38 protein-coding genes (1 of these 38 running past the window's edge) are annotated in these 42664 nt (G+C 64.4%); 30 read left to right on the forward strand and 8 right to left on the reverse strand.

The genetic code is table 11. The features are described 5' to 3' along the window. The 5 genes from V9L18_RS11385 to V9L18_RS11405 form a co-directional block, all read left to right on the forward strand. On the forward strand, nucleotides 1-23 hold the 3' end of the coding sequence (locus V9L18_RS11385) for a hypothetical protein (protein ID WP_337347279.1). The gene continues 661 nt to the left of window position 1, outside the view; the window shows 23 of its 684 coding nt (coding positions 662-684); the start codon falls outside the window, past its left edge; it ends in the stop codon at nucleotides 21-23. A gap of 15 nt (nucleotides 24-38) precedes the next feature. After that, on the forward strand, nucleotides 39-548 hold the full coding sequence (locus V9L18_RS11390) for an HAD domain-containing protein (RefSeq protein WP_337347280.1): 510 nt from the start codon (nucleotides 39-41) through the stop codon (nucleotides 546-548). A 152-nt stretch (nucleotides 549-700) separates the two neighbouring features. Continuing rightward, complete coding sequence (locus tag V9L18_RS11395) at nucleotides 701-1954, forward strand: inorganic phosphate transporter (RefSeq protein ID WP_337347281.1); 1254 nt, start codon at nucleotides 701-703, stop codon at nucleotides 1952-1954. Then, nucleotides 1951-2172, forward strand: coding sequence for a hypothetical protein (locus tag V9L18_RS11400; protein WP_337347282.1), 222 nt, complete (start codon nucleotides 1951-1953; stop codon nucleotides 2170-2172). Before V9L18_RS11395 ends, V9L18_RS11400 begins: the two co-directional genes overlap by 4 nt. 108 nt (nucleotides 2173-2280) lie before the next feature. Continuing rightward, nucleotides 2281-2838 (forward strand): dihydrofolate reductase family protein, encoded by a 558-nt coding sequence (locus tag V9L18_RS11405; protein ID WP_337347283.1) that lies wholly within the window; start codon nucleotides 2281-2283, stop codon nucleotides 2836-2838. Nucleotides 2839-2856: 18 nt separating this feature from the next. Here V9L18_RS11405 and V9L18_RS11410 read toward each other — a convergent pair whose 3' ends face one another. Next, entirely contained in the window at nucleotides 2857-3336 is a 480-nt protein-coding gene (locus V9L18_RS11410; protein WP_337347284.1) for a hotdog fold thioesterase, read from the reverse strand. 193 nt (nucleotides 3337-3529) lie between these two features. On the opposite strand from V9L18_RS11410, the gene polA reads away from it, so the two are divergent. From polA to rpsA, 5 genes are all read left to right on the forward strand, one after another. Continuing rightward, on the forward strand, nucleotides 3530-6172 hold the full coding sequence (polA, locus tag V9L18_RS11415; protein ID WP_376048186.1) for a DNA polymerase I: 2643 nt from the start codon (nucleotides 3530-3532) through the stop codon (nucleotides 6170-6172). 55 nt (nucleotides 6173-6227) lie between these two features. Beyond that, nucleotides 6228-6839 carry a GyrI-like domain-containing protein gene (locus V9L18_RS11420; protein ID WP_337347286.1) on the forward strand — a complete coding sequence of 204 codons (612 nt, stop codon included), beginning with the start codon at nucleotides 6228-6230 and terminating at the stop codon, nucleotides 6837-6839. Nucleotides 6840-6911: 72 nt separating this feature from the next. Then, entirely contained in the window at nucleotides 6912-8198 is a 1287-nt protein-coding gene (locus V9L18_RS11425) for a GNAT family N-acetyltransferase (RefSeq protein ID WP_337347317.1), read from the forward strand. Nucleotides 8199-8472: 274 nt separating this feature from the next. After that, on the forward strand, nucleotides 8473-9189 hold the full coding sequence (locus V9L18_RS11430) for a polysaccharide deacetylase family protein (RefSeq protein WP_337347287.1): 717 nt from the start codon (nucleotides 8473-8475) through the stop codon (nucleotides 9187-9189). 181 nt (nucleotides 9190-9370) lie between these two features. Beyond that, nucleotides 9371-10846 carry a 30S ribosomal protein S1 gene (rpsA, locus tag V9L18_RS11435; RefSeq protein WP_305940977.1) on the forward strand — a complete coding sequence of 492 codons (1476 nt, stop codon included), beginning with the start codon at nucleotides 9371-9373 and terminating at the stop codon, nucleotides 10844-10846. Nucleotides 10847-11035: 189 nt separating this feature from the next. On the opposite strand, the gene V9L18_RS11440 is transcribed toward rpsA, so the two are convergent. After that, nucleotides 11036-11530: a GNAT family N-acetyltransferase gene (locus V9L18_RS11440; RefSeq protein WP_337347288.1), complete on the reverse strand. Its 495-nt coding sequence runs from the start codon at nucleotides 11528-11530 to the stop codon at nucleotides 11036-11038. Beyond that, nucleotides 11514-12206, reverse strand: a complete 693-nt coding sequence (locus V9L18_RS11445) for an IMPACT family protein (protein ID WP_337347289.1) — start codon at nucleotides 12204-12206, stop codon at nucleotides 11514-11516. Before V9L18_RS11445 ends, V9L18_RS11440 begins: the two co-directional genes overlap by 17 nt. Nucleotides 12207-12291: 85 nt before the next feature. On the opposite strand from V9L18_RS11445, the gene coaE reads away from it, so the two are divergent. The 4 genes from coaE (at nucleotide 12292) to V9L18_RS11465 (ending at nucleotide 18393) form a co-directional block, all read left to right on the forward strand. Then, a complete protein-coding gene (coaE, locus tag V9L18_RS11450; protein WP_337347290.1) occupies nucleotides 12292-13530 on the forward strand; it encodes a dephospho-CoA kinase in 1239 nt (412 codons plus the stop codon). Between the two features lie 44 nt (nucleotides 13531-13574). Continuing rightward, nucleotides 13575-15674: an excinuclease ABC subunit UvrB gene (gene uvrB / locus V9L18_RS11455; protein ID WP_337347291.1), complete on the forward strand. Its 2100-nt coding sequence runs from the start codon at nucleotides 13575-13577 to the stop codon at nucleotides 15672-15674. Between the two features lie 224 nt (nucleotides 15675-15898). Further along, on the forward strand, nucleotides 15899-16942 hold the full coding sequence (locus V9L18_RS11460; protein WP_337347292.1) for a TerC family protein: 1044 nt from the start codon (nucleotides 15899-15901) through the stop codon (nucleotides 16940-16942). 110 nt (nucleotides 16943-17052) lie between these two features. Then, nucleotides 17053-18393 carry an MFS transporter gene (locus tag V9L18_RS11465; RefSeq protein WP_337347293.1) on the forward strand — a complete coding sequence of 447 codons (1341 nt, stop codon included), beginning with the start codon at nucleotides 17053-17055 and terminating at the stop codon, nucleotides 18391-18393. Here V9L18_RS11465 and V9L18_RS11470 read toward each other — a convergent pair. From V9L18_RS11470 to V9L18_RS11480, 3 genes are read right to left on the reverse strand one after another with little or no spacing between them, the layout of a single operon-like run. Beyond that, nucleotides 18379-19767, reverse strand: coding sequence for an alpha/beta fold hydrolase (locus V9L18_RS11470; protein WP_337347294.1), 1389 nt, complete (start codon nucleotides 19765-19767; stop codon nucleotides 18379-18381). The two genes, V9L18_RS11465 and V9L18_RS11470, sit on opposite strands and share 15 nt — an antisense overlap. After that, entirely contained in the window at nucleotides 19760-20260 is a 501-nt protein-coding gene (locus V9L18_RS11475; protein ID WP_337347295.1) for a GNAT family N-acetyltransferase, read from the reverse strand. The genes V9L18_RS11470 and V9L18_RS11475 overlap by 8 nt, the downstream gene beginning before the upstream one ends. A 20-nt stretch (nucleotides 20261-20280) precedes the next feature. Next, a complete protein-coding gene (locus V9L18_RS11480) occupies nucleotides 20281-22827 on the reverse strand; it encodes a DEAD/DEAH box helicase (RefSeq protein WP_337347296.1) in 2547 nt (848 codons plus the stop codon). A gap of 340 nt (nucleotides 22828-23167) precedes the next feature. Between V9L18_RS11480 and V9L18_RS11485 the strand changes: the two genes are divergently transcribed. The 16 genes from V9L18_RS11485 to V9L18_RS11560 all read left to right on the forward strand — a co-directional run bounded on the left by V9L18_RS11485 (nucleotide 23168) and on the right by V9L18_RS11560 (nucleotide 41697). Next, a complete protein-coding gene (locus tag V9L18_RS11485; RefSeq protein ID WP_443197947.1) occupies nucleotides 23168-24916 on the forward strand; it encodes an ABC transporter ATP-binding protein in 1749 nt (582 codons plus the stop codon). Beyond that, the gene (locus V9L18_RS11490) at nucleotides 24913-26808 is read left to right on the forward strand and encodes an ABC transporter ATP-binding protein (RefSeq protein ID WP_337347297.1); all 1896 of its coding nucleotides are present in this window, start codon (nucleotides 24913-24915) and stop codon (nucleotides 26806-26808) included. Before V9L18_RS11485 ends, V9L18_RS11490 begins: the two co-directional genes overlap by 4 nt. Next, entirely contained in the window at nucleotides 26805-27185 is a 381-nt protein-coding gene (locus V9L18_RS11495; RefSeq protein ID WP_337347298.1) for a GntR family transcriptional regulator, read from the forward strand. The genes V9L18_RS11490 and V9L18_RS11495 overlap by 4 nt, the downstream gene beginning before the upstream one ends. Before the next feature lie 45 nt (nucleotides 27186-27230). Then, on the forward strand, nucleotides 27231-30158 hold the full coding sequence (uvrA, locus tag V9L18_RS11500) for an excinuclease ABC subunit UvrA (RefSeq protein ID WP_337347299.1): 2928 nt from the start codon (nucleotides 27231-27233) through the stop codon (nucleotides 30156-30158). A gap of 90 nt (nucleotides 30159-30248) precedes the next feature. Further along, complete coding sequence (locus V9L18_RS11505) at nucleotides 30249-30965, forward strand: HAD hydrolase-like protein (protein WP_337347300.1); 717 nt, start codon at nucleotides 30249-30251, stop codon at nucleotides 30963-30965. Then, the gene (locus V9L18_RS11510) at nucleotides 30952-31620 is read left to right on the forward strand and encodes a lysophospholipid acyltransferase family protein (RefSeq protein WP_337347301.1); all 669 of its coding nucleotides are present in this window, start codon (nucleotides 30952-30954) and stop codon (nucleotides 31618-31620) included. Before V9L18_RS11505 ends, V9L18_RS11510 begins: the two co-directional genes overlap by 14 nt. A gap of 55 nt (nucleotides 31621-31675) precedes the next feature. Continuing rightward, a complete protein-coding gene (gene uvrC, locus V9L18_RS11515; RefSeq protein WP_337347302.1) occupies nucleotides 31676-33682 on the forward strand; it encodes an excinuclease ABC subunit UvrC in 2007 nt (668 codons plus the stop codon). 71 nt (nucleotides 33683-33753) lie between these two features. Next, the gene (gene rapZ, locus V9L18_RS11520) at nucleotides 33754-34677 is read left to right on the forward strand and encodes an RNase adapter RapZ (RefSeq protein WP_337347303.1); all 924 of its coding nucleotides are present in this window, start codon (nucleotides 33754-33756) and stop codon (nucleotides 34675-34677) included. Next, nucleotides 34677-35696, forward strand: coding sequence for a gluconeogenesis factor YvcK family protein (locus V9L18_RS11525; RefSeq protein ID WP_337347304.1), 1020 nt, complete (start codon nucleotides 34677-34679; stop codon nucleotides 35694-35696). The genes rapZ and V9L18_RS11525 overlap by 1 nt, the downstream gene beginning before the upstream one ends. Before the next feature lie 9 nt (nucleotides 35697-35705). Continuing rightward, a complete protein-coding gene (whiA, locus tag V9L18_RS11530; protein WP_066284919.1) occupies nucleotides 35706-36686 on the forward strand; it encodes a DNA-binding protein WhiA in 981 nt (326 codons plus the stop codon). A gap of 138 nt (nucleotides 36687-36824) precedes the next feature. After that, nucleotides 36825-37451: a superoxide dismutase gene (locus tag V9L18_RS11535; RefSeq protein WP_056339769.1), complete on the forward strand. Its 627-nt coding sequence runs from the start codon at nucleotides 36825-36827 to the stop codon at nucleotides 37449-37451. Between the two features lie 262 nt (nucleotides 37452-37713). Next, entirely contained in the window at nucleotides 37714-38724 is a 1011-nt protein-coding gene (gap, locus tag V9L18_RS11540) for a type I glyceraldehyde-3-phosphate dehydrogenase (protein ID WP_337347305.1), read from the forward strand. Nucleotides 38725-38734: 10 nt separating this feature from the next. Continuing rightward, entirely contained in the window at nucleotides 38735-39961 is a 1227-nt protein-coding gene (locus V9L18_RS11545) for a phosphoglycerate kinase (protein ID WP_337347306.1), read from the forward strand. A 101-nt stretch (nucleotides 39962-40062) separates the two neighbouring features. After that, the gene (gene tpiA, locus V9L18_RS11550) at nucleotides 40063-40878 is read left to right on the forward strand and encodes a triose-phosphate isomerase (protein ID WP_337347307.1); all 816 of its coding nucleotides are present in this window, start codon (nucleotides 40063-40065) and stop codon (nucleotides 40876-40878) included. Nucleotides 40879-40929: 51 nt separating this feature from the next. Further along, a complete protein-coding gene (gene secG / locus V9L18_RS11555; protein WP_337347308.1) occupies nucleotides 40930-41187 on the forward strand; it encodes a preprotein translocase subunit SecG in 258 nt (85 codons plus the stop codon). 114 nt (nucleotides 41188-41301) lie between these two features. Next, nucleotides 41302-41697 (forward strand): RNA polymerase-binding protein RbpA, encoded by a 396-nt coding sequence (locus tag V9L18_RS11560; RefSeq protein WP_337347309.1) that lies wholly within the window; start codon nucleotides 41302-41304, stop codon nucleotides 41695-41697. Here the strand turns inward: V9L18_RS11560 and pgl are convergent. Beyond that, complete coding sequence (gene pgl, locus V9L18_RS11565) at nucleotides 41650-42468, reverse strand: 6-phosphogluconolactonase (RefSeq protein ID WP_337347310.1); 819 nt, start codon at nucleotides 42466-42468, stop codon at nucleotides 41650-41652. The genes V9L18_RS11560 and pgl overlap by 48 nt on opposite strands. After that, a partial coding sequence (locus tag V9L18_RS11570) for an OpcA/G6PD domain-containing protein (RefSeq protein ID WP_337347311.1) occupies nucleotides 42458-42664 on the reverse strand: 207 nt, incomplete at its 5' end. The genes pgl and V9L18_RS11570, both read right to left, overlap by 11 nt.

Genomic DNA, 42664 nt, shown 5'->3' on the forward strand with positions numbered 1-42664 from the left:
CCCCGGAATACCCACAACGCTAGAGTTGCGGTGCGGCTGTGCGGAACGTCACCCTCTACTTGGATGTGGACGGCGTCATCTGCCCTTTCGGCCCCGCCGGCAGGAGCGAATGGGGCAGCGAATGGTGCCAGGCCGATGCCGGCTTGCTGCCCGTGGCCTATGCGCGGGAACTGGTGGACGGGCTCAATGACCTCGCCGCGAGGCCGGGCGTCGCGTGCATTTGGCTTACCAGCTGGGAGGAGATGGCGCCGGAATACCTGTGCCCCGCCATTGGACTGGACGGCGGCCGATGGCCATACCTGACCGCTGACGGCGGCAATACAGGGGAGCGGTGGTGGAAGCTTGCGGCTCTCCAGGCGGATCTGGAACGTAGTAGCCCGGAGCGCATTGTCTGGATCGACGACCAGCTCCGGTTCGAGAAAGAGGCACAGCAATGGGCCCGGTTCCTCGGCGCGCGGATCCTGCTGGTCTCGCCCGATCCGCGGCTGGGAATTTCGCCCGCGGAACTCGAATCCGTCAGCTCCTTTCTGATATCGCCGCTGTTTTGACCTGATGCCCGGTACGCGTACGATCGATAAGGTTTCACGCCGGTTGTGTTAACGCCACAGGTCATTCCACGCGAACAGCTGGTGAATTATGCTGTGCAAGGCAGCCGGGGGAAAGAAACTGCTGAACGTCGACTCTGCAGATTGGGCAACAGGTGGATATCACCTTCATGGTGGCGCTGGTCATCGCACTGGCACTATTTTTCGACTTCACGAACGGCTTCCATGACACCGCGAATGCGATGGCCACGCCTATCGCCACAGGTGCCATCAAGCCAAAAACAGCGGTGACACTCGCCGCCGTCCTGAACCTCGTGGGCGCATTCCTGTCAACGGAGGTCGCCAAGACAGTTTCCGGCGGCATCATCAGGGAAGGCTCCGACGGCGTCCAGATCACGCCGGACATCATCTTCGCCGGCCTGATGGGCGCCATCCTGTGGAACATGATCACCTGGCTGAAGGGCCTGCCGTCCAGTTCGTCCCATGCACTGTTCGGTGGACTGATCGGCGCGGCCATCGCGGGGATCGGGTTCAACTCCGTCAATCTGGAGACACTCCTGCAGAAGGTCATCCTGCCGGCCATCTTCGCCCCCCTCATCGCTGGGATTGTGGCCTACATCTGCACCAGGCTCGCCTATGCCCTGACCGCCCGCCACGACCCCGAAACGGGCAGCAAGCTCACGCAGAAGCGCGGCGGATTCCGCACCGGCCAGATCTTTACCTCCAGCCTGGTGGCACTGGCGCACGGCACTAATGACGCGCAGAAGACCATGGGCATCATCACCCTGGTCCTGATTGCCGCAGGAACCCAGGCACCAGGCTCCGGCCCGCAGTTCTGGGTCATCGCCGCGTGCGCCATTGCCATTGCCGTAGGCACCTATGCTGGCGGCTGGCGCATCATCCGCACCATGGGCTCCGGGCTCACCGAGGTTAAGCCCGCCCAGGGTTTCGCGGCCGAGACCAGCACCGCTTCGGCCATCCTGGCCTCCTCCCACCTGGGCTTTGCCCTTTCCACAACGCAGGTTGCGTCCGGATCGGTCATCGGCTCCGGCATGGGCCGCAAGGGCACCACGGTCCGCTGGAACATGGTAGGCAAGATCGCGCTGGGCTGGCTGTTTACACTCCCGGCCGCGGGCATTGTCGGTGCCTTGACGGCATTGCTCGTCAAGACAGGCGTGGTGGGTGTACTGATTGCCGCCGTCGCCGGTACGGCTGCCGTGCTGTTTATGTTCTTCTACTCCCGTAAGTCCCATGTTGGCCACCACAACGCCGTGGAGGTCGAGGAAGCCGGGCAGGCCGTCCGCTTCGCCAAGAAGAAAGCCCTCGCGCGGGCCCGCGCCCGCACCAAGGACAAGACCGCAGCTGAAGCCCCAGCCGAAGCGTCTGAGCAGAAGGATACGCAGCGATGAAGTGGTTGGAACTCCTGACCGTAGGCGGCGCCACCTTGGTGGCTGCCGTGACCGTAGTAGTCCTGTACTCGCTTGGCGTCCGGCTGACCGCCATCGCCGGTGACGCCCAGCAGGCCTCGCCGCGCGCCAAACGCTCCTTCGCATATATCTGTTTCGGCCTCTGCGGTGTTGCCGTGCTGTTTGGGCTGTACCTGATCATCCCGTACTTCAGCAAGTAGTTTTTTCCGGGGGATAGGCCCCGGCGGGGAATAGCTAAGACTGTTGCGACGAGCCCGGACTGCGGGTGGAGTATGGGAACCCGGAGTCGAAATGACTACGCTGGAGCCATGTCCCGCTTCCAGTACTTCGTGGCCGCATCCCTGGACGGCTTCATCGCCACCGCACATGACGACCTCACCTGGCTCCTGCAATTCGACGGCTTCGACGGCGGGCAGGACAGCTACGACACCTTCATGGAGGGCGTGGGCTGCATCGTCATGGGCGGGGAAACCTACGCCTGGCTGATGAAGCACGAAGCCGGCAAATGGCCCTACCCGTCCACGCCCTGCTACGTCTTCACCCGGCACGAGCACACGGCGCCGGCCGGTTCAGACGTCACATTTGTCCGCGGCCCGGTCCGGGAGTTCGTACAGGATTTCAAGGACGACGCCGGCGGGAAGAATGTGTGGGTGGTGGGCGGCGGCAACCTGGCAGCCCAGTTCGCCGCTGCGGGGTACCTGGATGAACTCATCCTCTCGGTCATCCCGGTGGTGCTGGGCGATGGCAAGCGGTTGTTGCCCCTGGAAGGCCCGACGGCGCCACTGGAGCTGACTGCTTCGCGCACCATGGGGCGGGGGGTAGTTGAGTTGCGCTACAACCTCAACCCTGCGGACACGGCTGGCTAGGATCCCCTGCCTGCTGGACTAGTCGCCCTTTTTCGCGGGCCCATTGTCCCTGAGCATGTTGGTGATGCGCGCCGTTGACAGCCGCCTGCCCTTGTCATCGGTCATGACCACCTCGTGCGTGGTCAGCGTCCCGCCGAGGTGGACGGCGGTGCACGTACCGGTGACGGTGCCGGCCGCGACGGACCGGTGGTGGGTGGCGTTGACCTCGATGCCCACGGCATGCCTGCCGGCGCCGGCGTGCATGCCCGCCGCAAAGGATCCCAGTGTTTCGGCCAGCACAACGTGGGCTCCGCCATGCAGGATGCCCGCCACCTGGGTGTTGCCTTCCACCGGCATGGTGGCCACCGTCCGCTCGGGACTCATCTCCAGGAAGTGGATGCCCATCTTGAGCACCAGGGCACCGATTCCATATCCGCTGAGCCACTCATGCAGCTGTTCGGGGATGCCTGCTGTGACCAACTCCTCAGTAAAGGGGCCGGGCGTGAAATTGTCCATCATGGGAACTAGGCTGGCACCTGTGAGTGAAACTACCAAACCGGCCCCCTTCCCTTCCGAAACCGTTGCCCTTGAGGCTGACGCCGCCCTGCAGGACATCAAGGTCCCGCCGGCCGGGGGCCGGGTTTCCGCTACCGAGGCTCCCGTCATTCCTATTACCAGCCAGCCGCGCCTTCTGGTCCTGGACGGGCATTCGATGGCGTTCCGGGCGTTCTTCGCGCTGCCCGCCGACAAGTTTTCCACCGCCAACGGACAGCACACCAACGCAATCCACGGCTTTACCTCCATGCTGATCAACCTGATCAAGGAACAGCAGCCCACGCACATCGCCGTCGCCTTCGATGTCTCGGACGAGACCACGCACCGCAAAGCCGAGTACAGCGACTACAAAGGTGGCCGCAACGAAACGCCCCGGGAGATGAGCGGCCAGATTGACCTCATCGACAAGGTCATGCAGGCGTGGGGCATCAAGACCATCAAGCTGCCCGGCTACGAAGCGGACGACATCCTGGCAACGCTGTCCGTGATGGGGGAGAAGGCCGGCTACGAAGTCCTCCTGGTCACCGGCGACCGCGATGCGTTCCAGCTCATCACCGACAACGTTTTTGTGTTGTACCCCCGCAAGGGTGTCAGCGACATCCCCCGGCTGGACGCCGCGGCAATCCAGGAGAAGTACTTTGTCACGCCGCCGCAGTATTCCGACCTCGCCGCGCTGGTGGGGGAGTCCTCCGATAACCTTCCGGGTGTTCCGGGTGTCGGGCCCAAGACCGCCGCGAAGTGGATCAACCTTTACGGCGGACTCGAGGGTGTCCTTGAGCACGTGGATGCGATCGGCGGCAAGGTGGGCGACGCCCTCCGGGAAAACATCGAGGACGTTAAGCGCAATCGCCGTCTGAACCGGCTCCACACAGACCTCGAACTGCCCGTGACCCTGGAGGACCTCGCGGACCCGCGGCCGGACGAAGCTGCCCTCGAGCAGTTGTTCGACGAGTTGGAGTTCAAAACCATCCGTGCCCGGCTCTTCGCGCTGTACGGCAGCGAGGACCTGGAACCGGCGGAGCGCGAGAACGTCGCAGTGCCGGAGTATAAAACCCCGTCCAACGCAGCAGAATTGGGTGCTTTCCTCGCTGCCGGTGCAGGGAAACGCTCGGCCGTCGCCGTTGACCTTGTTCCCGGCCGAATCGGCGAAGACGCCGCAGCCATCGCCATTGTCCGTGACGATGCGGCCGTATACATCGACCTCGCCGGCCAGGACGCCGCAGCCGAAAACGTCCTTGCGGACTGGCTGCGGGACGCGTCGTCGCCCAAGGTCATGCACGGCTACAAAGCTGCCCTGAAGGCGCTGTCCAGCCGCGGCCTGGGTCTGGAAGGGGTGGTGGATGACACGTCCATCTCCGGCTACCTCATCCAGCCGGACCGCCGCACCTATGAACTGGCCGAGCTCGCCCAGCACCACCTGAACGTCAGCATCTCCTCCGAGACTGCCAAAGCAGGCCAGCTTGAGCTCTCGTTCGACGGCGATGACGCCGCCGCCGCTGACGCACTGGTCCAGGTGGCCGCCGTCGTCCAGGCGCTGAGCCGATACTTCGAATCGGAACTTGCCGAACGCCAGGCCGCGGACTTGCTGGCCACCCTGGAATTGCCTGTCAGCAGGGTGCTGGCCGACATGGAACTCGCCGGCATCGCCATCGATATGCCCCGCATGGATGAGCAGCTCGCGGACCTCGCCAAGGTAATTGACAACGCCCAGGAACTCGCGTTCGCGGCGATCGGCCACGAGGTCAACCTCGGTTCACCAAAGCAGCTCCAGACTGTTCTGTTCGAGGAACTGCAGTTGCCGAAGACCAAGAAGATCAAATCGGGCTACACCACCGATGCCGCGTCGCTGAAGAACCTGTTGGAAAAAACCGGGCATGAATTCCTGGTCCAGCTCATGGCCCACCGCGAGTCCTCGAAGCTGCGCCAAATGCTGGAGTCGCTGAAGAAGTCCGTCACGGAAGACGGCCGGATCCACACCACCTACGCGCAGAACGTCGCAGCCACGGGCCGGATCTCTTCCAATAACCCCAACTTGCAGAACATCCCCATCCGCAGCGAGGAAGGCCGGCGAGTCCGCGGCATCTTTGTGGTCAGCGAAGGCTATGACTGCCTGCTGTCCGCCGACTACTCGCAGATCGAAATGCGCATCATGGCGCACCTTTCGGGGGACGCCGGCCTGATCCAGGCCTACAAGGACGGCGAGGACCTCCACCGCTTTGTGGGCTCCAACATCTTCCACGTCCCCACCGACCAAGTCACCAGCGCCATGCGTTCGAAGGTCAAGGCCATGTCGTATGGCCTCGCCTACGGCCTGACGTCCTTTGGCCTCTCCAAGCAGCTGGAAATTTCCGTCGACGAGGCCCGGACACTCATGAAGGACTACTTCGACCGGTTCGGCGCCGTTCGCGACTACCTCCGCGGGGTGGTGGACCAGGCCCGGATTGACGGCTACACCGCCACTATCGAGGGGCGCCGCCGCTACCTCCCGGACCTCACCAGCACGGATCGCCAGCTGCGCGAGAACGCAGAACGCATCGCGCTGAACTCGCCCATCCAGGGCTCGGCGGCGGACATCATCAAGCGCGCCATGCTGGGTGTGCACGAGGAACTGGCGGCCCAGGGCCTGAAGTCCCGTATGCTCCTCCAGGTCCATGACGAACTGGTGCTCGAAGTGGCTACCGGCGAGCGGGAAGTGGTGGAGAAACTCGTCACCGAACAGATGGCCGGCGCCGCGGACCTCAGCGTCCCCCTCGACGTACAGATTGGCGTGGGTCCGAGCTGGTACGACGCCGGGCACTAGGAACGCCAGCGGCACAGGCCAGGGGCAGGGGCAGGGGACCGAAGGGCGGGGCGCGATGGACAAGTACGACGTCAGGAAAAAGTTCAAGGAACTGTACGCGCCCCGCGCCCGGGACTTCGCGGTGGTTACCGTGCCCCCGCTGAACTACCTGATGCTGGACGGCCAAGGTAACCCCGGAACTGCGCCCGAGTACGCCGCTGCCCTGGAAGCGCTGTACTCGGTCTCCTATGCGGTGAAGTTTGCCAGCAAGCACGCGGGCCGGGACTACGCCGTCGGGCCGCTGGAGGGTCTATGGATGGCCGACGATCCCGGGGCCTTCACCCGGGGCGACAAGGACAGTTGGAAGTGGACCATGATGATCCCGCAGCCCGACTGGATTGGACCCGCCGACCTCCAGGACGGCATCGCAAAGGCCGCTGCGAAGAAGGTGCCGCGGCTGGACCGGCTCCGGCTTGAGACGCTCGACGAAGGGCTTTCGGTGCAGATCCTGCACATCGGCAGCTACGACGACGAGGCTCCCACCCTGCACCGCCTGCACCATGAGTTCATGCCGGCCAACGGCTTCGGGTTCGCCGGGCCGCACCACGAGATCTACCTCAGCGACGCCCGGAGGGTGGCGCCGGAAAAGCTCAAAACTATCCTCCGCCAGCCCGTGCGGAGGATCTGACCCACCTCGCGACCGTGTGTTGTTGCTGGCCAGGGGCCCGATGGGTTGGTTAGGCTCGGCAATGTGGCTGAACTGAGTGGAAACTACGAAATCCGGCGCTTCGACGCCGTCTCCAAAGATGAGCACGGATACGCCGAAGCGGAAAAGTGGGTCAGGGCAGTGGCCTTTGGCTTCCACGAGTCCACCCGGAGCCCGGAGCACGTGGCGAAGTCCCTGGCGACCTACCGGGCTGACCGCCGTGTCCTGACCGGCGCATACCAAACGGGGGAAGTGGCTCCCGGTTCCCTCCCCGCGGATGTCCCCGTCGCCACTTTCGGGACGCTCCGCAAGACCCTCAACATCGGCTTCGGCCGGATGCTGGAAACCCAGATGGTGACCGCCGTGACCGTGCGCACCTCGCATCGGCGCCGCGGCCTCCTGCGCAGGATGATGTCCGAGGACCTGGACCTGGCCCGCCGCGACGGCATCGCGATGGCCGCCCTGACCGCCTCCGAAGGGTCCATCTACGGACGGTTCGGCTACGGCGTGGCCAGCTTCGAACGCACCGTAAAAGTGGACACAACCGTGCGGTTTCAACTGAACCACCAGGCCGTCGGCACTGTGGAAGTCGCCGAACCCACAGTGCTGCTGGACGTGGCACCACAAATCTTCGACCGTGTCCACCGCGTGACCCCGGGATCGATCGGCCGCCAGGAGTGGTACCGCCAGCTGGCTTCGGGGTCCCTTGGCCGCGACGGAAAGGAAGATCCGGCCGTCAAAGTGGCGTTGCACTACGGTCCTGATTCCACCGTGGACGGCTATGTCTCCTACAAATTCCTGGGCTGGGATACAACGCCCTACACCGTCGAGGTGGTGGACCTGGTGGCCGCCACCAACGAGGCGTACCTCGAACTCTGGCAGTTCCTGGGCGCCATCGACCTGGTGGAACGGGTCACCTGGGCGGAGGCGCCGATGGATGATCCGCTGGCCTGGGCGCTGGCCGATCCCCGCTGCATCGAGTCCTCGGACGGCCGGGACATGCTCTGGCTCCGGATGCTGGATGTTCCTGCGGCACTTGAAGCCCGGCATTATCCCGTTGACGGCAGGCTGGTCCTGGACGTCCTTGATCCGCTTGGCCTCACGGCTGGGACGTTCGCCTTGGAAGTAACCGGCGGCGAGGCCGCCGTCGTACGCCTTGAGGAGGAAGAGGCAGACCTGACGCTGGATGTCTCCGCCCTGTCATCAATTTACCTCGGCGGGGTCTGCCCGGTTACGCTGGCGGCGGCTGGGCGGATCCGCGAACACAAGCAGGGCGCGGCGCTCCAGGCGCGTGGCATGTTTGCGGTTGAGCGGTCCACGCATTGCCTGACCCACTTCTAGGGGCTCCTGCCGGATCCAAGGACAATTCATGGGGGAAATTGGGGCACCGGGGCTGACAGGCCGCCGGGCACTTTTGCTTGGCGTTACGTCGGGCGTTTTCGCGGCGGTGTCGGCATGTGCCGCGCCGTCCGCAACCGGGACCGGCGGAGCGGCCAGTCCGGTTCAAACACAGAATCTGGCCGCGGCAGCCTCGCCGGTGCCAACTGTGCCTGGACAGCCCGTGCCAGTGCCCACAGAAGGCCCGCCAACCCAGGCCCCACCAAGCCCGCCGGTCGTGGTGCAACCGCTGTCGAAGGCCCAGGTCATGGCGGAGTTCGCCGGCAGGCGCCCTACCGAGTGGGGACTGGAGGTGACCGGCGTGGTGACCAGGTCCGCCACGCAGAGAACGGTCATCACCCTGGATGCCTGCGGCGGCCCGGGCGGTTCCGGAGTTGACCAGGAGCTCCTTGCCACCCTGCGGCGGCTGAACATTCCGGCCACCTTGTTTGTGAACGCCCGGTGGATCCATACGAACCGCCAGCTGGCCGCCGACCTCGGCGCAGACCCGCTGTTTGAACTGGCCAACCACGGCTGGCTTCACCGGCCGCTGTCCGTCAACGGCAGAACCGCCTACGGCATCCCCGGCACCGCGAGTGTCGCGGACGCTTACGACGAACTGACAGGCTGCCAGGACGTGCTCACCGAGGCCGCCGGTCAGCCGTCACGCTTTTTCCGGGCAGGCACGGCGTACTTCGACGACGTGGCAGTCGCGATGACCCGCCGCTTGGGCATGCTGCCTGTGAATTTCAGCATCAACGCCGACGCCGGCGCCACCATGCCACCGGCCGCAGTCGCTTCGGCCCTATCCGCCGCAGGACCCGGAGACATCGTCATTGCGCACTTCAACAAGCCAGGCAGCGGCACCGCAGGTGGCTTTCGGCAGGCGCTGCCCCGGCTGCAGGATGGGGGTACCGCGTTTGGCCGCCTGGGCGACGTGCTGCCCGCGCTTTGACCCGTGTTGGCCCCTACGACTAGAATAAACGGGCGTGTACTACGTGCACGTTTCTAGAATCCACAAAATCAGGATGACCCGGCAGATCCTCGTGATCTGCCGAGACCTGCGCCTGCGTTCCATAACGCGGGCGCGGTGGTTTGCCTGACCGACTAACTATCCACAACGGAGCCCCTACTACATGACCATCACCTCCACCGAGAAGCCCGGTACCCCCGTAGTCGCCATTAACGACATCGGTACCGCTGAGGACTTCCTCGCAGCAGTCGACGCCACCATCAAGTACTTCAACGACGGAGACCTCGTCGAAGGTACCGTCGTCAAAGTCGACCGCGATGAAGTTCTGCTCGACATCGGTTACAAGACCGAAGGTGTCATCCCCTCCCGCGAGCTTTCCATCAAGCACGATGTTGATCCCGGAGACGTCGTCTCCGTTGGCGATCAGGTCGAAGCCCTGGTGCTCACCAAGGAAGACAAAGAAGGCCGCCTGATCCTCTCCAAGAAGCGCGCTCAGTACGAGCGTGCCTGGGGCGACATCGAGAAGGTCAAGGAAGAAGACGGTGTTGTCACCGGTACCGTCATCGAGGTTGTCAAGGGTGGTCTTATCCTCGACATCGGTCTGCGCGGCTTCCTGCCCGCATCCCTCGTCGAGATGCGCCGTGTGCGCGACCTTGCTCCGTACATCGGTCAGCAGATCGAAGCCAAGATCATCGAGCTGGACAAGAACCGCAACAACGTTGTCCTGTCCCGCCGTGCATGGCTCGAGCAGACCCAGTCCGAGGTCCGCTCCACGTTCCTCAACAAGCTGGAAAAGGGCCAGGTCCGTCCCGGCGTCGTTTCCTCCATCGTCAACTTCGGTGCCTTCGTGGACCTGGGCGGCGTAGACGGCCTCGTCCACGTTTCCGAGCTGTCCTGGAAGCACATCGACCACCCGTCCGAGGTTGTCGAAGTTGGCCAGGAAGTCACCGTCGAGGTTCTCGAGGTCGACCTGGACCGCGAGCGTGTTTCCCTGTCGCTCAAGGCTACGCAGGAAGATCCGTGGCAGACCTTCGCCCGCACCCACGCCCTCGGCCAGGTTGTTCCGGGTAAGGTCACCAAGCTCGTTCCGTTCGGTGCGTTCGTTCGCGTCGAAGACGGCATCGAAGGCCTCGTTCACATCTCCGAGCTGGCTGTCCGCCACGTTGAGCTTGCTGAGCAGGTTGTCTCCGTTGGCGACGAGCTGTTCGTCAAGGTTATCGACATCGACCTCGAGCGCCGCCGCATCTCCCTCTCCCTCAAGCAGGCTAACGAGGGCGTTGACGCCGAGAGCACCGAATTCGATCCGGCTCTCTACGGCATGGCCGCTGAGTACGACGAAGAGGGCAACTACAAGTACCCGGAGGGCTTCGACCCGGAGTCCAACGAGTGGCTTGAAGGCTACGAGAACCAGCGCGCCGCCTGGGAGCAGCAGTACGCTGACGCCCAGACCCGCTGGGAAGCACACAAGAAGCAGGTTGCCCAGCACGCTGCCGACGACGCTGCAGCTGCAACGTCCGGTGACAGCGATTCCGGCACCACCAGCTACTCCTCCGAGCCCGCTGCGGCCGAGACCGGTGCAGGTACGCTTGCTTCGGACGAGGCTCTTGCCGCTCTGCGCGAGAAGCTGACCGGCAACTAATTGCCACCGGCCCCTTCCCGGGCCAACACCACGGGCCCCTGCATTGAGCAGGGGCCCGTGGTCTTTAATACCTGTGTGCTCGACGGGAATGCGTAACTTTTGGCGGCGTCAGCCACGGCTTGCCCTGCAGCTGCGGGCTGAGGGCATCGGCTGGACGGCAAAAGTGACGCAATCCGGTCGGGGTTACCGCTAAAGTACGACGGCGGCCCTCACCGCGCCGCCGTCGTCGTAAGCCAGCTGGGCGCCCGCCCTGCTGAGGAGGCGCTGGGCGCCAATGTTGTCTGCCGTGGTGTGGGCAATAACTTGCCCCAGCCCGGCACGGCGTGCTTCCGCCAGCACCAGGTCGAGTGCGGCGGCGCCCACCCCGTGCCCGCGGAATCCGCGGCCCAGCCAGATGCCGGTCTCGGCCACACCTTCTGCAGCCCGTTTAAGCCTTATCGCGCCTGCGGGGCTGCCGTCGCACAGCACAGCCCAGCTCTTTTCCCTGGCCGGTCCGTCCAGGCCGGCGTAGGCAGCACGGTGATAGGCACGGAACCAGTCGATCCGTTCGGTGGTCCACCCGGTCGCGTTGCCCAGGGGCGGAGTGACTTCATCAGCCGTGGCGTCGCAGGTGGCCAGTGCAAGGAGCTGCTCCAGCATGGGTTCGTCGACTTCGGCCAGTCGGACCTCAGGGGAGCGCGACATCGATCCACTCCGTTCCTGTGGGTGTGAGCCCGGCCTTCCCGGCGGTGAGTGACAGGACACGTTCGGCGGCTGCGGCGATTTCGGCTGGTTCGTCGGCGATGGCCAGGCGAAGCACGGTGTCCCGCTCGCCGTAACTGGTTTCCGCCATCACATATCCCGCCGCCCGCAGGTCATTCTCCAGCCGGCCGGCGGCGGCGTGCGGAACGGACGATTCGCAGATCCGCAGCCGTCGGCGCCTGACCAGCGGAGCCACGTCCAAAGCAGAGGACACGGACTCTGAGTAGGCACGTACCAGTCCGCCTGCCCCTAGGAGGATGCCGCCAAAATAACGCACGACGACGGCGCTGACGTCGCTGAGGTCCGTTGCGCCCGGTGCGCTTTCCCTTTTGATGAGTGCTTCCAGCATGGGGATGCCGGCTGTGCCGGACGGTTCGCCGTCGTCATTGGACCGCTGGATCCCGCGATCCGGTCCGAGGACGAAGGCAGAGCAGTGGTGGCGGGCATCGTGGAATTCGCGCCGCAGCCCGTTCACCAGGTCGCGTGCCGCTTCCTCGGTGTCTGCGCGGCGGAGCACCGTGATGAACCTGGACCGTTTGACCTCAAGCTCGTGCCGGAACTCTTCTCCCGCGGCAAGGGTGGTGTAGGACGTTGCCCGGCTGTCTTGCTCTTGCACCATCCGAGTCTAGGCCCCACCACCCCTTCACCCCGTGACGCCCGGCCAGGGAACCCCGGCGGCGTGGGCCCAATAGTAGGCTGGTGGGGTGCTGAAGATCGGTTTGACGGGCGGCATCGCCTCGGGGAAGTCAGTGGTGGCCTCTCGCCTGGCTGAGCTTGGTGCCGTGCTCGTGGATGCCGACGCCTTGGCCAGGGACGTCGTCGAACCGGGAACACCGGGCCTGGCACGGGTGGTGGAGGCGTTTGGGCAGGACATGCTCGATGGTGCCGGCCGGCTGGACCGGGCCCGGCTTGGGGCCGTGGTGTTCGGGAACGACGCGCAGCGGGCCGTACTGAACGGCATTGTCCATCCACTGGTCCGCGAAGCTGCCGCCGGCATCCTTGCGACAGCCCCGGACGGAGCGGTGGTGGTCCAGGACATACCGCTGCTCGTCGAGACCGGCCAGGGCAGCGACTTCCATTTAGTCGTTGTGGTGGACGCGCCAGACGATGTCCGCGTCCGGCGGATGCAGGAAAACCGGGGGATGACCGCCGAGGAGGCACGTTCCCGGATGGCAGCGCAGGCTTCCCGGGATGAGCGGCTGGCCGCGGCCGACGTCGTCTTGGACAACTCCGGCACGGTCGACGCGCTGTTGGCACAGGTGGACGGGCTCTGGCAAGGGCGGCTCGCGCCGTTTGCCCGGAACATCATGACGGCGACGCCGGCCGAACGCCCGGGCGGGCCGGTACTGCACGGTCCGCGCTCAGAGTGGCCCCGGGACGCCGAGCGGGTGATGGCCAGGATCCGCTCGGCACTCCGGAAACATGCCGGAGCAGACGGTATCGCACCAGTGGGATTGGACCATATCGGCTCCACGTCGGTCCCCGGCCTGGACGCCAAGGACGTGCTCGACCTCCAGCTCACTGTCCCGGCCCTGGTCGTGGCGGCGCAACTGGAACCGGTCCTGGCGGCCGCCGGTTATCCCCGTGTGCCGGCCATCAGCACCGACGTGCCCAAACCAATGCACCCGGACCCCTCCGCGTGGGCAAAGCGGTTCCACGCCAGCGCCGACCCAGGCCACGCCGTCAACCTGCATGTCAGGGTTGCAGGCTCTCCCGGGTGGCGCTTCGCCCTGTGTTTCCGCGACTGGCTCCGGGCCGTCCCGGATGCGGCGGCCGACTACCTGGCCCTCAAGCGCCGCCTGTCCGAGGTGCACGCCAGCGACCCAACCACCGCCGCCTACGCTGCCGCCAAAGAGGCTTGGTTCGCCGCGGCGGAAGGCCCGATGGAGCGGTGGGCCGCGGCCACCGGGTGGGCGCCGCCGTCGTACCCTGTTCGCCGGTAACTGATCCGGCTGCCTCTGTCGGTCCCCGGTTGTAGATTAGATGCATGAGCCTTGCCCAGGAGATCAACCGCGTCGTCGCTCCCTTCGAAGTCATCAGCGAGTTCCAGCCGGCCGGCGACCAGCCGGCAGCCATCGCGGAACTGACGGAGCGGATCAAGAACGGCGAAAAGGATGTTGTCCTGCTGGGCGCCACCGGTACCGGCAAGAGCGCCACTACGGCCTGGCTTATCGAACAGATCCAGCGGCCCACCCTGGTGATGGTGCAAAACAAGACCTTGGCCGCCCAGCTCGCCAACGAATTCCGCGAACTGTTGCCCAACAACGCTGTGGAGTACTTCGTTTCCTATTACGACTACTACCAGCCTGAGGCGTACGTAGCGCAGACGGACACCTTCATTGAGAAGGATTCGTCCATCAATGAGGAGGTGGAGCGGCTCAGGCACTCCGCCACCAACGCCCTGCTGACCCGCCGGGATGTGATCGTGGTCGCCACGGTGTCCTGCATCTACGGCCTGGGCACTCCGGAGGAGTACATCGCGGGCATGGTCACGCTCCGCAAGGGTGCGCAGATGAACCGCGACGACCTCCTCCGGAAGTTCGTCTCCATGCAGTATGCCCGCAACGACATGGACTTCCACCGTGGCACCTTCCGGGTCCGCGGCGACACCGTGGAAATCATCCCGATGTACGAGGAACTGGCCATTCGGATCGAGTTCTTCGGCGACGAGATCGAAAACATCCATACGCTTCACCCGCTGACCGGCGAGATGATCCGGGACGAAGAGGAGATGTACGTCTTCCCGGCCTCGCATTATGTGGCCGGTCCCGAGCGGATGGCACGGGCCATCAAGCGGATCGAGGACGAACTCGCCGAGCGGCTGGAGGTCTTGGAAAGCCAGAACAAGCTGGTGGAAGCCCAGCGGCTCAGGATGCGCACCACCTACGACCTCGAAATGATGCAGCAGATGGGCTTCTGCAACGGCATCGAGAACTACTCGTCGCATATTGACGGCCGAGCCCGCGGCACCGCCCCGCACTGCCTCATCGACTACTTCCCGGACGACTTCCTGCTGGTGATCGACGAATCCCACGTCACCGTGCCACAGATCGGTGCCATGTACGAAGGCGACATGTCCCGGAAGCGGAACCTTGTGGACTTCGGCTTCCGGCTGCCATCGGCCATGGACAACCGTCCGCTCAAGTGGGATGAGTTCCTCGAACGTGTGGGCCAGACCGTCTATCTGTCTGCGACGCCCGGCAAGTACGAGCTCGGCAAGGCTGACGGCTTTGTGCAGCAGATCATCCGGCCCACCGGGCTGATCGACCCCGAGGTAGTGGTCAAGCCCACCAAGGGCCAGATTGACGACCTCCTGGGCGAGATCAAGACGCGGACAGCGAAGAATGAACGCGTCCTGGTCACCACGCTGACCAAGCGGATGGCGGAGGACCTTACCGACTACCTGCTGGGCCACGGCATCAAGGTCGAATACCTGCACTCCGATGTAGACACCCTGCGGCGGGTTGAACTGCTCAGGGAACTCCGGATGGGCGTCTTCGACGTCCTGGTAGGCATCAACCTGCTCCGCGAAGGCCTGGACCTGCCAGAGGTCTCGCTGGTGAGCATCCTGGACGCGGACAAGGAAGGTTTCCTGCGGTCCTCCACCTCGCTTATCCAGACCATTGGGCGTGCGGCCCGCAACGTGTCCGGCCAGGTTCATATGTACGCAGACCGCATCACCGACTCCATGGCCCACGCCATCGACGAGACCAACCGGCGCCGCGCCATCCAGGTGGCCTACAACACGGAAAAGGGCATTGATCCGCAGCCCCTGCGGAAGAAGATCGCCGACATCACCGACCAACTGGCCAAGGAGGACGCCGATACCCAGGAGCTGCTCAACAACAACAGGCTGGCCAAGGGTGCCAAACGCGGGAAGTCCGCCGCGAAGGGCGCAGCCCAGGTCCGTGCAGATGGCCTTGCCGCGGCTCCGGCAGAGGACCTCGTGGGTTTGATCGAGCAACTGACCGAACAAATGCACGGTGCCGCCGCCGAACTTCAGTTCGAGGTAGCCGCCAGGATCCGCGACGAAGTCAGCGAACTCAAGAAGGAGCTCCGCCAGATGCAGGCTGCCGGCCACGCCTGACGCGGCTGCCCGGTGCCACACCGCCAGCCAGGTCATGTTCGAATCTGGAGTGCCCCCTGCTGTACAGTTAACGTCACGTAGGGGAGTATCCCGAGCGCTACGATCGTCAACACGCCAGGCATGGTTGCCTGGCCGGGCGTAGCGGGCCACCACATCAGCACTAAGTGCGCAGGATGGCCGGAGAGACTTACACCGCTTCTCTGTACCCTGCGAAAGGCTACCCTGTGCTCGAATTGCCCGTGTGGTTCGAGGTTGGCTCTCTAGTCGCCCTCGGCCTGATTCTCCTCATCGACCTCCTGCTGGTTATCCGGCGGCCCCATGAACCTTCCATGAAGGAAGCCGGCCTGTGGGTGGCGTTCTACGTCACGCTTGCCCTGGTGTTCGCCGGCGCCATGTTCGCCTTTACCGGAGCCGAGTTCGGCGGCCAGTTCGTGGCCGGCTGGGTCACCGAATACAGCCTGAGCATCGACAACCTGTTTGTCTTCATCATCATCATGGCCCGTTTCTCCGTACCCCGGAAATACCAACAGGAAGTCCTGATGGTGGGCATCATCATCGCGCTGATCCTGCGCGGGATCTTCATCCTCCTCGGCGCCATTGTGATCGAGCAGTTCAGCTGGGTGTTCTACATCTTCGGCGCGTTCCTGCTCTGGACTGCGTGGAAGCAGGCCCAGGATGAGGGTGAGGACGAAGAGGACAAGGAAAACCCGCTCATCGCCCGGATCCGCAAGGTCATCCCGATGTCGGAGAAGTTCGACGGCGGAAAGCTTCGCACCACGGTTAACGGCAAGAAGGTCTTTACCCCGATGCTGATCGTGTTCATCACCATCGGCCTGACTGACCTCCTCTTCGCTGTTGACTCCATCCCCGCAATCTTCGGCCTCACGCAGAGCCCGTTCATCGTGTTCACGGCCAACCTGTTCGCCCTGATGGGCCTGCGCCAGCTGTACTTCCTGCTGGGTGGCCTGATGAACCGCCTCATCTACCTGAAGCACGCACTGTCCTTCATCCTGGCGTTCATCGGCGTGAAGCTGGTCCTGCACGCCATGCACGTGAACGAACTGCCGTTCATCAACGGTGGCCACCACATCGAATGGGCGCCTGAGATCCCCACGTTCGTCTCCCTGGCCGTCATCGTGGGCACCATCATTGTTGCCGTGGTTGCCAGCCTCATCAGTTCCAAGGCAAAGACAGCCCACTTGGACCCGCGCCTCGAGGAAGACGCCAAGAAGAGCCTCAGGGACGCCGACCTCACCGACGCCGAATAACGCTCCGCTTCACCACCCTCCAGTCCAGTAATCCCGGCCGCAGCGCGGCCGGGATTACTGGCTTAAAACTGGCACTGTAGGACCGGGCCGCCGAGGACTATGCTCGGACCATGGCTGGCACTGTGATGACCGAAAGTGGAGTGCGCCAGGTGCAGAGGCGCACCGTGACGCTGCTGAGCGTGGCCCAGGTTTTCGCCGGCATCGGCACGGGGGCCACCGTTTCCATCGGCTCCATCCTTGCCGTGGAACTCTCAGGCTCCACGGCCTGGGCAGGCTCCGTTGCCACCGTCATGACGCTCGGCGCAGCGCTGGCCGCGCTGCCGCTTGCCTCCCTCGCAGACCGTCGGGGCCGCCGGATCGGCCAGGTCACGGGGCTGTCCGCGGCACTGCTGGGCACGGTCCTGATGGTGCTTGCCGTGGTGTCCGGGCAATTCATCCTTCTCGTCCTGGGGGCCGCGGGCATTGGCGTGGGCACCGCAGCCAGCCTCCAGGCGCGCTTCGCCGCCGTCGACCTCGCTGATGCCGAGCACCGTGGCAGGGCGCTGTCCGCCGTAGTGTGGGCAGTCACCGTCGGAGCTGTCGCCGGGCCGAACCTGGTCCAGCCGGGTGCGGTGGTGGGCCAGGCACTCGGGCTGCCTCCCATTGCGGGTCCTTTCGTCATTTCTGCAGCGGGCCTCCTTGTGGCGACGGTGATGCTGTTTGCCGGCCTGAGGCCTGACCCCCTCCTCCTGGCCCGGGAGCTCGTCGCTCAGCAGGGGGCCGGCCAGCCGCCGGTGACTCTCCAGGCTCCGCCTGCACAGGCCCGGAGCGGCGGTTCACTCGTCCGCGGCATGCGTGCAATCCGCCAGTCGAGGGCAGCGTGGCTGGCACTGGCCGCCGTCGTCGGTGCCCATGCGGTCATGGTGGGGGTGATGTCCATGACGCCGCTGCACTTGCAGGAACTCGTCGCAGGGCCTGGCCATGCCGGGCACGCCGCCACGGGCGATGTGCTGGTAATCATCGGGTTCACGATCTCCCTGCACATCGCGGGGATGTTTGCCCTATCGCCAGTGATGGGTTGGCTGACAGACAAGGCCGGCAGGACAGAGACGATCATGATCGGCTTCGCCACACTGATCGCGGCTGTCGCGGTGGCCGGGTTCGGCCAAGCGTCCACGGCGGCAGTTGCCGTGGGGCTCGTGCTGCTGGGTGTGGGCTGGTCTGCGTCCACCATTTCCGGTTCCACTCTCCTCGCCGAAAGCGTCGGCCAGGAGTCCCGCGTGATGGTCCAAGGCGTGTCCGACATGCTGATGGGAGCCGCCGGGGCGGTTGGCGGGGCAACGTCTGGCCTGGTCCTTAGCGGGGCGGGCTACTTGGGGTTGAACCTGGTGGGCGCCGTAGTAGGGGCGGCGGTCCTGGCGGCTGCCTCCGTGACACTCCTGGCGCAGCGACGCAAGTCAGTGCCGGGCTGAACGCACCATACCGAGCAAACGGCCGAAGATGGCCTCGCCGTCGTCCGCAATGCCGTCATGATGGAAGTCGGCTGTCTCCCAGACCTGCAGGCCGCGGACGGCGGCCGCCGTTTCCAAGGAAAGGCTGCGATCCACGTAGATGTCGTCACGGTAGACCGCGGCGGCAACCGGGACGCTGTTGGCGGCCAACTGCGTGCAATCGTACAGCGGCTTCCAGTCCGATTTGGCAGCCAGCAGTTGGGCGACCTGCCGTAGCGGCTGCAACGCCGGATCCTGCTCGAAGTACCACGGGTAGACCATTTCCCCCGTCAGCAGCAGGGGCTGGGCATCAGGACCGAACTCAGGGAACTCCTCGAGCACGCGCCAAGCCGCCCAGTCGCTGGCCCGCCCCTGGCCGTAGATGGATTCGTGCATCAGTGCATAGAGGGGGTTGGCCAGGCGGGACACAATACCCTGCACCTGCTCAAGGAACGTATCGGAGAGCCTGGCCCCGTTCGGTGACCCGGTGAACGCATCCTCCAGCAGGTAGTGCAGGCCATCCACCCTGGTGTTGCCGCCCAGGAAGGCGCCCACCATCTGGAACCGTTCTACGGTGAGGCGGCTGCCGTCGGGCAGGATTTCCTTGTTCTTGCGAAGGTGGGCGGCAATTCTTTCCACCGTCCTGCGGTCCTCCGGGTACCAGCTGAAATATTCGGTGTTGCGCTCGGCGACGCGACGGAAGGTGGCCCTGTAGACGTCGTCCGCGTGGCCGGACAGCGGGGCCAGCCCACCAGTGATCAGCGCTTCCTTGAGCCCCTCGGGCGCGAACGACAGATAGGTGAGGGCGCAGAATCCGCCGTAGCTTTGGCCATAAATGCTCCAGGGGCCAGAGCCGAGGGCAGCACGGATGAGCTCCGCGTCGGCCACGATCGAATCCGCCCTGAAGTGCTCAAGATAGCCCGCCTGCTCCTCAGCCGTTCCGTGCAACGGCAGCGTGTTCCGGTCAAGGGGGGTGGAGAGCCCGGTTCCGCGCTGGTCCAGCATCAGGATCCGGAAATCCCTGGCCGCCGCCTTGTTCCAGCCGCCCAGTGACGCGAGCCGGTTGCCCCGGCCACCTGGGCCGCCCTGGAGGAACAGCAGCCAGGGCAGTTCTTCCGCTTCAGCCTCGGTGTGGGCTGTCGAGACGTACTCACGGGCAAACACCGTGATGGTCTCCGGGGAAGTCCCACCCGTGGCGGGCGCCGGCTCCCCGGTACCTGTCCCCGTCCCGAAATGATCCAGCGGGACAGTGAAGTAGTGCTCGGCGGTGCGCATGCCACGGAATTCATGGCGCGCCCGTACCGTGTGCCGGACCGGCGTTTTGGTCCTCGCGGCCGTGGCGGCCCGCTCAGCCATGGATGGCCGCTGCTGTGCTGCTGCCGAAGTGTTCCAGGGCGTCACCAGTCAGCCGGAACGTGGACCAGCCGTCCATAGGACGCGCCCCGAGGCCCCGATAGAAGTTGATGGAGGGCTCGTTCCAGTCCAGGACGCTCCACTCCACCCTGGCGTAGCCGTTTTCGACGGCGGTGGCGGCCAGGTGCTGCAGGAGCGCCTTGCCGTGCCCCTCACCACGGGCGTGCGGGCTGACATAGAGGTCTTCAAGGTAAATGCCGTGCACACCTTCCCACGTGGAGTAGTTAAGGAACCACAGCGCAAACCCCTGGACCTCGCCCGCCGCGCTGTCGGCCATGGTGGCAAACACCCGGGGATTGTCCCCGAAAAGGGCCTCGGCCAGCTTTTCCGGGGTGTTGCGGACGGCGTCCGGTTCCTTCTCGTAGATGGCCAGTTCGTGGATCATCTGCAGGATCGCGGGGACGTCGTGCCGGGTTGCCGGGCGGATTACACTCATGGTCCGAGTTTACTAGGGCCCTAGAGCCGGTTGACGTCTGTCACTCGGACCATTGCCGTGCCGGTTTCGTCGGACGCGGCCAGGTCCACCTCCGCAGAAATTCCCCAGTCGTGGTTACGTGCCGGGTCATCAAAGATCTGCCGGACCTTCCACAGCCCCGGTTCCTCGGTGATGATCAGCAGGCCCGGGCCGCGGGCATCAGGCCCGGTACCGATGTCGTTGTGCTCGTCGAAGTAGTCGTCCAGGACGTCCTCCCAACGCTCGGCATCCCAGCCCGCACCGCCGTCGAGCTCGCCCAGCGCTGCGGCGTCCTCATCGGCGAACAGTTCCACCCTGCGGAACATTTCGTTGCGCACCATCACCCGGAAGGCCCGGATGTTGGATGTCAGCGACGGCGGCGGGGGAGGCGGTGCATCGTGCGGTGTGGGCGCTGCCCCGGACGTCAGTTCCTCCCATTCGTCCAGCAGGCTCGAATCGACTTGCCGGACCAGTTCGCCGAGCCAGGCGATGAGATCTTCGAGGTCCTCGCGGAGGAGATCCTGCGGTACGGTCTGGCGCAACGCCTTGAAGCAGTCGGCGAGGTAGCGAAGGACAATGCCTTCGGAGCGCGCCAGCCCGTAGAACTGGACAAATTCGCCGAAGTTCATGGCACGCTCGTACATGTCCCGGACCACGGACTTCGGTGCCAGCTCAAAGTCGCCCACCCACGGCGCAGCCTTGCGATAGACCTCGAAGGCTTCACCCAGGAGCTCCGCGAGCGGCTGCGGATACGTGACCTCCTCCAGCATGGCCATGCGCTGGTCGTACTCAATGCCGTCGGCCTTCATGGCGGCGATGGCTTCGCCGCGTGCCTTCTTCTGCTGGGCGGACAGGATCTGCCGGGGCTTCTCCAGCGTCGCCTCAATCACGGACACTACGTCCAGGGCGTACGACGGCGACTCCGGATCCAGCAGTTCCAGTGCAGCGAGGGCGAACGGCGAGAGCGGTTGGTTCAGCGCAAAGTTGGCCTGAAGGTGGACGGTGAGCCTGACGGTCCTGCCGTCAGCGCCCTGCTCCGCCACCGGAATGCGTTCCACTACCTCCGCGGCAAGCAGTTCCCGGTAGATCCCCAGGGCTCTTTTCATGAGCTGGAGCTGTGATGACCGGGATTCGTGGTTCTCGGTCAGGAGCCGCCGGGCGGCCTGGAACGGGTCGCCCGGACGCTCCATCAGGTTCATCAGCATCGCGTGGGTCACGCTAAAGCTTGAGTTCAAGGGATCGGGGACGGACTCGACCAGGCGCTTGAACGTAGGCTCACCCCACGACACAAAACCTTCCGGCGGCTTTTTCTTGACCACCTGGCGGAGTTTCTTCTGGTCATCGCCGAACTTGGCCGTGGCCTTGGCCATTGCCTTCACGTTTTCCGTCACGTGCTCCGGCGCCTGAACCACTACCGTCCCGGCGGTGTCATAACCTGCGCGTCCTGCCCGGCCGGCAATCTGGTGGAACTCACGTGAGTTGAGCAGCCGGGTGCGTACGCCGTCGTACTTGCTCAAAGCCGTGAGCAGCACGGTGCGGATGGGCACGTTGATACCCACGCCCAGCGTGTCGGTTCCGCAGATCACCTTTAGCAGACCTGCCTGGGCAAGCTGTTCAACGAGCCTCCGGTACTTCGGCAGCATGCCCGCATGGTGGACGCCGATGCCGTGCCTGACGAGCCTGTTGAGGGTCTTGCCAAAGCCTGCGGCAAAACGGAAGTTGGCGATCAGCTCCGCGATCTTGTCCTTCTCCTCGCGGGTGCACACGTTGATGCTCATCAGGGTCTGGGCGCGGTCGATCGCCTCGATCTGGCTGAAGTGCACCACATACACAGGAACCTGCCTGGTGGACAGCAGTTCCTCAAGGGTCTCGTGGACCGGCGTCTGATGGTAGTAGTAGTGCAGCGGGATGGGACGCTCGGCGGAACTGACGGTGGTGGTGGGCCTGCCGGTGAGTTCGGTGATGCCGTCCTCGAACCGGCTGACGTCGCCCAGCGTCGCGGACATCAGGAGGAACTGGGCCTGGGGAAGCTCCAGCAGCGGCACCTGCCACGCCCAGCCGCGCTGGGGATCCGAGTAGAAATGGAACTCGTCCATGATCACGGCGCCAAGGTCCGCACCTGCCCCTTCGCGGAGGGCGATGTTCGCCAGGATCTCGGCCGTGCAGCAGATGATGGGTGCGTCCTGGTTCACGCCCGAATCACCGGTGATCATGCCAACATTCTCGGCGCCGAAAATGTCGCACAGGGCAAAGAACTTCTCCGAGACAAGTGCCTTGATTGGCGCTGTGTAGTAGCTGCGCTGCCCCCGCGCCATTGCCTGGAAATGCGCTGCGATGGCGACGAGCGATTTTCCGGAACCAGTGGGCGTGGCGAGGATGACGTTGGCGCCCGTGGCGAGTTCCATGATGGCCTCGTCCTGGGCAGCGTACAGGGCAAGCCCGCGGCTTTCGGTCCATTCCAGGAATTGTGTGTACAACGCGTCCGGGTCAATGCCTGCACCCGTGGGGTTTGAGGCGGGCAGGACGGGCAGCTGGTCAACGAGTTTCATTGCTTTCCAGCTTAGTGCCCGGGAGCCGCCGCAGATCCTGGCGAGGGCGGGCCAGGCTCGCGGTACCGGTGCGAACAACAGACCATGGAGACATTCGAGGATACGGACATGGTGGGCCTACCATCCACGGAACAAGGGACAGCGTTCCCGTTCCGAAGAATCTTCGCGGTAGCCCGGAAAAACGCCTAGGCCTGGAATTCCATTCCCTGTAGATTGCTTACGGCACGCGTCACGCCGCGTGACAACAGAACGAATGTGATGTGGCTTACAATGACGGAGCGGCTGTTGGGGGAGGGGCATCCTGTTCCCGATTGGCCTCCAGACGACTTGTGGAGGTGCAGTGCTTATCGGCTTGATGATCCGGCTGCTCGCCGCCCACAAGGTCGCTGTCGCAGCCATCGTCTTCCTGCAGTTGGTCCAAACCCTTGGCAACCTGCTGCTGCCCACCGTCAATGCCGCCATCATCGACGACGGCATCGTCCCTGGCGACACCAATGTCATTCTCAGGCTCGGCGCAGTCATGGCCGCCATTGCGGTTGTTCAGGCGGCGGCAGCCCTGGCGGCCGGGTATCTTGGGGCCGTAGTGGCAATGCAGCTCGGTGCGCAGTTGCGCCAGGAGGTTTTCGGGAAAATCCAATCGCTCTCATCCCAGGAAGTCGCGTCCTTCGGCGCTCAGAGCCTGGTGACCCGGACCACCAACGACACCCTGCAGATCCAATCGTTCGCCGTGCTCGTCTTCACCATGCTGGTAGCGGCACCGGTCATGGGCGCGGGCGGGATCGTCCTGGCACTGCAGCAGGATGTGGCGCTTTCCTCGGTCGTCATTGTGGTGGTGCCGGTGCTGATGGCCATCATGTACGTCATCGTGCGCCGCTTGGTTCCGCTGTACCGTGATGGACAGGAGCTCCTGGACCGGACCGGCGAAGTGCTGCGGGAACAGATCATCGGCGCGAACATCATCAGGGCCTTCGTCCGGCAGGACCACGAGACCCAGCGCTTTGCGCAGGCGAACGGCAGGCTGACACGGAACAACCTCCAGTCTGCCCTGCTCGTGGCAGGCATGCTGCCGCTGATCATGATCGTCGTGAACCTTTCCTCGGTCGCCGTTATCTGGTTTGGCGGACACCGGGTCCAGGCCGGTGACATGAAGCTCGGCGCCCTGACAGCTTTCATCGCGTATATTCTGCAGATTTTGCTGGCCATCATGATGGCCATGTATGTCCTGATGACCGGGCCCCGGGCTGCCGTGTGTGCCGAGCGGCTGCGGGCCGTTCTTGACACCTCCCCTTCGGTCGCGGACCGTCGCCCGGAAGTCCCCACAGGCACCGACCGGCCAGCGTTCGACGGCGGTGATCTCGCCTTCCGCGACGTCTCGTTCTCCTACCCCGGCGCCGAGGCCCCGGTACTGGAAGCGGTCTCCTTCACGGCCCGGAAGGGCAGCATCACCGCAATTGTGGGTTCGACGGGCAGCGGGAAATCTACCCTGATCAACCTGCTGCCTCGTTTTCTTGACGCCACGTCCGGCCACATCACCCTCGCGGGACGGGACATCCGGTCCATGCCACTGGATGTCCTCCGCCAGAACATCGCCTTGGCGCCGCAGCGGTCCCACCTTTTTACCGGGACCATCGCCGACAACCTGAGGGTCGCGGCCCCGGACGCGGCAGATGCCGAGCTCTGGGACGCGCTGGAGACTGCCCAGGCGGCGGAATTCGTGCGGGAACTTCCACTGCAGCTCCAGGCTCCGGTGGGCCAGGGGGGAACAACGCTCTCCGGCGGCCAGCGCCAGCGTTTGTGCGTTGCCAGGGCGGTGCTTCGCCGCGCGCCCCTCTATCTCTTTGATGACAGCTTCTCAGCGTTGGATTTTGATACTGAAGCCCGGTTGCGCGACCGCCTTGAAACGGCGCTGGGACACGCCGTCGTGATTATCGTGGCCGAACGGATTTCCACTGTCGCGGGTGCGGGCCAAGTACTGGTGCTCGACGACGGCCGCCTGGTGGCCCGGGGTACGCACGGTGAGCTGCTGGAAACTTCCCCAACGTACCGTGAGATCGCAGGGTCCCAGTTGGCGTTGGGGGACATGCCATGACCGCGCCGCTGCCGGGTGGGGAGGCGGGGCTGCGTTTCTGGCCCACTGCCCGCAGGCTGCTCGGACTGCTGAACCCCTTCCGGTGGGCCATGGCCGGCGCCATTGCCGCGACCTGCCTTTTTGCCGGGCTGAATGTTGCCGCCCCTAAGTACCTGGGCGACGCCACGGACATCGTGGTGGAGGGAGTGATGGCCGGCACCCTAGACTCGCGTGCACTGGGCAGCGTGCTCGGGGCAGTCTCACTGATGTACGTCGGCGCCTCGCTATTTAACTGGATCCAGGGCTCACTTACGGCCAGCTCCGTCCAGGGCGTGATGTACCGCCTGCGGGCCGCGGTGGAGGACAAGCTGAACCGGTTGCCGTCAACCTACTTCCAGGAAAAGTCGCGGGGCGACGTCCTCAGCCGGGCCACGAATGACATCGACAACATCGCCCAGGCCCTTAGCCAGGCCCTCACCCAATTGATCATGTCGGTCCTGATGCTGTGCGGCGCACTGGCGATGATGCTCTGGATCTCGCCGCTCCTCGCCTGCATAGCCCTGCTGTCCGTTCCGCTCTCCACGGTGATTACCGTGCTGGTGGCGCGCCGGTCCCAATCGCATTTCTCCCGGCAATGGACCGAGACAGGCGAACTGAACGCGCACGTCGAGGAATTCATCACGGGGCATGAGGTCATCAAGGCTTTTGGCTACCAGGAACAGGCAGCTGCTGTGTTTGCTGCCAGCAACGACCGCCTGGCCAGGGCTGCGACCAAGGCCCAATACTCGTCGGGCCTGGTCCAGCCGCTGATGATCCTGGTGGCCAACCTCAATTACATCGCAGTTGCCGTCGTGGGAGCGCTGCAGGTCACTGCCGGAGCAATGACCATCGGCGGAATCCAGGCTTTCATCCAATTCAGCAGGCTCTTTACGCAGCCCGTGGGCCAGATCGGCGGCCTGCTGAGCGTCATCCAGTCCTGCATGGCATCCGCAGGGCGGGTTTTCGACCTCCTCGACGCCGTGGAGCTGCCTTCGGAACGCCGGGCGAAACAGTCAACAACAGAACCGGCCGGCCGCATCGTCTTCGATAACGTTACGTTCGGCTATCGCGAGCGGGTCCACGCCGTGCGCGGCCTGTCCTTCGCGGTAGAACCAGGCCAGACGGTGGCGATCGTAGGCCACACCGGCGCCGGAAAGACCACAGTGGTCAACCTCCTGATGCGGTTCTACGAATTAGGGTCAGGGCGCATCACCATAGGCGGAACCGATATCGCGGCCATGCCCCGGGATCTTCTGCGCTCAGCCTTTGGCGTGGTCCTTCAGGATGCCTGGCTTTTCGCCGGCACCATCCGGGAAAACATCGCATATGGGCGCCTCGGAGCCACGGAGCACCAGGTCGTTGCCGCCGCGGAGGCCACGCACGTGGACCACTTCGTCCGGTCCTTGCCCGCTGGCTACGACACCATGCTTCACAACGGAGGGGACCCGCTGAGCCAGGGCCAGCGCCAGCTGGTTACGATTGCCCGCGCCCAATTGGCGGGCAGGAGCGTGCTGATCCTCGACGAAGCCACCAGTTCCGTGGATTCCCGGACCGAAGTGCTGATCCGGCAGGCCATGCAGAGGCTCCGGCGCGGGAAAACCAGTTTTGTCATCGCGCACCGTTTGTCCACAGTCCGGGACGCTGATCTAATTCTGGTCATGGACCACGGACGCATCGCGGAGCAAGGCACGCATCACAGCCTGCTGGCCGCCAACAGCTATTACGCCCGGCTTTACGCTGCCCAGTTCGCTGGCCACCCCAATGGACGCAAGAACGGTGACGCCAAGGAAGAGGCCGCAAGCCTCCCTCCCTTGGAGAGTCGGCCGCTGGAGGCTGACGCCATGGGCGCCGGTGCATTGGAGGCGGGCATTTGACCGCGGCGTCGCCCTTTCCCGGGGAATGGAAGCCGAACCAGGGCAGCACGGTGGCGCTCTTCGAACAGCTCCGACTGCAAGTGATCAAGCTGGCGGACAGCGGAGCGTTGCCGCCGGGCACCAGGCTTCCGGCGGTGCGGAGCCTCGCAAGTCAGCTCGACGTCGCCCCTCATACCGTCGCCCGCGCCTACAAGGAACTCGAGGCGGCTGGAGTGGTTGCCACCAGGGGGAGGAACGGTACGGTTGTCTGCGCGCGGGACGAACGCTGGGGAACCCTCTCCGCCGCGGCGGCTACGTACGCGTCCGCTGCCCGGGCACAGGGGGCATCGTTCGCAGAAGCCGTACAGCTCCTCGCGGCCGCTTACGATGCTGAGTAGCACGCTGCATGGATATTCGAAGAAGTTTTCGATTAGCATTAGTGGGTGCCTAAAGCCGTAGCTGAAGAAACAGCAGTCGAGTCCGTGCCCGCCACCATTGAAAAGTCCATCGTCAAGCCTGTACGTCCGGACCTCTCCCGCCTGGTGGTGAAGGGTGCGCGCGAACACAACCTGCGCAACGTGGACCTGGACCTTCCCCGCGATGCCATGATCGTCTTCACCGGCTTGTCGGGCTCCGGGAAATCCTCCCTTGCCTTTGACACCATCTTCGCCGAGGGGCAACGGCGTTACGTCGAATCGCTGTCAGCCTACGCCCGGCAGTTCCTGGGGCAAGTGGACAAACCCGACGTCGACTTCATCGAAGGACTCTCGCCCGCAGTCTCCATCGACCAGAAATCGACCAGTAAGAACCCGCGGTCCACCGTGGGGACCATCACCGAAATCTACGATTACATGCGCCTGCTGTGGGCCAGGGTGGGCCGGCCGCACTGCCCGGTGTGTGGCGAGCCCGTAGCCAAGCAGACGCCGCAGCAGATCGTGGACCAGTTGCTGGAGCTCGAGGAGGGAACTCGCTTCCAGGTCCTCGCCCCGGTTGTTCGCGGACGCAAGGGCGAATTCGTGGAACTGTTCAAGGAACTCACAGCGAAGGGTTACTCGCGGGCGCGTGTGGACGGTGAACTGGTCCAGCTCAGTGACGCCCCGAAGCTGGGCAAGCAGTTCAAGCACACCATCGAGGTAGTGGTGGACCGGCTGGTGGTCAAGGAAGGCATCAGCCAGCGCCTGACAGATTCCATCGAGACAGCCCTCGGCCTCGCCGAAGGACGCGTACTGGCAGAATTCGTGGACCTGGACGCCGATGACCCCGGCCGGCTGCGCGCGTTCTCCGAGAACCTGGCATGCCCCAACGAGCACCCGCTTGCCATTGACGAGATCGAACCCCGTTCCTTCTCCTTCAACAATCCCTTTGGCGCCTGCGCCGCCTGTAGCGGCATCGGCACCCGGCTCGAAGTGGACGAGGAACTGATTGTCCCCAACCCGGAGCTTTCCCTCTCCGAGGGTGCCATCGCCCCATGGTCCCTGGGCACGGCTACCACTGAGTACTGGAACCGGCTGTTGGAAGGCCTGGCGAAGGAACTGGGATTCTCCATGAAGACACCGTGGGAGAAGCTGGGCAACGACGTCCGCCAGACGGTCCTGCACGGCAAGGACCACAAAGTGGTGGTCCAGTACAAAAACCGGTTTGGCCGGGAGCGAAAATACAGCACCGGTTTCGAAGGCGCCATCCAGTACGTCCACCGCAAGCATGGCGAAACGGACTCCGATTGGGCCCGCGACCGCTACGAAGAATACATGCGGCAGATTCCGTGCCCCGCCTGCAACGGGGCGCGGCTGAACCCCGCCTCCCTCTCGGTCCTCATCAACGGCAAGTCCATCGCCGACGTCGCCGCCCTGCCGATGCGCGACTGTGCGGACTTCCTGAACAACCTGGTGCTGACCGGCCGCGAAGCACAAATCGCACATCAGGTGCTCAAGGAAATCCAGGCCCGGTTGACCTTCCTGCTGGACGTGGGGCTGGAATACCTGAACTTGGAGCGCCCGTCCGCAACTCTGTCCGGCGGCGAAGCGCAGCGAATCCGGCTGGCCACGCAGATTGGATCGGGGCTCGTGGGCGTGCTCTACGTCCTCGACGAGCCATCCATCGGGCTGCACCAGCGGGACAACCGCCGGTTGATCGATACCCTCACCCGGCTGCGGGACATGGGCAACACCCTCATCGTGGTTGAGCATGATGAGGACACCATCCACGTGGCGGACTGGATCGTGGACATCGGACCCGGCGCCGGCGAGCACGGCGGCCAGGTGGTGCACTCCGGGTCCTACCAGGACCTGCTCAAGAACACGGAATCGCTGACGGGCGACTACCTGTCCGGCCGAAAGCAGATCGAGGTGCCCAAAAAGCGCCGCAAGTACGACAAGAAGCGTGAGCTCAAGGTTGTGGGCGCCCGGGAAAACAACCTGGTCAACGTGGATGCCGCCTTCCCGCTGGGCCTGTTCACGGCCGTGACCGGCGTTAGCGGCTCAGGCAAGTCCACACTCGTCAACGAAATCCTCTACAAGGTGTTGGCCAACAAGCTCAACGGAGCCAAGCAGGTGGCCGGCCGGCACAAGCTGGTCCAGGGCCTGGAGCACCTTGACAAGGTGGTGCATGTGGACCAGAGCCCCATCGGCCGCACCCCGCGGTCCAACCCGGCCACCTACACCGGCGTCTTCGACAACATCCGCAAGCTGTTCGCGGAGACCACCGAGGCGAAGGTCCGCGGCTACCTTCCGGGCCGGTTCTCCTTCAACGTCAAGGGCGGACGCTGCGAAGCCTGCTCGGGCGACGGCACGCTCAAAATCGAAATGAACTTCCTCCCGGACGTTTATGTGCCCTGCGAGGTCTGCCATGGTGCCCGGTATAACCGGGAAACCCTGGAAGTCCACTACAAGGGCAAGACCATCGCCGATGTCCTGAACATGCCCATCGAGGAAGGGGCGGAGTTCTTTGCCGCCTTCTCGCCCATCGCACGGCACCTGAACACGCTGGTGGACGTCGGCCTGGGCTACGTACGCCTGGGACAGCCTGCCACAACGCTCTCCGGTGGCGAGGCCCAGCGGGTCAAGCTGGCGGCGGAACTGCAGAAGCGGTCCAACGGCCGCAGCGTCTACGTCCTTGACGAGCCCACCACGGGCCTGCACTTCGAGGACATCCGCAAGCTCCTGATGGTTCTGCAGGGCCTCGTAGACAAGGGCAATACCGTCATCACCATCGAGCACAACCTGGACGTCATCAAGAGCGCCGACTGGATTGTGGACCTTGGCCCGAACGGCGGCTCGGGCGGCGGCCAGATCGTGGCCACCGGAACCCCGGAACAGGTAGCCAAATCGACGGAGAGCCACACGGCAGCGTTCCTCGCTGAAATTCTGGGCTAACGGCGTCGGCGCCGGCCGAAGCATTCCCGAAATATTCCCTGACGGGTATGCGAGTTTCAGGCTGGACAGGTGTCGTGAGAAACTAAGCCGGTGACTCAAACAACAGTGCCCGTGATCTTCGACCTGGACGGCACTCTTGTCGATCCGGCCGGTGGGATAACAGACGGAATCGCTTCGGCCCTCCGGGAGCTGGGGCTCCCGGTCCCCGGCCAGGAGCTCCTGGACGCGATGATCGGTCCCAAACTGAGCGACTCGCTCCTGACCGTGGCGCAGGTTCCGGCGGACAAGCTCGATGACGTCATCCGCCTCTACCGGCAGTACTACCTGGCGCAGGGCATTGCCCAGGGCCGGCTCTACCCGGGAATCCTGGATGTGCTGGACAGCTTCGCAGCCGCAGGCCGTCCGGTGGCTGTGGCCACCCAGAAGCCTGAGGGCCTGGCCCGAATTGTCCTTCAGCACCACGGTATTGCCGGCAAGTTCAGCTTCATCAGGGGTTCAGCCGATGACGAGTCCGCGGCCGCCGCGGGTCCGGTGGGCAAGGCAGGGATTATTGCCGCGGCGCTGGGCGACCTCACCACCCAGCACGCCGTCATGGTGGGTGACCGGGCCCAGGACGTGGCAGGTGCTATCGCCAACGGCCTTGACTGCATCGGCGTGAGCTGGGGATTCGCTCCCAACGGCGAGCTGGAGAACGCAGGCGCAGTCGCCGTCGTGGACACCGCCCCGGACCTGGTGGCGGCCATCGAACGGCTGGAAGCCATCCACACCGCAGCTATGAGTGAGGTGCACAACGATGGCACTGTTTGAGGCGGTCCGCTGGACCTTTCGCGGGCTCGTCGCGGGTACCTGCCGGCCCACCGTCGTCGGCCTTGAAAACGTCCCCAAAGAGGGGCCCTTCATTGTGGCGCCGAACCACCTCTCGTTTTTTGACAGCGTCATCGTCCAGGCACTGATGCCGCGGCCTGTGGCCTTCTTCGCCAAAGCCGAGTACTTCACCACGGGTGGCGTCAAGGGAAAGGTCATGAAATCTTTCTTCGAGTCCGTGGGGTCCATCCCCGTGGAGCGCGGCGAGCAGGCAGCAAGCGTCCAGGCGCTCAAAACCCTTATGGACATCCTGGAGGACGGAAAGGGCATCGGCATCTACCCGGAAGGCACACGGTCCCGGGACGGAATCCTCTACCGCGGGCGCACCGGCGTGGGCTGGCTTGCGCTGGCAACCGGAGCCCCCGTAGTCCCCGTCGGCCTGATTGGCACGGAGAACCTGCAGCCGGCGGGTGAAAAGGGTTTCAAGCCGCATCACTTCACCATGAAGGTGGGTGAGCCGCTCTATTTCGACAAGACCGGCCCCGACCACTCCCTTCCCGCCCGCCGCCAGGTGACTGACCGCATCATGGATGCGATTGCCGAACTCAGCGGGCAGGAACGCTCCACCAGTTACAACCAGAGCAAAGCAACGGATTAGGAGCCGCGTGCTTCAGGTGGCACAAGCCGCCGCGCCGCCTCAGTAGACTGGATAGGTGGCAAATCCAGCAAGTTACCGGCCCCAAACGGGAGAAATTCCCACCAACCCGGGGGTCTACAGGTTCCGTGACCCCCACGGCAGGGTCATCTACGTCGGCAAAGCCAAAAGCCTCCGGTCACGGCTGAATTCCTACTTCGCGAACCCGGCCGGCCTGCTGCCCAAGACCTATGCCATGGTGCACGCGGCGTCCAGCGTGGAGTGGACCGTAGTGGGCAGCGAACTGGAGTCCCTGCAGCTCGAGTACACCTGGATCAAGGAGTTCAAGCCCCGGTTCAACGTGGTCTTCCGGGACGACAAGACCTACCCGTACCTGGCCCTCACCATGAGCGAAAAGCTGCCCAGGGTCCAGGTCATGCGGGGTGACAGGCGAAAAGGCACCCGCTACTTCGGCCCTTACACTGCCGGTGCCATCAGGGAAACCATGGACACCCTCCTGCGTGTGTTCCCGGTGCGCAGTTGCTCAGCCGGTGTCCTTAAGAGGGCCCAGGCAAGTGGCCGGCCGTGCCTGCTTGGTTACATCGACAAATGCTCGGCGCCCTGCGTGGGCCGCATCTCCCCGGAGGACCACCGGGACCTGGCTGAGGACTTTTGCGCGTTTATGGGCGGCGAGGCCAAGCGCTTTATCTCCCGGCTCGAAAAGGAAATGGCTGCCGCCGTGGCGGAGCTCGACTATGAGCGGGCCGCACGGCTGCGTGATGACATCGCCGCACTGCGCAAAGTCTTCGAGCGGAATGCAGTGGTCCTGGCGGAGGACACGGATGCCGACGTCTTCGCACTTCACGAGGACGAGCTCGAGGCCGCCGTGCAAGTGTTCCACGTCCGGGGCGGCCGCGTCCGCGGCCAGCGGGGCTGGGTGGTCGAAAAGGTCGAGGATTCAACTCTTCCGGATCTTGTTGAGCACTTGCTGCAGCAGGTCTACGGCGAGGACGGCGACAGCCACGGCCGGCTCCCGAGGGAAGTGCTGGTCCCTGTTGTCCCCAGCAACCACACCGAGCTGACGCAATGGCTCGGCGGGCTGCGGGGCGCCAAAGTCGACATCCGGGTACCCCAGCGCGGCGACAAGGCTGCCTTGATGTCCACGGTCCGCGAGAACGCCGAGCATGCCCTCAAACTGCACAAAACCCGGCGTGCCGGTGACCTCACGGTCCGCTCCCAGGCGCTCCAGGAGCTTCAGGAAGCACTGGACTTGCCCGTGGCGCTCCTACGCATCGAATGCTATGACGTCTCGCACGTCCAAGGCACCAATGTGGTGGCTTCCATGGTGGTGGTTGAGGACGGGCTGCCCAAAAAGTCCGATTACCGAAAGTTTTCCGTTACCGGCGACGCAGCCGCCGACGACACCGCCGCCATGCACGACGTCCTGACAAGGCGTTTCAGGCACTACCTCACGGACAAAACGGCACAGCTGGAAGCTTCTGCCCTTTCCGGGCACCAAGCTGCGCTCAATGCCGCCGGAGACGCGGCGGTACTGGACACCACTACCTCTGCTCCGAAGGCAAAGTTCGCCTATCCGCCCAACCTGGTGGTGGTCGACGGCGGCAAGCCCCAGGTCAACGCCGCCGCCCGCGCCCTCGCCGACCTCGGCATCGACGACGTCTACGTCGTGGGCCTGGCTAAACGCCTTGAGGAAGTCTGGCTGCCGGACAGCGATTTCCCGGTGATCCTCCCCAGGACATCGGCGGGGCTGTATCTGCTGCAGCGAATCCGCGATGAGGCCCACCGCTTCGCCATCACCTTCCACCGCCAGAAGCGCGGGAAGGCCATGACGGTCTCCGCACTTGATGGCGTGCCGGGGCTGGGTGAGTCCAAGCGCAAAGCATTGCTGGACCATTTCGGTTCGGTCAAGGGGGTCAAGGCGGCCTCTGCGGAAGAGCTTTCGGAGGCAAAGGGCATCGGCCCGGCGCTGGCTGCTGCCATTGTTGCCCACTTCGGCTCCGACGCCGAGACTGCCGACCTGGTCCCGGCAGTGAACATGGCCACCGGCGAAATCCTTGAAACTTAGCTAGGGTAAAGGTCGGGGATTCCGCCTTTGCGGTTCCCCGCCAACATGAGGACAGGAACGGGGCGGAATCAATGGCAGACTCGACGGCGGGATCCGGGACGGAGCAGGACGGGCTGACGCCGGTCAAGCCCCTCGAAGCGGAACTGCTGGTGGTCACCGGGATGTCCGGGGCGGGACGCAGCACGGCTTCGGACGCGCTGGAGGACCATGGCTGGTACGTCGTGGAGAACCTTCCGCCGCAGATGCTGGGAACCCTCGCGGAACTGGTCTCGCACGCGCCCCAGTCCATTCCCCGGCTGGCCGTTGTGATGGACGTCCGCAGCAAGGGTCTGTTCGCCGATATCCGCGCCGCCCTCGGCGCGCTGGCCGCCAGCGGTGTCACGTTCCGGGTGTTGTTCCTGGACGCGAACGACGACGTCCTGGTCCGCCGCTTCGAACAGGGCCGCCGGCCGCATCCCCTCCAGGAAGGCGGCCGGATCCTCGACGGCATAGCAGCCGAACGTGAGCTGCTGACGGAACTGCGCGACAGCGCCGACGTCGTGCTGGACACGTCCACCTACAACGTCCATGGCCTGGCCACGGCCATCACCGAACTCTTCAGCGAGACCGGCCCGGTGGCCCTGCGGCTCAACGTCATGAGCTTCGGCTTCAAATACGGCCTTCCGGTCGATTCCAACTACGTGGCCGACGTCCGCTTTATTCCGAACCCGCATTGGGTGCCCCAACTGCGCCCCCATACGGGGCTGGACAAGGACGTCAGCGAGTACGTGCTGGAGGCCGAGGGGGTTAAGAATTTTGTGGACCGCTATGTGCTGGCATTGGAACCTGTCCTCGACGGCTACCGTCGGGAAAACAAGCACTACGCCACGATCGCCGTCGGCTGCACGGGTGGCAAGCACAGGTCTGTAGCCGTCGCCGTCGAACTTTCCAAGAAACTGGCCCAATATCCCAGGGTCACCGTGACAACCACCCACCGGGACCTGGGCCGCGAGTAATGGGGATGCTTACCGGCCCGCTGCCTCTGGTTCCGCCTTCTGGCGGAACGGGATCCAGCCAGAAGGACAAAGGCCCCACCGTCGTTGCACTCGGGGGTGGCCACGGCCTGTTCGCTTCCCTCTCCGCCTTGCGGCTGCTCACCTCCGAGCTCACCGCGATCGTCACAGTGGCGGACGACGGCGGCTCGTCCGGGCGTCTGCGCGAAGAGTACGGCGTGCTGCCGCCCGGGGATTTGCGCATGGCACTGTCCGCGCTATGTGACGACACCGACTGGGGCCGAACCTGGCGCGACGTGATGCAGCACCGCTTCCGGCCGGGGGAGGGCCGTGGCGGCTCACTGGACGAGCACGCCATGGGCAACCTGCTGATCGTCACACTCTGGGAACTGCTGGGCGACGCCGTCGCCGGACTGAAATGGGCCGGCGCGCTGTTGGGGGCTCGCGGCCAGGTACTGCCGATGTCCACCGTCCCGCTCACGATTGAAGGCGACATCCGCCTCGCGTCCCCGGATGGCACGTCGGCACTGCAGACCATTGTCGGCCAGGCGCGCTGTGCCGTGGCCGGTTCGCTGGAACACGTCAGGCTGCTCCCCGAGGCAGCGCCCGCCTGCGTTGAGGCTCTGACCGCCATCGAGCTCGCCGACTGGGTGATCCTCGGCCCAGGGTCCTGGTACACCTCCGTGCTGCCGCACCTGCTGCTGCCTGAAATGCGGCAGGCGCTGTGCGGGACAGCCGCCAAACGGTGCCTGACCATGAACCTGGCCACGGACACCAAAGAGACATCCGGTATGACCGCTGCCGACCACCTCCACGCCCTGCGCAAATACGCCCCGGACTTCAGCGTCGACGTCGTGCTCGCCGATCCGGCCTCCGTTCCTGACAGGCAGGAGTTCGAAAAGGCAGCCGGGATGATCGGTGCCGAGGTCGTCTTGGGTAAAGTAGGGGCGTCGGGCCGCCGACCCGTCCATGACCCCTTGCGTCTGGCAACGGCGTACCACGACATTTTTGGGAACAGTTAGGAAGGTGCCATGGCACTGACAGCATCGGTCAAAGAAGAACTGTCCCGTTTGGACATCAAGAAATCATCGGTCCGCAAAGCCGAGGTCTCCGCGATGCTCCGGTTCGCCGGCGGACTGCACATCATCTCCGGCCGGATCGTGATCGAGGCTGAAGTGGACCTGGCGTCCACGGCACGGCGACTCAGGGCCGCCATCGCGGAAGTCTACGGACACCAGAGCGAAATCATCGTCGTCTCCGGTGGCGGGCTCCGCAAGGGCAGCCGCTACGTTGTCCGGGTTGTGCGCGACGGCGAAGCGCTGGCCCGGCAGACCGGGCTCCTGGACGGCCGTGGCCGGCCCGTACGGGGGTTGCCCTCCGCCGTCGTTAACGGATCGGCAGCGGACGCCGAAGCCGTGTGGCGCGGCGCCTTCCTCTCCCACGGATCCCTCACCGAACCTGGCCGTTCCTCGTCCCTGGAAGTGACCTGCCCTGGGCCGGAATCGGCATTGGCACTCGTCGGGGCGGCCCGCCGCCTGGGTATCCAGGCCAAGGCCAGGGAAGTCCGGGGAGTGGACCGCGTGGTCATCCGCGACGGCGACACCATCGCTGCCCTCCTGACCCGCATGGGCGCCCACGACGCACTCATGGTCTGGGAAGAACGCCGGATGCGCAAGGAAGTCCGCGCCACGGCCAACCGGCTGGCAAACTTCGACGACGCCAACCTCAGGCGCTCCGCACAGGCCGCCGTGGCCGCCGGGGCACGGGTCGACCGTGCGCTGGAGATCCTGGGGGACGACGTTCCGGACCACCTCAAATATGCCGGCGAGCTCAGGGTCGCCCACAAGCAGGCCAGCCTGGATGAACTTGGCCGCCTGGCGGATCCGGTGATGACCAAGGACGCCATCGCCGGGCGGATCCGCCGGCTGCTGGCCATGGCCGACAAACGTGCCCTTGACCTTGGCATCCCCGGGACGGACGCCAATGTGACGCCGGAAATGCTGGACGAGTAGCAGCCCCCTAGAATCAAGACCATGTGACGGAAATGCCCGCCATCTCCGCCGCAGCAATCTTCCGGATGCCCGCCATCCGGATGCACAATCCGAGAGAGTTACCAACCGGACAGTCAGTCCACGACATTGGAGGATCTTGTGACCGAGTACGTATTGCCTGAACTCAGCTACGACTACGCCGCCCTTGAGCCGCACATCTCTGCCCGCATCATGGAGCTGCACCACAGCAAGCACCACGCTGCCTACGTTGCAGGTGCCAACAACGCCCTGGCCCAGCTGGCAGAGGCGCGCGACAAGGGCGACTTCGCCAACATCAACCGCCTTTCCAAGGACCTCGCATTCCACACCGGCGGCCACATCAACCACTCGGTGTTCTGGAACAACCTGTCTCCGGACGGTGGCGACAAGCCCGAAGGCGAACTGGCTGCGGCCATCGACGACGCCTTCGGCTCCTTTGACGCGTTCCGCGCCCAGTTCAGCGCTGCAGCGCTCGGCCTGCAGGGTTCCGGCTGGGGTTTCCTGGCCTACGAGCCCATCGGCGGAAACCTGGTCATCGAGCAGCTTTACGACCAGCAGGGCAACGTGGCACTGGGCACCACCCCGCTGCTGATGCTTGACATGTGGGAGCACGCCTTCTACCTGGACTACGTCAACGTCAAGGCTGACTACGTCAAGGCTTTCTGGAACATCGTGAACTGGGCCGACGTCGCCAAGCGGTTCGACGCAGCACGCACCAACGCCACGGGACTGATCACCCTCCCGTAGTGACCGGCGCAACATCTGCCTGTAACAAACTTCACATTTAGGCGCTTTAGGGCCGGAATGTGGAAGGTCCGCCCCCGCACTTGCGGGGGCGGACCTACTTAAACGTAAGATGGATCACGGAAGGCGGTTAGCCTTCAGCAACGTGGCTGGTCGCCCTCCAATCTGTTAATCATCTCTGCCCAATGGCGTGCGGGATCTGTTAGTTGGCTTGAACGCCCGCTCAACTAGTTGTGCTTAAGCAAGCACCAAGGAGACTGAAAAAGTGACGACCCGTATTGGTATCAACGGCTTTGGCCGTATCGGCCGCAACTACTTCCGCGCAGCACTCGCACAGGGTGCGGACCTCGAGATCGTTGCAGTCAACGACCTCACCAGCCCTGAGGCCCTGGCCCACCTGCTCAAGTACGACTCCGTCGGCGGCCGCCTGACCGAAACCGTCGAGGTCAAGGACGGAAACATCGTTGTCAACGGCAACATCATCAAGGTCCTCGCCGAGCGCGATCCGGCCAACCTCCCGTGGGGGGAGCTTGGTGTCGACATCGTCATCGAGTCCACCGGCTTCTTCACCAAGGCCGCTGCCGCCCAGAAGCACATTGACGCAGGCGCCAAGAAGGTCCTGATCTCCGCTCCGGCATCCGACGAGGACATCACCATCGTGATGGGCGTCAACCACGAGCTCTACGACTCCGCTGCGCACCACATCATCTCCAACGCGTCCTGCACCACCAACTGCCTCGGCCCGCTGGCCAAGGTGATCAACGACGAGTTCGGCATCGAGCGCGGCCTCATGACCACGGTCCACGCCTACACCGCCGACCAGAACCTGCAGGACGGACCGCACAACGACCTCCGCCGTGCCCGTGCCGCCGCCATCAACATGGTCCCCACCTCCACCGGTGCGGCCAAGGCAATCGGCCTGGTCCTCCCGGAGCTCAAGGGCAAGCTGGATGGCTACGCCATCCGCGTCCCGGTCCCCACTGGCTCCGCAACCGACCTCACCGTCACCGTTGGCCGCGAGACCACCGTTGAGGAAGTCAACGCTGCGCTGAAGAAGGCTGCCGACTCCGACGCGTTCCAGGGCATCCTGACCTACACGGACGCTCCGATCGTTTCCTCGGACATCGTGGGTGACCCCGCGTCGTCCATCTTCGACTCAGGGCTGACCAAGGTCATCGGCAACCAGGTCAAGGTTGTTTCCTGGTATGACAACGAATGGGGCTACTCCAACCGCCTCGTGGACCTGACGGAGCTCGTCGCATCCAAGCTGGGCTAGGGTTAGACACATGACATTTCACACCCTCAACGAACTGATCGCTGAAGGTGTCCGCGGGCGGTACATTCTTGTCAGAAGTGACCTGAATGTGCCGCTCGACGGCTCTACAGTGACTGACGACGGCCGGATCAAGGCCTCCCTTCCAGTCCTGACGAAGCTCACGGACGCCGGTGCCCGCGTGCTGGTAACAGCCCACCTCGGACGGCCCAAGGGCGCTCCGGAAGAGAAGTACTCCCTCAAGCCTGCCGCGTCCCGGCTGGCTGAACTCGCAGGGTTCAAGGTCTCCCTCGCCGACGACACCGTTGGCAGCTCCGCGAAGGAACAAGCCGCTGCACTGCAGGACGGTGAGGCGCTTGTCCTGGAGAACGTCCGCTTTGACGCCCGCGAAACCTCCAAGGACGACGCCGAACGCGCCGCCTTTGCGGATGAACTGGTCTCCCTTACCGGTGACAACGGCGCCTTTGTTGATGATGCTTTCGGCGCTGTGCACCGCAAGCACGCCAGCGTGTATGACGTCGCCACCCGGCTTCCGTCGTTCCAGGGTGACCTCGTGCACACCGAAGTGGAGGTGCTGCGCAAGCTCACGGCCGACACACAGCGTCCCTATGTGGTGGTGCTCGGCGGTTCCAAGGTCTCCGACAAACTCGCCGTCATTGACAACCTCATTGGCAAGGCTGACACCATCCTGGTGGGTGGCGGCATGCTGTTTACCTTCCTCGCCGCAGAAGGCCACAAAGTGGCCGGAAGCCTCCTCGAGGAGGACCAGATCCCGGTTGTCCAGGACTACCTGAAGCGGGCAGCCGACGCCGGAACCGAGTTTGTTGTTCCCACTGACATCGTGGTGGCCAGCAAGTTCTCCGCCGACGCCGATCACGAGACCGTCCCGGCGGACGGCATCGAGGGCAGCAGCTTTGGTGCCCAGGGAATTGGCTTGGACATCGGACCCGACTCCGCCGCAGCTTTTGCGGACCGGATCAAGGGCGCCAAGACCGTGTTCTGGAACGGCCCCATGGGTGTCTTCGAATTCGAGGCCTTCTCCGGCGGTACCCGGGCGGTAGCGCAGGCCCTGACCGAAGCCGACGCGTTCACCGTGGTGGGCGGCGGGGACTCCGCTGCCGCCGTCCGTACGCTCGGTTTCTCCGATGACCAGTTCGGACACATTTCCACCGGCGGCGGCGCCAGCCTGGAATACCTTGAAGGCAAGGACCTTCCCGGACTGACTGTCCTGGACCGCTAAGTCATCACGCCTGCCAACTTGGACTGCCAAGTCCTCCGGCCGGCAGGGAGCCTGCGGGTTCCCTGCCGGCCGAATACATCCTCAGAACTTTTGGAGAATACGTGACTACGTCAACGAATGGCTCTTTTGACCGTACGCCTTTCATCGCAGGCAACTGGAAGATGAACATGGACCATGTCCAGGGCATCACCCTCCTGCAGAAACTGGCCTGGACCCTGTCGGACGCCAAGCACGACTACAACCGGGTTGAGGTTGCTGTCTTCCCGCCGTTCACGGACCTTCGCGGCGTGCAGACGCTCGTCCAGGGCGATGAACTGGACGTTGCCTACGGCGCACAGGACCTGTCCCAGTTCGATTCCGGAGCGTACACCGGGGACATCTCCGGCCAGTTCCTGGGCAAGCTCGGCTGCAAGTACGTGCTTGTGGGCCACAGTGAACGCCGCACCATCCACCTGGAGTCGGACGAGGTCCTCAACGCCAAGGTCAAGGCGGCGTACAAGCACGGCATCGTCCCCGTGCTTTGCGTCGGTGAAGGCCTCGAAATCCGCCAGGCCGGTACCCACGTCGAGCACACGCTGACCCAGCTCCGCGCCGACGTCGCAGGCCTCACGCCGGAACAGGCCAGCGAGCTTGTTGTGGCCTACGAGCCCGTCTGGGCCATCGGCACTGGAGAGGTGGCAGGCCCGGAAGATGCACAGGAAATGTGCGCCGCCATCCGTGCCGAACTGGCCACGATTTTCGGTGACGACGTCGCTGCCAAGATTCGCCTCCTCTATGGCGGCTCCGTGAAGGCCAGCAACGTTGCCGCAATCCTCAAGGAACGTGACGTCGACGGCGTGTTGGTGGGCGGCGCGAGCCTCGACCCCGCTGAGTTTGCTAATATTGTCAGGTTCGAGAGTCACCTGCTGACGGATTAGTCCAGTACGCAGCGTAAGCTCCCGTAATTCCCAATCTTCCGAAAGGCCGTCGTGGACGTTCTTCATGTCATTCTGCAGATTCTCCTGGGCATCACCAGCCTTCTGCTGACGCTGCTCATCCTCCTGCACAAAGGACGGGGCGGTGGCCTGTCGGACATGTTCGGTGGCGGCATGAGCTCCGGACTGAGTTCCTCCGGTGTTGCGGAACGGAACCTGAACAGGTTCACGATCATCCTGGGCGTCACGTGGGGCATTGTCATCATCGCCCTCGGCCTCATCATGAGGTTCAGCGGCTCCGGCGACTCCTGAGGTCCGGAAGCAACTGATCCCCGTCCGGCACTGCCGCCAGGGGAAACTGCGAACTAAACTGTGGCTGTTGGCTCCCAACAGCCACAGTTTCGTTTAAGCGGTCAGGAGTCCCGAATGGTACATACTGCTTCAGGCTTCCGCGGCACCCGTGTGGGTGTCACGGAGGGAGCCGGCCCCAGGCACCAGTCCGAAGACCTTCACGGTGAAAGTCTCCCTCGTATCCGCGTGTCCTACTGGTGCGCCAAGGGACACGAGACCACCCCCGTGTTTATCAAACTTCCGGAGGACCAGATCCCGGTGATGTGGGACTGCCGAAGGTGTGGCGCCCCGGCGTCCAGGGACGGCAGCGAAGCCGCAGGCCTGGACATCCCGGACGAGGGTTTCAAGAGCCACCTCGAATACGTTAAAGAAAGACGCTCCGACCAGGACGCCGAAGACGTCCTGGCCGGAGCGCTCGAAAGGCTACGCGCCCGCGGCGTCCTTGCGGACGAGCTGCTGCGGGACACGTGAGGCTGCGTTCTCGTCGATAAGCCACAAAGTCCGGGCGGTGCCCCTCGGGCCGGCTGCAGGGACCTGTACCGGGTTTGCACCGGCCAGGGCCAGGCCCACCGCACCGGCCTTGTCCTCACCTGCGACTACCATCCAGACTTCGGCTGCCGTGTTAATGGCAGGCAGCGTCAGTGAGATACGCATCGGCGGCGGCTTGGGGGAGTTGCGCACACCGACCACGGTCAGCGACTTCTCCCGGATACCGCCCTGCTCCGGAAACAGGGATGCCACATGCGCGTCGGGCCCAACGCCCAGCAGGACAACATCCAGCCGCGGAAGAATGCCCGGCTCGTCCGGACGGTCATCCGACATGTCTGCAGCATGTTCGGCCTGGGCTGCTTCCCGAAGCCTGCGTGCGTAATCTTCTGCGGCCTCCTCCGGAGTGTCAAAATCGTCGGACGACGCCGGCTGGTTGATCCTGGCGGGATCCACCGGGATGTGGGACAGCAGTGCGTCGAACGCCTGCTTGGTGTTCCGGTCGGCGTCGTTAGCGGCAACAAACCGCTCGTCACCCCACCAGAAGTTCACCCTCGACCAGTCGACCGCGGGCGCAGCCGGGGAGTCAGCAACAGCCTTCAAGGTACCGATGCCCACCGTGCCGCCAGTCAGGACCACGGTGGCTTCACCGTGTTTGTCCTGTACATCAACGAGTTTGGTGATCAGGCGGGCTGCGATGGCAGCCATCAGGACGGACGAATCAGGATGAATGCTTACTCTTGGCTCAACGCTCACTGGGTCGGACGCTCCTTAGATTTGTACGTGGCAGTCCAATAGTAATCACTTCTCCGAAGACCTCGTCGGGGTCGAGGCGGCGGAGTTCTTCGGCGAGGCAGTCGCGGAGGCTGCGGCGTGGCAGGGAGATGCGTTGGGCGGGTTGGCCTGGTTGGGTGAGTTCGGCGATGGAGAGTCCGGGGCGGAAGAGTTGGAC

It is taken from the genome of Pseudarthrobacter sp. CCNWLW217 (genome assembly GCF_037203985.1).
GTDB lineage: Bacteria > Actinomycetota > Actinomycetes > Actinomycetales > Micrococcaceae > Arthrobacter.

Bases quoted from the DNA above. Each gene is read 5' to 3' on its own strand.
- V9L18_RS11400 (WP_337347282.1), top strand. From the start codon at position 1,951: ATGAAGTGGTTGGAACTCCTGACCGTAGGCGGCGCCACCTTGGTGGCT.
- V9L18_RS11405 (WP_337347283.1), top strand. From the start codon at position 2,281: ATGTCCCGCTTCCAGTACTTCGTGGCCGCATCCCTGGACGGCTTCATC.
- V9L18_RS11410 (WP_337347284.1), bottom strand. From the start codon at position 3,336: ATGATGGACAATTTCACGCCCGGCCCCTTTACTGAGGAGTTGGTCACA.
- polA (WP_376048186.1), top strand. From the start codon at position 3,530: ATGGCGTTCCGGGCGTTCTTCGCGCTGCCCGCCGACAAGTTTTCCACC.
- V9L18_RS11420 (WP_337347286.1), top strand. From the start codon at position 6,228: ATGGACAAGTACGACGTCAGGAAAAAGTTCAAGGAACTGTACGCGCCC.
- rpsA (WP_305940977.1), top strand. From the start codon at position 9,371: ATGACCATCACCTCCACCGAGAAGCCCGGTACCCCCGTAGTCGCCATT.
- V9L18_RS11440 (WP_337347288.1), bottom strand. From the start codon at position 11,530: ATGTCGCGCTCCCCTGAGGTCCGACTGGCCGAAGTCGACGAACCCATG.
- V9L18_RS11445 (WP_337347289.1), bottom strand. From the start codon at position 12,206: ATGGTGCAAGAGCAAGACAGCCGGGCAACGTCCTACACCACCCTTGCC.
- uvrB (WP_337347291.1), top strand. From the start codon at position 13,575: ATGAGCCTTGCCCAGGAGATCAACCGCGTCGTCGCTCCCTTCGAAGTC.
- V9L18_RS11465 (WP_337347293.1), top strand. From the start codon at position 17,053: ATGGCTGGCACTGTGATGACCGAAAGTGGAGTGCGCCAGGTGCAGAGG.
- V9L18_RS11470 (WP_337347294.1), bottom strand. From the start codon at position 19,767: ATGGCTGAGCGGGCCGCCACGGCCGCGAGGACCAAAACGCCGGTCCGG.
- V9L18_RS11475 (WP_337347295.1), bottom strand. From the start codon at position 20,260: ATGAGTGTAATCCGCCCGGCAACCCGGCACGACGTCCCCGCGATCCTG.
- V9L18_RS11480 (WP_337347296.1), bottom strand. From the start codon at position 22,827: ATGAAACTCGTTGACCAGCTGCCCGTCCTGCCCGCCTCAAACCCCACG.
- V9L18_RS11490 (WP_337347297.1), top strand. From the start codon at position 24,913: ATGACCGCGCCGCTGCCGGGTGGGGAGGCGGGGCTGCGTTTCTGGCCC.
- V9L18_RS11510 (WP_337347301.1), top strand. From the start codon at position 30,952: ATGGCACTGTTTGAGGCGGTCCGCTGGACCTTTCGCGGGCTCGTCGCG.
- rapZ (WP_337347303.1), top strand. From the start codon at position 33,754: ATGGCAGACTCGACGGCGGGATCCGGGACGGAGCAGGACGGGCTGACG.
- V9L18_RS11525 (WP_337347304.1), top strand. From the start codon at position 34,677: ATGGGGATGCTTACCGGCCCGCTGCCTCTGGTTCCGCCTTCTGGCGGA.
- whiA (WP_066284919.1), top strand. From the start codon at position 35,706: ATGGCACTGACAGCATCGGTCAAAGAAGAACTGTCCCGTTTGGACATC.
- V9L18_RS11545 (WP_337347306.1), top strand. From the start codon at position 38,735: ATGACATTTCACACCCTCAACGAACTGATCGCTGAAGGTGTCCGCGGG.
- V9L18_RS11560 (WP_337347309.1), top strand. From the start codon at position 41,302: ATGGTACATACTGCTTCAGGCTTCCGCGGCACCCGTGTGGGTGTCACG.